We start from the raw sequence: 56,916 nt of genomic DNA on the forward strand, positions 1-56,916 counted from the left end.
TGTTCCGCCGCCGCGCGCCGCACGTCGAGCTGACCCTGATCCCTACCGCCGTGCAGGGCCGCGAGGCCATCAACCAGATCGTGCGGGGCATTCGCCTGGCCGATGCCGGCGGTTTCGACGCTATCATCCTGGCCCGTGGTGGTGGCTCGCTGGAAGACCTGTGGTGCTTCAACGAAGAGGCCGTGGCCCGGGCCATCGCCGCCTGCGTGACGCCGATCGTCAGCGCCGTGGGCCATGAAACCGACGTGTCCATCAGTGACTTCGTCGCCGATGTGCGCGCCCCTACCCCCTCGGCCGCCGCCGAGCTGCTGGCGCCTGACAGCAGCGACCTGCAACGGCGCCTGGAAAGCCTGCAACGCCGCCTGCTGATGCGCATGCAAAACCGCCTGGCCCACGACCGCCTGCGCCTGGACGGCCTGACCAAACGCCTGCGCCACCCCGGCGAACGGCTGCGCCAGCAGGCCCAGCGCCTGGACGACCTGGACATGCGCCTGCGGCGCGCCTTCGAACAGCGCCTGAGCCTGCGCAAACATCGCCTCGCCCAGCTGGAAACCCGCCTGGCTGGCCAGCACCCGGGGCGCACGCTGGCCCTGCTGCGCCAGCGCATCGACAGCCTGGCCGAGCGCCTGCCCCGCGCCATTCGCGAAGGCCTCAAGGCCCGTCGTGTGCAGTTGCAGAACCAGATGCAGACCCTGCACATCGTCAGCCCACTGGCCACCTTGAGCCGTGGCTACAGCATCCTGCTGGACGAACGCGGCAACGCCATCCGCAGTGCCGGGCAGACCCGCACCGGCCAGCGCCTGACCGCCAGGCTGGGCGAAGGCGAACTGCAGGTACGTGTCGAAGACAACCACCTGACCCCGGTCACCCTGTCGCTACTGGATTGAGCCATGCCCCGCTTGCTGCCCGCGTTGCTTTTGCTGTGCCTGGCGTTCAATGCCCAGGCTGACAGCTACATCACCCGCCTGCTGAACAAGCCCGTGCCGGGCGGCGTGGCCGTGATCGACCTGGGCACCGCGGCGCAGGCGCCCAAGGCGTTCTTCGACGGCAAGCCGGTGCTGGTGGTGCGCGAGCAACAGAACTGGCGCGCCATCGTCGGCCTGCCACTGACGCAGAAACCGGGCGCCGCCCGCATCACCACGGGCGACCAGCGCAGCCTGGGTTTCGTGGTAGGCAGCAAGCACTACCCCGAGCAGCACATCACCTTGAAGAACAACCGGCAGGTCAACCCCAACCCGGCGGACCTGAAGCGCTTCGAAGTCGAGTTGGCCGAACAGTTGAAGGCCTACCGCAGCTTCAGCCCTGGCACGCCCAGCAACCTGTTGCTGGACAAGCCAGTGAATGGACCGCTGTCGAGCCGCTTTGGCGTGCGCCGCTTCTTCAACGGTGAAGAACGCAACCCTCATGCCGGACTGGACTTCGCCGTGCCGGCGGGCACGCCGATCAAGACCCCGGCGGCGGGCAAGGTCATTCTCATCGGCAACTACTTCTTCAACGGCAACACGGTCTTCGTCGACCATGGCCAGGGCTTCATCAGCATGTTCTGCCATATGTCGAAGGTTGACGTGAAGGTCGGCCAGGACCTGGCGCGTGGCGCCGTGGTCGGGCGCGTGGGCATGACCGGCCGGGCGACGGGGCCGCACATGCACTGGAACGTCAGCCTCAACGACGCCCGGGTGGACCCGGCCATCTTCATCGGCGCGTTCCAGCCCTGACTTGCCGGTTACGCGCTACAGCCCGGACGGTCACCTCCACGAGATTGCGCGAGCACAATCGCGCGAACAATCTTTACTCAAAATACGCAAATCAAGAAGCAGAAATAACCACATAATCGCCATAGCAGATAACTTATCTCAATTTTTTTCAGATGCTTGCCATCCCCTGCCGCAATGGTTAAGTTTGAAGCATGAAAACTCTCCACACCCTCATGCTCCTTCGTCAACACCGCTGCCTAAGCCTGGTCAGTGCACGACTGCCAAGCTGAATCGCGTCGCCTCGCCCTTTTCTCTCGTTTTCATTCGGCAGGCCCTTTTCAAGGCCGCATAACAAGGATTGCTTACCATGACCATGCTCAAAGACCCGTCGTCCAAATACCGCGCCTTCGCTCAGGTGAACCTGCCTGACCGCACCTGGCCGAACCAGACGATCACAGCCGCGCCTATCTGGTGCAGCTCGGACCTGCGTGACGGCAACCAGTCGCTGATCGAGCCGATGGACTCGGCCAAGAAGCTGCGCTTCTGGAAGACCCTGGTCAGCGTGGGCGTGAAAGAGATCGAGGCCTCGTTCCCCTCGGCGTCGCAGACCGACTTCGACTTCGTTCGCACCCTCATCGAAGACAACCACATCCCGGAAGACACCACCATTCAGGTGCTGACCCAGGCCCGTGAAGACCTGATCGCGCGTACCTTCGAATCGCTCAAGGGCGCCAAGAAGGCCATCGTGCACCTGTACAACGCCACTTCGCCGTCCTTCCGCAAGATCGTCTTCAACCAGGACAAGCAGGGCGTGAAGGACATCGCGGTCAACGCCGCCAAGCTGTTCGTCAAATACGCTGCCCAGCAGCCGGAAACCCAGTGGACTTTCCAGTACTCGCCGGAAACCTTCAGCGCCACTGAACTGGAGTTCGCCAAGGAAGTGTGCGACGCGGTGATCGAGGTGTGGAACCCGACGCCCGAGCACAAGATCATCCTCAACCTGCCGGCCACCGTGGAAGTCAGCACGCCGAACATCTACGCCGACCAGATCGAGTGGTTTGGCCGCCATGTGTCGCGCCGTGACAGCGTGATCATCAGCCTGCACACCCACAACGACCGTGGCACCGGCGTGGCCGCCACCGAGCTGGGCCTGATGGCCGGCGCCGACCGCGTCGAAGGCTGCCTGTTCGGCAACGGCGAGCGTACCGGCAACGTCGACCTGGTGACCCTGGCCCTGAACCTCTACACCCAGGGCGTGAACCCCGAGCTGGACTTCTCGGACATCGACGGCGTGCGCAAAGTGGTCGAAGAGTGCAACCAGATCCCGGTTCACCCACGCCACCCGTACGTGGGCGACCTGGTTCACACCGCGTTCTCCGGCTCGCACCAGGACGCCATCCGCAAGGGCTTCACCCAGCAGAAAGAAGACACCCTGTGGGAAGTGCCGTACCTGCCGATCGACCCGGCCGATATCGGCCGCAGCTACGAGGCGGTGATCCGCGTCAACAGCCAGTCGGGCAAGGGTGGCATTACCTACCTGCTGGAACAGGAATACGGCATCAGCCTGCCGCGCCGCATGCAGATCGAGTTCAGCCAGGTGGTGCAGGGTGAGACCGACCGCCTGGGCCTGGAAATGACCGCCCAGCAGATCTACAGCCTGCTGCACAAGGAATACCTGCAAGCCAACACACCGTACGCGCTGGTCAGCCACCGCCTGCAGGAAGAGAACGGCAGCAGCAAGGTCGACGTGGAAGTGCACAGCGACGGCGAGACCGTGCACTGGCGCGGCAAGGGCAACGGCGCCCTGGAAGCCCTGGCTTCGGCAATGCCGGTGGCCGTGGAGATCATGGACTACAACGAGCACGCCATTGGCGCGGGTACCCACGCCAAAGCTGCGGCCTACATCGAGTTGCGCGTGGCCGGTGGCCGGGCGGTGCACGGTGTGGGTGTGGACGAGAACATCACCACTGCCAGCTTCAAGGCGCTGTTCAGCGCGCTGAACCGCTCGTTGAGCCAGCAGGAAGCCAAGGCTGCCTGAGCCTTCGCCCTGCCCTGAGAAAACCGGCCCACGTGGCCGGTTTTTTTGTCGCTGCTCATTGGCCGCCTGCGCCCGTGCGGCGCATCAGGGATGATGCGGCGCCGGGACGCGGCCCGGTCCGCTGCTATGTGAGCGCGTCAGTGCAGGTCGAAGGTATCGGCATCCAGGTGTGCAGGGAAGCGGGTGCGGTAGGCGGCCAGTTCGCTGGCGCTGAGGGCCACGTGGAACACGCCGTCGGCCTCCCCCGCGCTCAGCAGGCTCTCGCCCTGGAAGTCCAGCACCTGGCTGTCACCGGTGTAGGCGAAGCCCTTGCCGTCGGTGCCGACACGGTTCACCGCCGCCACGTAGCACAGGTTCTCGATAGCTCGCGCCGGTAGCAAGCGGTTCCAGTGCAGCCGGCGCGCCCCTGGCCAGTTGGCGGTGTACAGCAGCAGGTCGGTGTCCTGGGCATCACGGCTCCACACCGGGAAACGCAGGTCGTAGCAAATCAGCGGCCGTATGCGCCAGCCCTTGACCTCGAACTGCACCTGGCGCCCGCCTGGGGTGTAATGCTTGTGCTCGCCAGCCATGCGGAACAGGTGGCGCTTGTCATAGTGCAGCAAGGTACCGTCGGGCCGTGCCCACAGCAGGCGGTTGCGATGGCTGCCGTCGGCAGCCTGGATGATCACCGAGCCGGTGACCACCGCGTTCAGGCGCGCCGCCTGGCCCAGCAGCCATTTGCTGGCAGGGCCGTTTTCCGGTTCACACAGGCTGGCCGATTCCATGGAAAAGCCGGTGGTGAACATCTCGGGCAGTATCACCAGGTCGGCACCCCGAGCCTGTTCCAGCAGGGTATCGAAGTGCTCGAAATTGGCCGTGCGGTCATGCCAGGCCAGGGTGGTCTGCACCAGGGCGATGTTCAGGTTGTCCAGTTCACTCAGATCGCGCATAACTTTATCGCCGCTTCCCGCAGCGTCTCCTCGCGTTTGGCGAAGCACAGGCGTACCAACCGTTGTTCGGGAATCGGTGCCTGGTAGAACACCGAAACCGGAATGGTCGCCACGCCGTGTTCGCGGGTCATCCATAGCGCCATGTCGACGTCGTTCAGGTCAGGGCGAATCTGCGAGTAGTCCACCAACTGAAAGTAGGTGCCTGCCGCCCGGCTGAAGCTGAAACGCGAAGGCTCCAGCAGGTCGCAGAACAGATCGCGCTTGGCCTGGTAGAACGCCGGCAGTTCTTCCACATGCTCGGGGCAGGCGGCCATGAAGTCGGCCAGTGCCCATTGCAGCGGGGTGACACCACAGAAATTCACATACTGATGGACCTTGCGCAGCTCGGCACTCAGGGCCGGCGGCGCGATCACATAACCGGTCTTCCAACCGGTGACATGGTAGGTCTTGCCAAACGAGCTGACCACGAAAGCCTTGGAATAGAGCGCTTCGTGCGCCAGCACGCTGGCGTGTATGACCCCATCGTAGACCAGGTGTTCATAGACTTCATCACTGATCAGGTAGATATCGCGACCTTCGATCAGCTGTGCCAGCTGGTCCAGGTCGGCGCGGCTGATGAGTGCGCCGCTGGGGTTGTGCGGGCTGTTGAGGATAATCATCCGCGTACGCGGGCTGAGGGCGTCCGCCAGCTTCTGCCAGTCGATGGTAAACGTCCGGGGATCGAGCTGCACATGCACGCAGCGGCCGCCAGCCAACTCCACGGAGGGCTCGTAGCTGTCGTAGCACGGGTCGAAGACGATCACTTCGTCACCGGCGCGGATCACGGCGTGCACGGCGCAGAAGATGGCCTCAGTGGCACCTGGGGTAATGGTGACCTCGGTATCGGCGTCGACGATGGCGCCGTACTGGCGGGCGACCTTGGCGGCCACCTGTTCGCGCAGGGCCGGCAGGCCGGTCATGGGCGCGTACTGGTTGTGCCCCGCCTGAATGTGGCGCACCACGGCATCACGCAGGCCTTGGGGGCCGTCGTAGTCGGGGAAGCCTTGGGACAGGTTGAGCGCGCCGGTCTGGGTGGCGAGCTGGGACATGGTGGTGAAGATGGTCGTGCCGACATTCGGCAGTTTGCTGGTGATCATCGGGCCTGACCCTGACAGCTGGGGGAGCTCAGCAGGATAGCCCAGGGTGTTGCGCAGATACCAGTGTGGAACCGAGCTTCGCCCGGTCCCACACTGGTATTGCGAAACCGGAGTCAGCGCTTGTCGCGGCGCTTTTTCTCGGCTTTCTTGTGGTGCGACATCAAGCGGCGCTTCTTGTTGACCTGGCGGTCGGTGAGCGTGTTCTTGTTGCCTTCGTACGGGTTGTCGCTACCTTTGAACTCGATGCGGATCGGTGTACCGACCAGCTTGAGTACACGGCGGTAGGTGTTTTCCAGGTAGCGAACGTAGGAGTTCGGCACCTTTTCCACCTGGTTGCCGTGGATCACGATCAGCGGCGGGTTGGCACCCCCCAGGTGGGCATAGCGCAGCTTGATGCGGCGGCTGTTGACCATCGGCGGCTGGTGCTCTTGCACCGCGTCTTCGAGGATCTGGGTCAGGCGGCTGGTCGGCCAGCGAGTGATCGCCGACTTGAACGAGGCCTGCACCGAACCGTACAGGTTGCCCACGCCGGTGCCGTGCAGCGCCGAAATGAAGTGGATGTCGGCGAAGTCGACGAAGAACAACCGGCGTTCCAGCTCGGTCTTCACGTAGTCGCGCTCGCTCGGCTGCATGCCGTCCCACTTGTTCAGGGCGATGACGATGGCACGGCCCGACTCAAGGGCGAAGCCCAGCAGGTTCAGGTCATGGTCCACCACGCCTTCGCGGGCGTCCATGACGAAGATCACGACGTTGGCATCCTTGATGGCCTGCAGCGTCTTGACCACCGAGAACTTCTCGACTTCTTCATGGATCTTGCCGCGCTTGCGCACACCGGCAGTGTCGATGAAGGTGTACTTCTCGCCGTTGCGCTCGAACGGGATGTAGATACTGTCGCGGGTGGTGCCAGGCTGGTCGTAGACGATGACCCGCTCTTCACCGAGCATGCGGTTGACCAGGGTCGACTTGCCCACGTTCGGGCGGCCGATGATGGCGATCTTGATGCCATCCTTCTCGCTCGGGCCAGGGATGCGCACCTGCTCTTCGCCTTCGGCGACACCTTCAGCCAGGTCTTCCTCTTCAATATCACGCGGGAATTCGCCCAGGGCGGCTTCCAGCAAGGTATTGACGCCACGACCCTGTGCACCGGCGACGCCAATGGCGTGGCCCATGCCCAGCGGGGCGAACTCGGCGCGGGCCATTTCCGGATCGATGTTGTCGATCTTGTTGGCCACCAGGATCGAGCGCTTGTTGCGCTTGCGCAAGTGCTCGGCAATCATCTGGTCGGCGGCGGTGAAACCGGCGCGGGCATCGACCAGGAACAGCACGACATCGGCTTCTTCGATGGCCAGCAGCGACTGCTCGGCCATTTTTTCGTCCATGCCGTGTTCGTCACCGGAAATACCACCGGTGTCGATCAGGATGTAGGAACGCCCTTGCCAGCGCGCCTCTCCGTATTGGCGATCACGGGTAAGACCAGACAGGTCGCCAACGATGGCGTCGCGGCTTTTGGTCAGGCGGTTGAACATGGTGGACTTGCCGACGTTCGGTCGGCCCACCAGGGCGATTACGGGAACCATTAGGCTCTCCACTGCGTTATTTCAGAAAATACAAAGGCCGCTGCAGGCAGCGGCCGGAGTTCGTGACGGCATGCACGCATGCCGTTGGCCCCACTCGGGCGGGGCCGCTGGAGGCCACATGACCTCCAGCATAGTCAAAGCCTTACTTGATGGTCAGCGCTTCGAGCTTGCCGCTGTTGCCGAACACGTAAATCATGTTGCCGGCGACTAGCGGACGGGCACGCAGGCCGTCACCGTCGATTTTCTCGCGGCCAACGAAGCGGCCATCGACCTGGCTGAGCAGGTGCAGGTAACCTTCGAAGTCACCCACGGCCACGTAGCTGGAGAACACTTCCGGTGCCGACAGCTGGCGGCGGGCCAGTTTGTCATTGCTCCACAGCGCGGTGGTGGTGCGCTCATCCACGCCTTCGACGGTGCCGTTGGCCTGGGCCACGTACACGCTGCCGAAGCCCTGGGCCACGCCGGCGTAGCTGGAGGCATCACGCTGCCACAGCACACGGCCGCTTTCCAGGTCCAGGCCCGCCATGCGGCCCTGGTAGCTGGAGACGTACAGGGTACCACCGGACAGCAGCAGGCCGCCGTCGATGTCGACCACACGCTCAAGCTCGGAACGGCCTTGCGGCACGGCCACGCGCTGCTCCCATACCGGCACACCGTTGCTGATGTCCACGGCCACGACCTTGCCGGTCGACAGGCCAGCGATGGCCAGGTGGTTGGTGACCAGCGGGGCACCGGTGCCACGCAGGGTCAGTACCGCCGGGGTGCTGTCGTAGATCCAGCGCTGGGTGCCGGTGGCGGCGTCCAGGCCAACCAGGCGGTCATCCTGGGTTTGCACGACCACGACGTCACCGTTGTTGGCCGGCGGTGCCAGCACTTCGCTGTTGACCTTGGCGCGCCACTTCACTTCACCGTTGGTGGCGTCCAGGGCGATCACGTCACCGCTGATGGTACCCAGCATCACCAAGCCATAGCCGACACCCACCGCGCCGGAAACCGACGTGTTGAGGTCTTTCTTCCAGATCACGTCGCCGTTCAGACGGTTGAGGTCCATGACCACACCGGTGACATCGGCGGCGAAGATGCTGTCGTTCTCGATCGCTGGAACCAGCATGTTGTAAGTCTCGCCCTGGCCGTCACCGACCGAGCGGCTCCATTCCTTGTGCAACACAACTTCTTCCTTGAAGCTGGTCAACTCGGCAGGAGGCAATTCCTTTTTGCTGTTACTGCTGCAACCCGCGGCCAGAATGGCCAGCGTCAGCAATGCTGCATGTTTCCAACGGATCACGTCACGCATCTTTTTTCGCCAGGTCGTCGAGTTTGATTTGCAAGCCACCTACCGCTGCCTCGTCGGACAGGGCTGCCTTGGCTTTCTGATAGGCCGCGTAAGCGTCATCGGTACGGCCCAGCTGCACCAGCAGGTCACCCTTGAGCTCTTCGCGGCTGGCCAGGAATGCCTTGTCGGCATCGCCTTCCAGCAGTTTCAGCGCGTCATCGGCCTTGTTCTGCGCGGCCAGTACCTGCGCCAGGCGCTGACGGGCGATTTCACCCAGCATGGCGTCCTTGGGCTTGTCGACCACGGCCTTGAGCTCGGTGGCGGCGTCGTCCAGCTTGCCGTTGTCCACGGCCACCTTGGCCACGAACAGGCTGCCATACTGGGCGTATTCGCTGTTGCCGTACTCGGTCTTGAGCTTGTTGGCCAGGTCAGCGACCTGCGCGGTGTCCGGCTTGCCGGTCGGGTTCAGCGCGGTTTCCAGCAATTGCTGGTACAGGCTGGACGCGCCTTGCGACTGGTTGGCCTGGTATTTGTGCCAGGCCTGCCAGCCGAACACCACGACCAGGGCCAGCAGGACGCCGGTGACCAGAGGCTTGCCGTTACGCTGCCAAAAGTCCTTCAACTCGGCGAGTTGTTCATCTTCGGTACTCGACACCCCAATACTCCTATTTCGCAAATTCGGCCTGAAGCCTGCCTCAACCCTGCACGACGCAAGTCGCCAGATGCTCACCCAGAGCATCCCAGGCAATGTTTTGTTGTTCGCCCTGGCCACGCAGGGGTTTGAAACCTACCACTTGTTGCGCCAGTTCGTCGTCCCCCAGGATCAAGGCGTAGAGCGCGCCGCTCTTGTCCGCCTTCTTGAACTGGCTCTTGAAGCTGCCGGCGCCGGCGTTGACCTGAATGCGCAGCTGCGGCAATGCATCGCGCAGGCGCTCGGTCAGGGCCAGGCCCGCCAGTTCCGCCTGCTCGCCAAAGGCGCACAGGTAGACATCGACGGTACGGGCGATGGACTCGGGTACCTGCTCCAGGGTTTCGAGCAGCAGGATCAGACGTTCGATGCCCATGGCGAAACCCACGCCCGGGGTTGGCTTGCCACCCATCTGCTCGACCAGGCCGTCGTAGCGGCCACCGGCGCACACGGTGCCCTGGGCGCCGAGCTTGTCGGTGACCCACTCGAACACGGTCTTGCTGTAGTAGTCCAGGCCACGCACCAGCTTGGGGTTGATCACGTAGGGAATGCCGGCGGCGTCCAGGCGGGCCTTGAGGCCCTCGAAGTGCACGCGCGACTCTTCATCCAGGTAATCGGCCAGCTTCGGCGCGTTCACCAGCACTGCCTGGGTCTCAGGGTGCTTGGTGTCCAGCACGCGCAGCGGGTTGGTCTTCAGGCGGCGCTGGCTGTCTTCGTCGATCTGGTCCAGGTGCTCGGTCAGGAACGCCACCAGCGCTTCGCGGTAGCGGCCGCGGGCTTCGCTGGTGCCCAGGCTGTTGAGCTCCAGTTTCACCGCGTCACGAATACCCAGGGCACCCCACAGGCGCCAGGTCAGCACGATCAGTTCGGCGTCGATGTCCGGGCCGTCGAGGTTGAACACCTCGCAGCCGATCTGGTGGAACTGGCGATAGCGGCCTTTCTGCGGGCGCTCGTGACGGAACATCGGGCCCACGTACCACAGCTTCTGTACCTGGCCACCGCCGGTGATGCCATGCTCCAGCACGGCACGCACGCAGGCAGCGGTGCCTTCGGGGCGCAGGGTCAGCGAGTCGCCGTTGCGGTCCTCGAAGGTGTACATCTCTTTCTCGACGATGTCGGTGACTTCGCCGATGGAGCGCTTGAACAGGTCGGTGAACTCGACGATCGGCATGCGGATCTGCCGGTAGCCGTAGGTGTCCAGCAGCCCTGCCACGGTGCCTTCGAAATAGCGCCACAGGGGCGTCTGCTCGGGCAGGATGTCGTTCATGCCACGGATGGCTTGCAGCGTCTTACTCACGAGTAATCCTTAGTATTCTTCTGTCAGCCGCGGGCGATCAGCGCCGCGTCGGCTTCGACCTTCTCGGCCGCCTTCTGGCGAATCAGCTTCTCGAGCTCTTGCACCAGGTTGTCGTTGGTCAGCTTCTGCGCCGGCTTGCCGTCGATGTAGATCAGGTTCGGCGTGCCACCGGTAAGGCCCACATGGGCTTCCTTGGCTTCGCCAGGGCCGTTGACCACGCAACCGATCACCGCCACGTCCAGCGGCACCAGCAGGTCTTCCAGGCGCCCTTCCAGTTCGTTCATGGTCTTGACCACATCGAAGTTCTGCCGCGAGCAGCTCGGGCAGGCGATGAAGTTGATGCCACGCGAACGCAGGCGCAGGGACTTGAGGATGTCGTAACCGACCTTCACCTCTTCCACCGGGTCGGCCGCCAGCGAGATACGGATGGTGTCGCCGATGCCATCGGCCAGCAGCATACCTAGGCCCACCGCGGATTTCACCGTGCCGGAGCGCAAACCACCGGCTTCGGTGATGCCCAGGTGCAGCGGCTGCACGATCTGGGTGGCCAGCAGGCGGTAGGCGGCGACGGCCATGAACACGTCGGAGGCCTTCACGCTGACCTTGAAGTCGGGGAAGTTCAGGCGGTCCAGGTGCTCCACGTGGCGCAGCGCCGATTCCACCAGGGCTTCGGGGGTTGGCTCGCCGTATTTCTTCTGCAGGTCCTTTTCCAGGGAGCCGGCGTTGACGCCGATACGGATCGGGATGCCACGGTCGCGGGCAGCATCCACCACGGCGCGCACACGGTCTTCACGGCCGATGTTGCCCGGGTTGATGCGCAGGCAGTCAACGCCCAGCTCGGCCACGCGCAAGGCGATGCGGTAGTCGAAATGGATGTCGGCCACCAGCGGCACGTTGGTCTGCAACTTGATCTTGCCGAAGGCTTCGGCAGCGTCCATGTCCGGCACCGAGACGCGCACGATGTCAGCGCCGGCTTCTTCCAGGCGCTTGATCTGCGCAACGGTGGCGGCCACGTCGTTGGTGTCGGTGTTGGTCATGCTCTGCACCGCGATGGGCGCATCACCACCCACGGGCACATTGCCAACCCAGATTTTACGGGATTCGCGACGCTTGATCGGGGATTCGCCGTGCATGATCTATTGTCCCACTTTCATGCGAGCAGTCTCGCCAGAGGTGAAAGGTGCAACATCAACAGGCTGGCCGTTGTAGGTGACCTGGGCGCCGCGAGCGTAGCCCAGGCGCACCGCGAACGGCGGCTTGCCATTGAGTTCGAGGGTGTCGCCCTTGCGCTTGAGGGCGCTGAGCAGCACTTTGCCGTTGCCATCGGTGACCTGGGTCCAGCAATCCGCGCTGAATTGCACGTGCAACTGGCCTTCGCCAGCGGCCGGTGGCGCCACCGGGGTGGCAGCCGGCGCGGCCACAGGGGCAGCGGGCTGGTGCACGGCAGCGACCGGCGCGGTTGGCGCCGCCTGGGCCGGGGCCGGGGCGGTGACCACGGGTGCCGGTGCCACGGTAGGCGCGGCCGGCTGAACCGCGGCTGTCGCCGGGGCGGCCGGCGACGCGGTAGTGGCCTCGGTGGCCGGTTCGGTGGCCGCCGGCGCTTTCTGCGCGTCGGTCACGGCCTGGTCTTCAGGCTCGTCGATGGGGTGGATCTGGGTGGTGCCGTCGGCGCTTTCGACTTCGACGTGCTCCATGGCCAGGCCCGCCTGGTCCTTGCCATGCTGGCCGTTCTGGTCCTGCCACCAGAAGAAACCACCGCCGACCACCGCCACCAGCAACAGCAGGCTCACGCCACGCAGAATGTTGTGGGACAGGCGGACGGGCTCTTCGATGCGGCCAAGGGCATGCACTTCATGGCCTTGGGCATGGCTGCCGGTTGCCTGGTCGAAAGCTTGCACCAGGGGCGCCTGGTCCATGCCCAGCAGTTTGGCGTAGGCGCGGATATAACCACGGGCGAAGGTATGCCCGGGCAGCTTGTCGAAGGCGCCCGCTTCCAGGTTGCCCAACGACGTGGCCGTCAGGTTCAGTTTCACCGCCACGTCAGCCAGCGACCAGCCTTTGCTTTCGCGGGCCTGGCGCAGGGTCTCACCAGGGTTGACGCGAGTCGCTGCTACAACTTCGGGATGCGCCGCTTTCATCATTGCTCCGACAGGTATTGCTGATATTCCGGCGTACCGGGATAGAGTCTTCTGAGTTGCAGGCCGAAACTGGCGGCCTTGTTCTTGTCCTGGAAGATGCGCGCCAGGCGCGTGCCGAGCAGCAGGCTGCGGGCACTCTGTTCACTCATCTTGCTGAAGCGCTCGTAGTAATCGCGCGCCGGCACATATTGCCTGTTTTCGTAAGACAGTTGCGCCATTTCGAACGTGGCCTTGGGCTGGTCCGGGTTCAGGCGCAGCGACTTGTCGAACAGTTGCATGGCCTGGGGCTTGTTGCCCATGGCCAGCGCCGTGAGGCCCATGTTCTCGAAGACACGCGAGCGCTCAGGATACAGGGAATCGTCGGCCGCTTTCTCAAAGGTTTCGTAAGCGTCCTGATAACGTTTCTGCTCGTACAGGAAACCGCCGTAGTTATTGAGGATACGCGCATCGCCGGGGCGGCTGGACAGGGCCTTCCTGAAATACTGCTCGGCCAGCCTGGGCTCCATCTCGGCCTGGAACACCAGGCCCAGGGCAGCGTTGGCGTCGGCATCGGAACTGTCCAGGTCCAGCGCCTGCTTGAGAGGCACCTTGGCCCGTTCGGCCTGCCCCGTCTGCAGGTAGCCTATGCCCAGCTGCACATAGGCCTTGCGCGCCTCTTCGCGTCCCTTGCTGGTGTCCATGGGGTTGACTTTACCCGTGGTGACGCAGCCAACCAGCAGGTTGAAGAACAATAGCAACAGCGCGGCGCGCACGGTCATGGAGATCCTCTCTCAGGGCCGGTTTTCGGCGTTGAGCGGCATATCGGCATCGGCGGCCAACTGGCGCACGGCGATATAGCGTTCGCTACGGCGGGTACGGTCCATTACCTGCCCTACCAATTGGCCACAGGCGGCGTCGATGTCTTCGCCACGGGTGGTGCGCACGGTCACGTTGAAGCCCGCCTGGTGCAGGTGGTCCTGGAAACGGCGGATGGCGTTGTTGCTCGGCCGCTCGTAACCGGAATGCGGGAACGGGTTGAACGGGATCAGGTTGACCTTGCAGGGTACGTTCTTGAGCAGCTCGACCATTTCCACCGCGTGCTCGAGCTTGTCGTTGACGTCCTTGAGCAGGGTGTACTCGATGGTCAGCACGCGCTTCTCGCCCAGTTGGGACATGTAGCGCTGGCACGACTCGAGCAGCATCTTGAGCGGGTACTTCTTGTTGATCGGCACCAGCTGGTTGCGCAGCGCGTCGTTGGGCGCGTGCAGCGACAGCGCCAGGGACACGTCGATGTGATCGGCGAGCACGTCGATCATCGGGACCACGCCCGAAGTGGACAGGGTGACCCGGCGTTTGGAGATGCCATAGCCCAGGTCATCCATCATCAGCCGCATGGCGGCGATGACGTTGTCGAAGTTCAGCAATGGCTCGCCCATGCCCATCATCACCACGTTGGTGATGGCGCGGTCGATGGTAGCCGGGACACTGCCGAAGGATTTGTTGGCAATCCACACCTGGCCGATGACTTCGGCGGCGGTGAGGTTGCTGTTGAAGCCTTGCTTGCCGGTGGAGCAGAAACTGCAGTCCAGGGCACAGCCTGCCTGGGACGAAACGCACAAGGTGCCGCGCTTGCCCTGGGGAATGTAGACGGTCTCGACGCAGCTGCCGGATTCCACGCGCACCACCCACTTGCGGGTGCCGTCGCTGGAGATGTCCTCGCTGACCACTTCCGGACCACGAATTTCGGCACAGGCCTTGAGCTTCTCGCGCAAGGCCTTGCCGACGTTCGTCATGGCGTCGAAATCATCGACGCCAAAATGGTGAATCCACTTCATGACCTGACCGGCACGAAAGCGCTTCTCCCCGATCGAGTCGAAGAACTGTTCCATCTCTGGTTGGGTCAAGCCCAAGAGGTTTGTCTTGCCAGTCATTGCAGTCATGGTTTCACCTTCACTCATCAGCCGTGGCTTAGCGAGTGGTTACTTCGGTAGTTGCGAAGAAGTATGCGATTTCGCGGGCAGCGGCGGCTTCGGAGTCCGAACCGTGGACAGCGTTGGCGTCGATGGATTCAGCGAAGTCAGCACGGATGGTGCCGGCAGCCGCTTCTTTAGGGTTGGTGGCACCCATCAGCTCGCGGTTCAGAGCGATGGCGTTTTCGCCTTCCAGAACCTGAACGACAACCGGGCCGGAAGTCATGAAGGCAACCAGTTCACCGAAGAAGCCACGAGCGCTGTGCTCAGCGTAGAAGCCTTCAGCTTCGGCCTTGGACAGTTGCTTCAGTTTCGAGGCAACGACGCGCAGACCGGCTTTCTCGAAACGAGTGGTGATCTCGCCGATTACGTTCTTGGCAACGGCGTCAGGCTTGATGATGGAGAAAGTACGTTGAACAGCCATGGTGAAACTCCAGAAAACAGTGATTGTTGCGAAAAATTAAACCCGCGAATTATACGCGGGTTCTGGGGTAATGCCTAACCTGCAAAGATGATCAGTCTATTTCGTCGGCCCAGAGGGTCTGGACCGCTTCCAGCACCTTCTCGCCCACGCGGCCGGAGGTACTGTCAAAACCAGGCAATTCCTTGATCCATTGCTGCAGTTCGACGAAGTTAACCGAGTATGGGTTCACACCCGGCTTGGCTTCGGCCAGCTCTTCTGCAATACGCTGTACATCATTCCAACCGTAAGTCATGACAGCTTTCCGATCAGTGCGGCGCTTCGGCGGCATGGTTGAGCGAGTATTTCGGGATCTCGACCGTCAGGTCTTCCTCACCGATGATGGTCTGGCACGACAGGCGCGACTGGCGCTCCAGGCCCCAGGCCTTGCCCAGGTAATCTTCTTCCAGCTCATCGGCTTCTTCCAGCGAATCGAACCCTTCGCGGATGATGCAGTGACAAGTGGTACAGGCACACACGCCGCCACAGGCGCTTTCGATCTCGATGTGGTTGTCGTGGGCGACTTCCAGCAAGGTCTTGCCGGGCTCAGCCTCGACGACCATGCCGTCCGGGCAGTGTTCTGCGTGGGGCAGAAAGATGATCTGCGGCATCGTTATTCCTCAATCTCGTTCAGGTTGCGCCCGGCCAACGCGGCTTTCACCGTCGAGTCGAGGCGGCGGGCCGCGAAGGCGTCGGTGACCTGCGACAGACGCTTGGTCTGCTGCTCGATGGCCGCGCCGTCGGTACCGCTCATCAGTTCACGCAATTCGGTCAATTGCAGCTCGATCACCATGCGCTCTTCGGCATCCAGCAGGCGGTCGCCGTCGGCTTCGATGGCCGCCTGCACGGCTTCGATCAGGCGCTCGGCGTCGACCTGGTGCTCGCGCAACTGGCGCGCCACCTTGTCGTCGCCGGCGTACTGGAACGAGTCCTTGAGCATGCGCGCGATTTCACCGTCGGTCAGGCCGTAGGACGGCTTGACCTGAATGCTGGCTTCCACGCCCGAACCCAGCTCGCGCGCCGAAACGCTGAGCAGGCCGTCGGCGTCCACCTGGAAGGTGACGCGAATTTTCGCCGCACCGGCGACCATGGCCGGAATGCCACGCAATTCGAAGCGCGCCAGCGAGCGGCAGTCACTGATCAATTCACGCTCGCCTTGCAGCACATGAATCATCATGGCCGACTGGCCGTCTTTATAAGTGGTGAAGTCCTGGGCACGGGCGACGGGGATGGTGGTATTGCGCGGAATCACCTTCTCCATCAGCCCACCCATGGTTTCCAGGCCCAGGGACAACGGAATCACGTCCAGCAGCAACAGCTCGCCACCGTCACGCTTGTTGCCCGCCAGGGTATCGGCCTGGATGGCAGCGCCGATGGCCACTACCTGGTCCGGGTCGATGGACGTCAACGGCTCGCGACCGAACAGTTCGCCCACGGCCTCGCGCACGCGCGGCACGCGGGTAGAACCGCCGACCATGACCACGGCACCCACTTCTTCCAGCTCCACGCCGGAATCACGCACGGCGCGGCGGCAGGCTTTCAGGCTGCGAGCCACCATGGGCTCGATCAGCGCATTGAAGGCATCGCGGCTCAGGCTGCCTTTCCAGTCGCCGTACACCAGCTCGACAGTGTCGGCATCGGTCAGGGCTTCCTTGGCATCGCAGGCCACTTGCAGCAGTTGACGCTGAGCACCGGGAGCCAGGTCAGAGGAAATACCGGCCTGCTCCACCACCCAATTAGCGATGGCGTGGTCGAAGTCGTCGCCACCCAGGGCGCTGTCGCCACCGGTAGCCAGCACTTCAAAGACGCCGCCAGTCAGGCGCAGGATGGAAATGTCGAAGGTACCGCCACCCAGGTCATAGATGGCCACCAGCCCTTCGGCATGCTGGTCCAGCCCGTAGGCAACCGCGGCCGCGGTAGGTTCGTTGAGCAGGCGCAGCACATTCAGGCCCGCCAGCTTGGCGGCGTCCTTGGTGGCTTGGCGCTGGGCGTCATCGAAATAGGCCGGCACGGTGATCACCGCGCCCACCAGCTCACCGCCCAGGGCAGCCTCGGCGCGCACGCGCAGCACCTTGAGGATGTCGGCCGACACTTCAACCGGGCTCTTGGCGCCCTGCACGGTCTCGATGAACGGCATGTGCGACTCGCCGCCGACGAAGCGGTAAGGCAGTTGCTCGCCCAGTTGCTTGACGTCGGCAAGGCCGCGGCCCATCAGGCGCTTGACCGAAACGATGGTGTTGAACGGGTCGGTAGCGGCGGCAGCCTTGGCGGCGGCACCCACTTCGACGCGGTCGGCGTGGTAGCGAACGGCGGACGGCAGGATAACCTGACCCTGTTCGTCGGCCAGTGGCTCGGACAGACCACTGCGCAAGGCAGCGACCAGCGAATTGGTGGTGCCAAGGTCAATACCCACGGCCAGACGACGCTGGTGTGGCTGAGGACTCTGGCCGGGTTCGGCGATCTGCAGTAGGGCCATGCTTATCTGAATATCAGGCGTGCAGCCGTAGCGACACTGGGTTAATCGTCGAGGCGCTCTTCCAGCTGGCGCACTTCGTAGGAGAGCTTGTCGAGAAACTGCATGCGCCGCATCAGGCGTTCGGCCTGTTCGCGTTGCGCTGCATCATCCCAACAGCTGGCGAAGCTTTCGTTCAGTTGTTCCTGGGCAACCTTCACCCGCCGCTTGAACTGCGCCACACCGTCAAGGTCGGCGCTGTCCTGCAGGTCTTCGAGCTCTTCGCGCAATTGCATCTGCTGCATCAGGAACTCAGGGTCGTGGACCGTGGCTTCCTGAGGCACTTCGTGGCCACTGATGGCCAGCAGGTAGCGCGCACGCTTGGGCGCGTTCTTGAGGGTCTGGTAGGCCTCGTTGAGGCCCGCGGACTGCTCAAGCGCCAGGCGCTGTTCGCGCTCGGAGCCGTCGGCAAAGCGATCGGGATGCACGGCGCGCGCCAATTCACGGTAGCGCGCGGCCAACTGCTCGAGGTCCAGGCGGAAGCTCGGCTGCAGGTCAAACAAGGCAAAATGACAAGGAGTACCCACGGATAGCCTCAAACGTTGAAGCTTTCGCCGCAGCCACATTCACCGCGCACGTTGGGGTTGTTGAACTTGAAGCCTTCGTTCAACCCTTCCTTGACAAAGTCCAGCTCGGTGCCGTCCAGGTACGCCAGGCTCTTGGGGTCGATGATCACTTTCTCGCCGTGGCTTTCGAACACCTGATCGTCTTCGCCCAGCGAATCAACGAACTCCAGCACATAGGCCAGGCCCGAGCAGCCGGTGGTGCGGACACCCAGGCGGATACCTTCGCCTTTGCCACGACCGTTCAGGGAACGGCGAATATGGCTGGCGGCGGCTTCTGTCATGCTGATAGCCATCGTGACTCCTTACATCGTGCGATGCGTGCTGTTAGAGCAAACCTTTCTTCTGCTTGTAGTCGCGAACAGCAGCCTTGATGGCGTCTTCGGCGAGTACGGAGCAGTGAATTTTCACCGGCGGCAGAGCCAGCTCTTCAGCCAGCTGGGTGTTGCTGATGGTGACAGCCTCATCCAGCGACTTGCCCTTCATCCACTCGGTGGCCAGGGAGCTGGAAGCAATGGCGGAGCCACAGCCGTAGGTCTTGAACTTGGCATCTTCGATGATGCCTTGCTCGTTGACCTTGATCTGCAGGCGCATCACGTCGCCGCAGGCTGGAGCGCCAACCATGCCGGTGCCCACGTCCGGGTCTTCGGCATTCATCTTGCCGACGTTACGTGGGTTTTCGTAGTGGTCGATGACCTTTTCGCTGTAAGCCATGATTCTCAATCCTCACTCATCAGGGCCGCTCTGAAGACCCTGCAGATACGCCTGCGTTTATCGCCACGTCGCTACAGGATCCGGATGGTGGCGGCTTCTTTGTTTAGTGTGCCGCCCACTCGATCTTCGAGATGTCGACGCCGTCTTTGTACATGTCCCACAGCGGCGACAGTGCGCGCAGCTTGGTCACGGCCTCGCAGACTTTCTGCGCGGCGTAGTCGATTTCTTCTTCGGTGCTGAAACGGCCGAAGGTGAAGCGGATCGAGCTGTGTGCCAGCTCGTCGTTGCGGCCCAGGGCGCGCAGCACGTAGGACGGCTCCAGGGAGGCCGAGGTGCAGGCCGAACCGGACGAAACGGCCAGGTCCTTGAGCGCCATGATCAGCGACTCGCCTTCCACGTAGTTGAAGCTCAGGTTCAGGTTGTGCGGCACGCGGGCGATCAGGCTGCCGTTCACGTACAGCTCTTCCAGGTGCTCGACCTGCTTGAAGAAACGGTCGCTCAGGGCCTTGATGCGCACGTTCTCGCTGGCCATTTCCTGCTTGGCGATGGCAAACGCTTCACCCATGCCCACGATCTGGTGGGTAGCCAGGGTGCCCGAACGCATGCCGCGCTCGTGACCACCGCCGTGCATTGTGGCTTCCAGGCGAACGCGAGGCTTGCGGCTGACGTACAGCGCGCCGATACCTTTGGGGCCATAAGTCTTGTGGGCCGAGAACGACATCAGGTCGACCTTCAGCTTGCTCAGGTCGATCTCGACCTTGCCGGTGGACTGGGCGCCGTCGACGTGGAACATCACACCGCGCGAGCGGGTCAGCTCACCAATGGCGGCGATGTCGTTGACGGTGCCGATTTCGTTGTTCACGTGCATGATCGAGACCAGGATGGTGTCGTCACGCAGGGCGGCTTCGACCATGGCCGGGGTGATCAGGCCGTCGTCGCCTGGCTCGATGTAGGTGACCTCGAAGCCTTCACGCTCCAGCTGGCGCATGGTGTCCAGGACAGCCTTGTGCTCGATCTTGGAGGTGATCAGGTGCTTGCCCTTGGTGTGGTAGAAGTGCGCGACACCCTTGATGGCCAGGTTGTCGGACTCGGTGGCACCGCTGGTCCAGACGATTTCACGCGGGTCGGCGTTGACCAGGTCGGCCACTTGGCGACGGGCATTCTCGACCGCTTCCTCGGCTTTCCAGCCGAACACGTGGGAGCGGGAGGCCGGGTTGCCGAAGTTTCCGTCGTTGGTCAGGCATTCAATCATCTTTTGCGCCACACGCGGGTCGACCGGCGTGGTGGCGGAGTAATCGAGGTAAATCGGCAACTTCATTGAAATTCTCCTATCAGGCGGGCTAGCCATGGTCACTGCGTCACTCGACGAAGGACGTTTCGATCTTGTCCAGGCGCTGGCTCTTGGTGGTGTTGCAACGGCGCAGGTCCTGGCGCTGGGCGACCTCTTGCACTTCACGGCGAGTGACAAGGTCAGCCAGACTGATACCGCTCAAAAACTCATGGATCTGCTGGCTGAGGTCGCACCACAAATGGTGGGTGAGACAGGTGTCGCCAGCATGGCAATCGCCCAGTCCCTGGCAACGTGTTGCGTCGACCGATTCATTGACTGCATCGATAACCTGAGCCACCTGGATGCCGTCCATTTCACGGGACAGCTGATAGCCACCACCCGGCCCGCGAACACTGGACACCAGGTTGCTGCGGCGCAGCTTGGCGAACAGTTGCTCCAGGTACGACAGGGAGATGCCTTGGCGCTCGGAGATATCGGCCAATGAGACCGGCCCATGCTGCGCGTGCAACGCCAGGTCAAGCATGGCGGTCACGGCGTATCGGCCTTTAGTTGTCAGTCGCATGGCGAGTACCACGAAAAAAGGGAGTAGCGGATTGCTATGAAGTATGCAATTCCCGAGTGTTTAAGTCAACTATAAGACCTACCACTTTAGTCGGGATTAGCAGCAAAATGGGCGGCGTACTGTAGCACAGGTTTAAGCCATTGGGGATTTGTGGCGCCTGGTTCCCGCGCTTCGCCCGCCCCTGCAGGGAACCAAAAAACCCCGCAGAACCGGGCGAAGCTCGGGAATGGCACAACCCAACGCCTAGCGAGCGTCGACGACAGGCGCCTCGACTTCACCCTTCACGCATTCGAAGTCTTCGTCGCGCAATTCGGGCAGTTCCTTGGCGCAGTAGTCACTGCCCATGCGGGTCATGGCCCCGCACATGTCCTCCAGCCGCCCGTCAACGGCGTGCAGGTGGTCCAGCAACTGGCCGATGGCGCGGGCCACCGGGTCGGGCATGTCCTCGGTCACGCCATAGGCATCGAAACCGATCTTCTCGGCCATGGCCTTGCGTTTGGCGTCCACGGCGTCATCGCTCTTGACGATGATGCGCCCGGGAATACCCACCGCCGTGGCACCCGCCGGCACTGCCTTGGTGACCACGGCGTTGGAGCCGATCTTGGCCCCGGCACCGACGGTGAACGGCCCCAGCACCTTGGCGCCGGCCCCTACTACCACGCCATCTTCCAGCGTGGGATGGCGCTTGCCCTTGTTCCAACTGGTGCCACCCAGGGTAACGCCCTGGTAGAGGGTGACATCATTGCCGATCTCGGCGGTCTCGCCGATGACGATGCCCATGCCATGGTCAATGAAAAACCGCCGGCCAATCCTGGCCCCTGGGTGAATCTCGATGCCGGTCATCCAGCGCCCGAAGTTGGACACCATCCGGGCCAGCCACTTGAAGTCGGCCTTCCACAGCTTGTGGGCACCGCGGTGCAGCCAGATAGCGTGCATGCCGGGGTAGCTGGTCATTACCTCGAAGGCATTGCGCGCCGCAGGGTCCCGGTGGAACACGCTTTGGATGTCTTCGCGAAGACGTTCGAACATGGCTCAATCCTTCCGCTTATGCAGCTCGCCACGGGCCGCTTTCTGGGTTTCCGTGAGGATGCCGCGCAATATGTTCATTTCCGCCCGGTTGACCGAGCTGCGACCGTACAGGCGGCGTAACCGCGCCATCAAGTGCCGAGGGCTTTGCGGGTCGAGGAAGCCGATGTCCACCAGGCTCTGCTCCAGGTGGTCATAGAAACGCTCCATCTCATCGCTGGTCGCAAGCTCTGCGCTCTTGACCGACGCCACTTCGACCTTCTCGGTCTTCGACGCCTGCCCTTCGGCCGCCAGCCAGGCCATACGCACCTCGTAGGCCAGCACCTGCACCGCCGCACCCAGGTTCAGCGAACTGAAATCAGGGTTCGACGGGATATGCACATGGAAATGACATCGCTGCAGCTCTTCATTGGTGAGGCCCGCGTGTTCACGGCCGAATACCAATGCGATCTCGCCGCCCTGGGCGGCTTCCTCGATGCTCTTGGCACCGCATTCACGGGGGTCCAGCAGGGGCCAGGGGATGCGCCGGTCGCGGGCACTGGTGCCCAGCACCACGGTGGTGCCCACCAGGGCTTCTTCCAGGGTGGCCACCACCTGGGCATTGGCCAGCACATCATCGGCGCCAGAGGCACGGGCATTGGCCTCGTGGGAAGGGAAATCCAGCGGATCGACCAGCACCAGCCGCGACAGGCCCATGTTCTTCATGGCGCGCGCGGCCCCACCGATATTGCCGGGGTGGCTGGTATTGACCAGGACGACACGAATATTTTCCAGCAAGGCGAGCGCTCACAGACACGGGGAAAGAAAGGAAATCTTACCGAACAGATACCGCTAACGCTACGAAAGGTGATGAGCCTCTTCTTCGCGGGAAGTTTTCTGCTAGAATGTTCGGCTTTCTTTAACGACCTAGGTGAAACGTCCATGCAGCCCATGCTGAATATCGCGCTGCGCGCCGCCCGCAGCGCCAGTGAATTGATTTTCCGCTCCATCGAGCGCCTGGATACCATCAAGGTTGATGAGAAGGACGCCAAGGATTACGTCTCCGAAGTAGACCGCGCGGCCGAACAGAAAATCATCGACGCCCTGCGCAAGGCCTACCCTACCCACACCATCCGTGGTGAGGAAACCGGCCTGCACGCCGGCAGCGGCGAAGGCGCCGAATACGAGTGGATCATCGACCCACTGGACGGCACCACCAACTTCCTGCGCGGCATCCCGCACTTTGCCGTCAGCATTGCCTGCAAATACCGCGGCCGCCTGGAGCACGCCGTGGTCCTGGACCCGGTTCGCCAGGAAGAATTCACCGCCAGCCGTGGCCGTGGTGCCCAACTGAACGGCCGTCGCCTGCGCGTCAGCGGCCGCACCAGCCTGGACGGCGCCCTGCTGGGTACCGGCTTCCCGTTCCGCGACAACCAGATGGCCGACCTGGACAACTACCTGGGCATGTTCCGCAGCCTGGTAGGCCAGACCGCCGGCATCCGCCGCGCCGGTGCCGCCAGCCTGGACCTGGCCTACGTCGCCGCCGGCCGTTTCGACGCTTTCTGGGAGTCGGGCCTGAGCGAGTGGGACATGGCCGCGGGCGCGCTGCTGATTCAAGAAGCCGGCGGCCTGGTGAGCGACTTCACCGGCGGTCACGACTTCCTGGAAAAGGGCCACGTGGTAGCGGGCAACATCAAGTGCTTCAAGGCAGTACTGACGGCCATCCAGCCGCACCTGCCGGCTTCCGTAAAGCGCTAAGCTTTCGCCAGCCACAAAAAAAGCACCTTCGGGTGCTTTTTTTTTGCTTCCTCACGGATTGCCGGGGAAATGGGTGGCCCCTACAAACATCTGTAGTGAACAAACAAGGCGGACCAGGTGATCTGACAGACATGACTGGCCCGAAACAAATGTGGGACCGGCGGGGGCGCCGAGCCTTGGCCGGGAAGCGCCGCGCGGGCGGCGCTTGGTTTCAAGGGCGCAAGAAAACCCAAGACATGCGTCTGGCTGCCCTGACGCGACTGCGACTTTACTGCGCCTGCTGGTCGTTCAGCACCAACTGGCCCTGCTTGTCCACCGGGATCTTGGAGCCCGGATCACGGTCCATGCGCACCTGCGCGACCTTGCCGTTGAGCTCATACTTCACGTTGTAGCCAACGGTCTTGTCGCTGACATCATTGACCGTGGTGCAACGGTTTTCCGTGGTGGTGTAGGTATCGCCGTTCTGCATGTGCTCCTGCACCTTGTTACCGGCGTAACCACCACCCACCGCGCCCGCCACGGTGGCCAGGGTCTTGCCCTTGCCGCCACCGACCAAATGGCCCAGCAAGCCACCACCCACCGCACCCAGCACGGTACCGGCCACCTGGTGCTGGTCCTGCACCGCCCGGCGATGGGTTACCGCCACGTCATGGCACTCTTTGCGCGGCGTCTTGATCTGTTGATTAATGGGTTCTACCGCCAGTACATCGGCATATTCCGGGCCACTTTTCACGAGGCTGTAGGTCGCGACAGCACCACCAGCGGTCACCGCCACGGCACCCAACACTGCACCAACCAGCAACGATTTGTTCACTTGAACCTCCTGACCTTCTTATGCGGATCAACGTCCGCGCTTCTCCCAGCCTTGGAGCATAAAAAAAGGCGCGAGTTCAACACTCGCGCCTTTTCAGGGCAGTACCGGTACGCCGATCACATTATGGGCGATCGTCGACCTTGTCCTTGGTGACCGGAGCGATCAGGTCTTCGCTGTTCAGGTTCAGCCAGATCAGCACCACGTTGGCGATGTAGATCGAGGAGTAGGTACCCGCCAGCACACCGATGAACAGCGCGATGGAGAAACCGAACAGGTTGTCGCCGCCGAAGAACAGCAGCGCGGCGATGGCCAGCAACGTCGAGATGGACGTCGCCAGGGTACGCAGCAGGGTCTGGGTGGTCGAGACGTTGATGTTCTCGATCAGCGACGCCTTGCGCAGTACCCGGAAGTTCTCCCGCACCCGGTCGAACACCACGATGGTGTCGTTGAGCGAGTAGCCGATGATGGCCAGTACCGCCGCCAGCACCGTCAGGTCGAAGGTGATCTGGAAGAACGACAGGATACCCATGGTCACGACCACGTCGTGCACCAGGGAAGCGATGGCGCCTACCGCGAACTTCCACTGGAAGCGGAATGCCAGGTAGATCAACACGCCGCCCAGGGCCATGAGCATGCCCAGGCCACCCTGGTCACGCAGTTCTTCACCTACCTGCGGGCCGACGAACTCGGTGCGGGTGACTTTGGCCGGGTTGTCGCCGCCCACCTTGCGCAGTGCGTCAGACACCTGAGCGCCCAGTTTCGGGTCGTCGCCCGGCATGCGCACCAGCAGGTCGGTGGTGTCACCGAAACTCTGCACGATGGCTTCGTGGTAACCGGCGGCGGCCAGTTCGCTACGCACCTGGGTCAGGTCGGCAGGCTTCTCGTAGTTCAGCTCGATCAGCGTACCGCCGGTGAAGTCCAGGCCGAAGTTCAGGCCCTTGTGGAACCAGCTGAACAACGCCAGTACCGTCAGGAACAGTGTGAAGGCGAACGCAATATTGCGAACGCCCATGAAGTTGATGGTACGTTTCATGGCAGCCCCTTAAATCCACAACTTCTTGAAGTCACGACCGCCGTAGATCAGGTTGACCATTGCGCGGGTCACCATGATGGCTGTGAACATCGAGGTAAAGATACCCAGGGACATGGTCACGGCGAAGCCTTTCACCGGGCCGGTGCCCATGGCGAAAAGAATGCCGCCTACCAGCAAGGTGGTCAGGTTGGCGTCGACGATCGCGGTGAACGCGCGGCCGAAACCTTCGTTGATCGCCCGCTGCACGCTCATCCCCGCGGCTATTTCCTCGCGAATACGCGAGAAGATCAGCACGTTGGCGTCCACCGCCATACCCATGGTCAGCACGATACCGGCAATACCCGGCAAGGTCAGGGTAGCGCCCAGCACCGACATCAGGGCCAGCAGCACCACCATGTTCAACGCCAGCGCCACGGTGGCGATGATGCCGAAGAAGCGGTAGATGGCGATGATGAACAGCGAGACGAACAGCATGCCCCACAGGGATGCATGGATACCCTTGGTGATGTTGTCGGCACCCAGGCTTGGACCAATGGTGCGCTCTTCAGCGAAGTACATCGGCGCGGCCAGACCACCGGCACGCAGCAGCAGGGCCAGCTCCGAGGATTCGCCCTGGCCGTTCAGGCCGGTGATGCGGAATTGGCTGCCCAGCGGCGACTGGATGGTCGCCAGGCTGATGATCTTCTTCTCTTCGGAGAAGTCCTGCACGGCCACGTCTTTCTCGACACCATCGACCGTCTGTTTTTCGTAGCGGGTGAACGGTTTCTGCTCGATGAACAGCACCGCCATGCTGCGGCCGACGTTGGTGCGGGTAGCACGGCTCATCAGGTCGCCACCGTGGCCATCAAGCTTGATGTTCACCTGTGGCTGGCCGTGTTCGTCGAAGCTGGCCGAGGCGTCGGTGACCTGGTCACCGGTGATGATCAGGCTACGCTCCACGGCGGCTGGCGGACGGCTGCCATCACGGAACTCGAAGGTTTCGGTGGTAGCACGCGAATCATCCGGGCCTGCACCCAGGCGGAATTCCAGGCTGGCGGTCTTGCCCAGGATACGCTTGGCTTCAGCGGTGTCCTGCACGCCTGGCAGCTCCACCACGATACGGTTGGCACCCTGGCGCTGTACCAGCGGCTCGGCCACACCCAGCTCGTTGACCCGGTTACGCACGGTGGTCAGGTTCTGCTTGATCGAGTATTCGCGGATCTCGGCCAGCTTGGCCGGGGTCAGCGACAGCGACAGCACCTGCAACTCCCCACGGGTAGAGGTCGTCAGGTCGAAATCGGTGTAGGTCTTGCGAATGATGGCCTGCGCCTGGCTCAGGCTGTCGGCATCGGCGAAGCCCAGCTGAATGGCAGACGCCTGCTGAGGCAGGCTGCGGTAGCGGATCTTTTCCTTGCGCAGCTCGGTCTTGACGTCGGCTTCGTAGATCTTCAGGCGAGCATCGATGGCCTTGTCCATGTCCACGGCCAGCAGAAAGTGCACGCCACCGGACAAGTCCAGGCCCAGCTTCATCGGGTGTGCGCCAATGTTGCGCAACCACTGGGGCGTGGTGGCAGCCAGGTTCAGGGCCACTACATAGTCGTCGCCCAGTGCCTTGCGGACCACGTCCTTGGCAGGCAACTGGTCATCACGCTTGGCCAGACGCAACAAACCGCCCTTGCCATTCTCGGCCAGCGTTGCCGCCTTGACCTCGATACCGGCATCGGTCAGCGCCTTGGCGCTGCGGTCCAGTTCAGCCTGGGTGACTTGCAGCGCGGAACTCGCGCCCGAGACCTGGATGGCCGCGTCATCAGGATAGAGATTGGGTGCGGAATAAATAAAACCGACCGCCAGCACCGCCAGGATCAGTAGGTATTTCCACAGAGGGTATTTGTTCAGCATCACGCCGCCCGTTCAAGACGCGGGGCGCCTTGCGCGCCCCGTCGATTGGTAAAAGTCTGAAGCTTAGATCGCTTTGAGCGTGCCTTTCGGCAGGGTCGCGGCAATGGCGCCCTTCTGGATTTTCAGCTCTACGGTGTCCGACACTTCGATAACCACGAAGTCTTCGGTCACTTTGTTGATCTTGCCGGCGATACCACCGGTGGTCACAACTTCATCACCTTTCTGCAGGTTGCCCAGCAGGTTCTTCTGCTCTTTGGCACGCTTGGCCTGCGGGCGCCAGATCATCAGGTAGAAGATGACCAGGAAGCCGACCAGGAAAATCCACTCGAAGCCGCCGCCCATCGGGCCTGCCGCTGCCGGCGCACCAGCGTCGGCCAAAGCATCAGAGATAAAAAAGCTCATTTAGCACTCCAGTTGCAAAATTGTTGACTCAAAAGGGTCACGAACTCAGTCCAAAGGCGGCGTTACAAGCCCGCGTTTGGCGTAGAAGGCATCGACAAAGGCGGCCAATGTACCTTGTTGAATAGCCTCGCGCAAACCAGCCATCAGCACCTGGTAATGACGCAAATTGTGGATCGTATTCAACATGCTCCCCAGCATTTCGCCGCACTTGTCCAAATGATGCAGATAAGCACGGGAGAAGTTCTGGCAGGTGTAGCAGTCGCAGGTCGGGTCCAGCGGCGAATTATCGTGGCGATGAAACGCATTGCGGATTTTCAGCACGCCGGTGTCGATGAACAGGTGCCCATTGCGGGCATTGCGGGTTGGCATCACGCAATCGAACATGTCCACCCCGCGGCGCACACCCTCAACCAGATCTTCCGGCTTGCCAACACCCATAAGGTAACGAGGTTTGTCAGCAGGCATCTGGCCTGGCAGGTAGTCCAGCACCTTGATCATTTCGTGCTTGGGCTCGCCCACCGACAGGCCACCGATGGCCAGGCCGTCGAAGCCGATCTTGTCCAAGCCTTCCAGCGAACGCATGCGCAGGTTCTGGTGCATGCCGCCCTGAACGATGCCGAACAGCGCGGCGGTGTTGTCGCCGTGGGCGTTCTTGGAGCGCTGGGCCCAGCGCAGGGACAGCTCCATGGACACGCGCGCCACGTCTTCGTCAGCCGGGTACGGGGTGCATTCGTCGAAAATCATGACCACGTCGGAGCCCAGGTCGCGCTGCACCTGCATGGACTCCTCGGGGCCCATGAACACCTTCGAGCCGTCCACCGGCGAGGCGAAGGTCACGCCCTCCTCCTTGATCTTGCGCATGGCGCCCAGGCTGAACACCTGGAAGCCACCCGAGTCGGTCAGGATAGGGCCCTGCCACTTCATGAAATCGTGCAGGTCGCCGTGGGCCTTGATCACTTCCATGCCCGGGCGCAGCCACAGGTGGAAGGTGTTGCCCAGGATCATGTGCGCGCCGATGGCCTCGATATCCCGAGGCAGCATGCCCTTCACCGTGCCGTAGGTGCCCACCGGCATGAACGCCGGGGTTTCCACCACGCCACGTGGGAAGGTCAGGCGGCCGCGACGGGCCTTGCCGTCGGTGGCCAGCAGTTCGAACGACATACGACAGGTGCGACTCATGCGTGATCCCCTGGCGCCGCTTCGCTAGGACCGCGGGGCGCCGGATTGCGGGTGATGAACATGGCATCACCGTAACTGAAGAAGCGGTAACCGTTGCTCACCGCGGCCTGGTAGGCCGCCATGGTCTCGGGATAACCGGCGAAGGCCGACACCAGCATCAACAGCGTGGATTCCGGCAAATGGAAATTGGTGACCAGGCAATCGACCACGTGGAACGGCCGGCCCGGGAAAATGAAGATATCGGTGTCGCCGCTGAACGGCTTCAGCACGCCATCGCGCGCCGCGCTTTCCAGCGAGCGCACACTGGTGGTGCCCACGGCCACCACACGGCCGCCACGGGCCTTGCAGGCATTGACCGCGTCCACCACGTCCTGGCTGACCTCCAGCCACTCTTTATGCATGTGGTGGTCTTCGATGTTCTCCACCCGCACGGGCTGGAAGGTACCCGCGCCCACGTGCAGGGTCACGAAGGCCGACTCCACGCCCTTGGCCTTGATCTGCGCCAACAGGCCTTCATCGAAGTGCAGGCCAGCGGTCGGCGCCGCCACCGCGCCCGCGCGCTCGGCGTACACGGTCTGATAGCGCTCGCGGTCGGCGCCCTCGTCGGGGCGGTCGATATAAGGCGGCAGCGGCATGTGCCCGACGCGGTCCAGCAGCGGCAGCACCTCTTCATTGAAGCGCAACTCGAACAGCGCATCATGGCGCGCCACCATCTCGGCCTCGCCGCCGCCGTCGATGAGAATCATCGACCCCGGCTTGGGCGCCTTGCTAGCGCGCACGTGGGCCAGCACCGAGTGGGTGTCCAGCACGCGCTCCACCAGAATTTCCAGCTTGCCGCCGGAAGCCTTCTGGCCGAACACACGCGCAGGAATGACCCGGGTGTTATTGAACACCATCAGGTCACCGGGGCGCAGGTGCTCCAGCAAATCGGTGAATTGACGATGGGCCAGCGCACCGCTGGGCCCGTCCAGGGTCAACAAACGACTGCCATGACGCTCGGCCAGCGGGTGGCGTGCAATCAGGGAATCGGGAAGCTCGAAGGAGAAATCGGCGACGCGCATGATGGTGTTCGGTCTGACAGGGCCGCGAAGTTTAGCTCAAAACACACAAATTGACCACGCGAGAGAGTTGACCAACGGTCGAGGGCTCTCTATACTCCGCGGCCATTGAGCCCTGATGGCGGAATTGGTAGACGCGGCGGATTCAAAATCCGTTTTCGAAAGGAGTGGGAGTTCGAGTCTCCCTCGGGGCACCAAGATTCAAATCCCTTCTACCGGGGATTGCAGCAAAAAAACCGACCTTGAGTCGGTTTTTTTGTGCCTGGGATTCGGGCGTAGCTTGCGCAGGCGCCATGGTCAGTGTGGGAGCAAGGCTTGCCTGCGAAAGGCCGACGCTGCCAACTGGGCAACACCCTGTGACGGCCTGCCAGCCGCTTTCATTTGGTTCTTCCCGGAGTCCCGGGCATCTACTCCAGCCCCAGATTGCCCAACCCCCTATTTCACGCTAACCTCCCTCCGTCGCCAACCAGCGACACGGACTTGGCGGTCCGTTCAGAACGCGCAATACCCCAAATCCTCACCCGGGCGGTTAACCCCTGCCTCGGATGCAGATCTATGGCGGGTTGTGCAGGGACTTGTTCGCAAGTGCCGGTTCGTTCTGTCCGGTCCGCCAACCTTGTACAATCCGTCACCCAAACCTGCTTGGCGGCAGGCGGTGCCGGTCTAACCTACAGAGCGGATACCACCCGATGAACGATCCAATCCCGCACCACACCCAAGGCCAAACCACCTTTGCCCCTTGCGGTTCCACAGCAGCCCCCCTGTTCACCGTCAACCCCGACATCCCGCTCGTGGATGCCCTGGCCCACAGCTCCAACCTGCAACTCGTCGCCAACCAATTGATGACAGACGCCGCCATGGGCGACGACGGTCCTCATCTGGCGTGGGCTGCGGCGTACCTGGGGGAAATGGCTCAAGCGATCTTGAGTGATTTGACGATACCGGTGGCTTGCAACAGCGCAGTCTGATCGTGCTGGGGACGCCGGGCTGGATTAGCGGCTGGTTCGGCGTTTTGGGCTGGAACAGGCCATTGGCGACTGGACGGGATCGTGGATGGCACATCACCTATCCGCGCATGAGCGTGAGCCGACTGGCCTAGGCGCAGCAGGAATCCGCCAGCAAGCCGCGCAGGACCACGCGGGACCAAATCGCGGTGGCGTTTGGGGTAACCGCAGATAATCCTCTGTAGGACCAGGCGCCAGCTCCTGAAACAGGCGACGCGGGTTTGTCTGAGAGTTTTCGGTGGCTGCTTCCCGAGCTTCGCCCGGTCCCACAGGGTTCAGCCTGGGTGACCGGGGTTGTCTGCGCAAGGCGGGGCTCTCCCTCACCGGGCGTTGCAGCGGGGACTCAATACAATCCCGTGGCACTGCCCGGGTCGCGCACCGGGACTTCATTGGCGGCCACCAGGTTGTAGTTGAGCATGAACCCTACGCTACCTTCCGACTCCAGCGTTTCGGCCACCCAGCCAATGGGGTTCATGAACAACGAATCATCATGGTTCAGCACGCCCACTGCGCCGTTTTCTTCATCGAAACCCCATACCACGCCACCCCAGTGCCAGTCATGCCCCAGTACGTACTGGTTACCGAGCAAGGCACCCAGGGCGAAGGTCTGCTCCTCGGGCAATACCGTACCCGCCGCCTTGCAGTCCCGCACCTTTTGGGTGATGGCGGCAACCACGTCCTTTGGCGGGGTGGCGGCCGTCAGCCCCAGCAGTGCCAGGCCCTGGTTGGCCAGGTCGTTGATCTGCGCCGCCAGTTCGGCGGTTACTGGATTGATTTCTGCCACGCTCGATCTCCAAATCGTAAAAGTTCGGCCACAGTGCCCGTGGCCGGTTGCCCTTGGGCGTCGCCCGTCTGCATCAGGGTCGCCAGGGTGGCGAGCAGCAGGTCGTGGCTCATGATGCCGCTGGCATTGGCAGCGAACACGGTCTTGCCCACTGCGCCTTTGATCACCACTTTTTCGGTCCAGGCATTCAGGTCCACACCCCGCAGGCTGGCCATGGATACCTTGTGCCCGTCCACCTCCAACTGCTCGCGGGTGAGCACGATAGGCTGGGTGGTCACGTTCAGGAAGTTGCCACTGATGCGCCTGCCCCACACCTGGCCGGTGCTGATGCAGTTGAAGGTCACGGCGCCACCGGCTTCCAGCGTTTGCATGACCGCGGGCAGGCGGTCGCGCAGGTAGAGTTCGCGCACCCATTGCACGAACGCCAGAAAGTCCTTGAGGTGCAGGCTGACGCGCGTGAACGGTTCGCTGGCGTCGCGGCGATAGGCCAGGTTGGTGATCAGCCCGCTGATGGCGGTTTGGCCGGAGCTGAACAGGTACAGGTCCTGGATCTCGCTGAAAGGCGTGTAGTCGCGCTGGCGGCCGATGATCTGGGTGATGCCGTGCTCATGGACTTCATAGCTGGCCCGGCGCAGGTTGCGTTGCCATACGGCCAGGCCCAGCATGCCAGCAGCCAGTGCAGCGAGCAGGCCGGCGGTGGCGTAAAGCATCATGGCCTGGCTGGAAAAGGTGATGTTGAGCCCGCGGTTGGTTTGCAGCTCAACGGGTCCGGTACTGGCAATCAGGTGGGCGGTTTGCAGGTACAGCACGAAGATGGCCAGGGCCAGCAGCACCACGCCGAAGAGCGCGGTGAACACGGGTAGCGTCTTGCCATGCCTGAAGGTCTTGATGAGCTTGCCGGTGGGTGCAGGGGTGGTGTGCATGAGCCTACTTCCTTGGCTGTTTTGGCAACTTGAATGATACAGCAAGTAACCGGCACGACATGTCAGAATAGGGAAACACCCATCCAGCGCTGCTGGCCGAGGCGTCGAGAAAAGGTGCCCTGATACATGCGGAGATCGATGAATCCTACCCCGTCATGGCAAGGCGAGCTGTGGCTAGCCAGCGACTATGGCCTGCTCGCAGGAACCGCTGGCACCACCCGGCCCCATGCCCATTACGCCCATCAGCTCCTCATCGCGCAAAGGGGCGAGGTGCAGGCGTTGATTGGCGGGCAGCTGCAATGCGCCCCGGTGCTGGTGATCGAATCTGGCGTGGAGCACGCGATCCTTGCGCCGGAGCAACCTACCCTCACCCTGTTCGCCGAACCCCTGGCCTTCGACCTGGGGGCGGTGCACCAGTGCTGCATCGAAGCGGGTGCCAGCATGGAGCGGTTGGCTACGCGGATCAACGACCTGCCGCGCCGCGCCCTGGATGCACGGCTGGCCAGAGCACTGCACCGGGTCCGTACCCTTGAAGATGAGACACTGCCCGCCAAGGTGCTCGCCCGGGAAGCAGCCCTGTCGATCAGCCAGCTTGAACGCCTGTTCACGGGCAGCCTTGGGGTATCGGTCAGGCGTCTGGTGTTGTGGCACCGGCTTCGGCGCGCGTTGGCACTGGCGCTGGCCGGCAGCACGTTGACGGCCGCGGCCATGGCGGCTGGGTTCTCGGACTCCGCGCACCTGTCACGCAGTGTGCGCAAGCAGTTTGGGATTCGGGCGGATCTGACGTTGCGCCATCTGCGCCTACGTGTGCTCGATTGAACGATCAGCCCCGTTGATCCTGCCCCCCATCAACCCATTCGCCTCCCGAAACCCAACCGCCTCATCCGCGAACTCGAACGTCCCGCCCTCCTTCACCTCCCGCGCCGCACGAATGAACGCCCCCAGCGCCGCCCTGGCAAACGAACTCCCCACGCTGACCCGCCGCACACCCGCGCCTTCCAGCTCGGCCGCCGTGAGCTTCGAGCCTGCCAACCCCATCACTACGTTCACCGGTTTGCCCAGCGCAGCGCATACCTGGCGTATCGCCTCCAGGTTCGGCAGTGACGGCGCAAACAGAACATCCGCCCCAGCCCGCTCGAAAGCGACCAGGCGGCGAATGGTGTCGTCCAGGTCCAGAACCCCATGGCTGAAGTTCTCGGCACGCGCCACGAAGGTAAACGGGAACGGCAGGCTGCGCGCCGCCTCGACGCCCGCGATGACCCGCTCCAGGGCGTGGTTGAAGTCATGGATGGGCGCTGAAGCATCGCCTGTGGCGTCTTCGATGGAGCCGCCCACCAGGCCGACATCGCCGGCCATGCGAAGGGTGGTGGCGACGTCTTCGGGCCGAGGGCCAAAACCGTTTTCCAGGTCGGCGCTCACCGGCAGGTCCGTAGCCTGGACGATGCTCAGGGCATTGGCCAATGTCTCGTCACGTGATACGGCACCCTCCCCGTCACGCCGGCCGAGGGCGAAGGCCAGTCCAGCGCTGGTGGTGGCCAGGGCTTTGTACCCCAAGGCCTCGAGGACTTTCGCGCTGCCGGCATCCCAGGCGTTGGGGAGAATGAACAACTCGCGGCGGTTGTGCAGGGCCTGGAAGGCCAGGGCTTTGTCGAGGGTTTGCATGGCGCGGGCCTTGACGAATGGGGAGAGCTATCAGTTGTAGCAGATGCGCCGGAAACGCTGCCGGAATGCTGCCGAGGCGATCCCCCGGAAAAAACTGTATGGTTTTCGGCTCCGTCGCCATTCTTGCTTCGCCCCCGTCGGGCTGGGGGCTCGCGTACATCACGCCCTCCACAGCCACTTCCAGAGCACCTCGTGGCGTTGCCCCCAACCTTGCTTGGACCGTACTGCGGGCTATGGTTAAAAACCGCAGGAAGCACGACCAATGGAATGTTCAACCACAGGAGATTGCCATCATGGAGAAACCATTCAACGAGCTACTGGCCAGCATTCGGGCCTGCCAGACCTACGACGCCGTCAAGGCACGCCTCGCTGTCATCACCGAACAACGGGCTGCGACCGATGACCCCGACGTCAAGCGGGCGCTGCGGGATGCCGAGGTCTACGCACGGGTCTGGGGTGTGGCGGTGACCAGCCACGACGATGCCGTGGCCAGCATCGCCATCGAATCCTATGCCGAGGGCAATGATGCGGACTTTGCCAACCTCATCAACGCCCAGGAATCACGGGGCTCGGCGCTGGAAACCGCTTCGTCCGCCGTATGGAGCGACGCCAAGGCTGCTGCGTCGGGAAGCAGCGCCGATGCCGTGGCAGACGCCAACGCTGCGGCTGAGGCCTGCCAGGACGCGGAGCCCTACATGGCTGCCGTGGCGGGAGGGCAGATCACGCCGGCCAACCTGCACCTGGTGCTGCAACTGGAGCAATTCCTGAACCCGGTCAGGTACGCCGCCAGCGCCTACCTCAACGAGCAGGTGGAGCGAGCCCGCTTGGTGGACACCCTCAAAGGCCTGCTCAACACCTACCTGCTGGTGTGGCGCAAGACCACGAGCGGTGGCGGCAACCCGTTGGCCGAACAAGGGATACTGGAAAGCATCGACGAGAAGAACGGCTCATTCGTGCTCAGAAGCACGGTGTATTCCGGCCAGCACAGCACGGTGGCGATTTCGGATATCGGTAGCCTCGATACCTCACGTACCGGGCCGGGGGCGCGGCAGAGCGCGGTGGCGCCGGGCTGGCGGAATGTCGACCTCGGCAAGTGGGTACGCTCGGATCAATATCCGGGCTGACCAGGCGTCAGGCTGAAAGACCGTAGCGGGTGGAGGGTATACGAGCTATCGCGAAAATCACAAATGATTCTCGTTTGTGCTATTTTCCCGCCCCTCGCTCCCCCTACCCGCTCGGTGGCCACATGTCCGGTTCAGACCTCAAGGCGCTCTACCTCGCCCACCGTGGCGAAATCCTGGATTACCTGGACCGCCGCCTGCGCTGCAAGGAAACCGCCGCAGACCTGACCCAGGACACCTTCATCCGCCTGTCCGAGCAGATGGGCCGCACGCCCATCGAAAACTTTCGCGCCTACCTGTTCTCCGCCGCCCGCAACCTGTTCATCGACCACACCCGCCGCCAGGAACACCGCAAGGGCGAGTCGCTGGACGAGCAGGACAATGTCGGCACCGAGCACCAGACGCCGACCCTGGAACAGGCCGCCATCGCCAACCAGCAACTGGCCACACTCAACGGGGTCATCCAGAACATGCCAGCACCGTGCCGCGAGGTGTTCCTGCTGGTGCGGGTGGAGGGCCTGACGTATGTGCAAATCGGCGAGCGGCTGGGCATTTCGCCGAAGACGGCGTATAGCCGCATGGTCCGCGCACTGGATTTACTGAGTGCAGGCATGGCCCAATGATCGCCCCCCGCCCGCCCGATGCGCCCATGAATACACAACCTTCCTTGCCCGAGGAGATCACTCGCCAGGCCAGTCACTGGTTTGCCCTGCTGCAGGCGGGCTCACCCACGGCTGACGAGCGTGAGGCGCTGGCCCAGTGGCTTTCCGCGGACCCGCGCCATGCCCAGGCGTTTGCGCGGTTGGAGCAGCTGTGGGCAGCCTCGTCTCTGGCGCTGCAACAGCCAGCGCCTGGGGCCGCGCCGACACTGTCGCGGCGGCGGTTCGTGGGCCTGAGCGTGGCGGCGTGCGCGGCCACGGTGGTGGTGGGTGCGAGCACCTTGTGGCTCAAGGGTGTGGGCGCACCGTTCGCCGACGTGCGTACAGCGGTAGGCGAACGTCGGGTGGTGCCCTTGCCGGATGGCTCCACGGTGGAGCTGGCAGGCAACACGGCGCTGAACCTGGATTTCTCGGCCACCCGCCGTGCGGTGAAGCTGTTGCAGGGCGAGGCGTTTTTCACAGTGGTGGCGGACCCGGCTCGAGACTTTCAGGTCACCACGGATGCCGGGCGCATCGTCGCCCGTGACGGCGAGTTCTGCCTGTCGTGCGAAGGCGCCTCGGCGTTGTTGGCGGTAAGCCGCAAGACCGCGCGGGTGGTGACCGTCGCCCAGCAGACAGACCTGGAGGAAGGCTTGGCCATGCGCTTCAGCGCCAGCGAGACGGGGGCTATCCAGCATGTCGATCTGGGGCAGGTGATGGCCTGGCGCGACGGGCGCCTGGTGTTCTTCGACACACCGCTGGCGGCCGTGGTCAACGAGCTGGAGCGCTGGCGCGAGGGCAAGATCTTTATCGCCGACCGGCAACTGGCCGAGCGCCGGGTGAGCCTGATCCTCAACCTGAACCGGCCCGAGCAAATGCTCGATGCGCTGGCGAAGGCGCTGGCAGTTCGCACCAGCCGCTATACCGACCTGATCACAGTCATTCATTCGGTATAAAAGTCGGGCGACGCCACTGGCACAAAAAAATTTCACGCCCCCATCAGGTAATACGCGTGGTCATGCGTCTTAACGTGACTGATAGGTATTCGCAAATACACGCGCTTTACATGGGGGAAACACCTGAATGGCCACGCACTACCGCCCTGCCCGCACCACCGACACCACCTGGCACCGCAGCGCCCTGAGCGTGGCCGTTGCCTGCACGCTGCTGATGGGGGGGCTGCCCGCCCAAGCGGCACAGGCCCCCGCAACGGGCACGGCGGTGGCCGGGGTGTCGTTGAATATCCCGGCGCAGCAGTTGCGCCAGGCGCTGCTGGCCTTCAGCCAACAGACCGGGCAGAACGTGATGCTCGACGGCAACCTGGATGCCGGGCTGCGCAGCACGGCGGTGGTGGGCGTCTATGCGCCGGAGCAAGCCTTGCGGGCGTTGCTGCAGGGTAGCGGCTACGGCTTCGCGCGCACCGATGCCACCACGGTGTACCTCAAGCCCCTGCCGGCCAGCGGCCCCGGCTCACTGCAACTGGATGAGACCACCATCAATGCCAACCAGGGCAACGATGACGCAGCGCAAGCCATTAGCCAGGGCTACCAGGGCAAGCCAGCCTCCAGCACTACCCGCATGGGGCTGAATGCAAAGGAAGTCCCACAGGCCATCACCACCGTCACCCGCGACCAGCTCGATGATTTCAAGCTCAACAGCGTCAAAGACGCACTGCGCAGTGCGCCTTCGGTGACCGTGGAGCAGTTTGAAACCGACCGCACGGCGTTCACCTCCCGCGGTTTCACCATCGACAATTTCGAATACGACGGCATGGGCATGCCCTTCTCTTCCGGGGTGCTGCTGGGCGACCAGGACATGGCCGAGTTCGAACAGGTGGACATCCTGCACGGCGCCAACGGGCTGATGAGCGGCGCAGGCAACCCGTCGGCCACCGTCAACTTCGTGCGCAAGCGCCCTACCCAGACTTTCCAGGCCCAGATCGACAGCAGCGTTGGCTCGTGGGACAACCGCCGCCTGGGCTTCGACGTGTCCGGCCCGCTGACCGACAGCGGCAACGTGCGCGGCCGCTTCATCTACGCCCACGACAAGGGCAACTCCTACCTGGACCGCTACAGCCACGAGACCAACGTGATAGCAGGGTTGCTGGCCTTCGACCTGTCCGAGGCCGACACCCTGACGGTGGGCTTCAGCCAGCAGAACAGCGATTCCAACGGCAGCAGCTGGGGCGCCTTGCCGATGACCGACTACGCGGGCAACCCGGTGCATTACAGCAGCCGCAGCTCCAGCACCGCGCAACCCTGGACCTACTGGAACATCCACACCCAGCGGGCCTTTGTCGAGCACACCCATGCCTTCGACAACGGCTGGCACAGCACGCTCACCGTCAGCGGGATGAACCAGCACCAGGACACCAGGATGTTCTACGCCATCCCCGCCAGCGCGGACACGGCGTACGCCTACATCAACCGCACCACCAGCACCGAGCACCAGGTGCTGGGCGAGCTGCAGGTGGGTGGCCCGTTCAGCCTGTTCGGCCGTGAACACGAGCTGACCCTGGGCGCCAACTACGGCCGCAGCCACCACGATGAAACCGGCCACTACAAGGACGCCAGCGGCTACGAGATCGTCAGCCTGGCCGACGCCCTGGCCGGGCGCGTGGTGCAGCCGGCCATGAACTACACCGACAGCCTCAACACCCAACTGTTCACCGACCGGCAGAAGAGCCTGTACGCCGGCGCCCGCTTCAGCCTGGCCGATGACCTGCACTGGATCGCGGGTGCGCGGATGCTCAGCGCCGACAGCGATGGCATGGGTTACGGCGTGCCTCACGATGGCCACGTGCACGGCAAGGTCACGCCCTATACCGGCCTGGTCTACGACCTGACCCCGCAGTGGAGCCTGTACGCCAGCTGGACGCAGATTTTCAAGCCGCAATACTCACGCGGCACCGACGGCGCGCTGCTGGCACCGCTGGAAGGCAAGAGCATGGAAGCCGGGGTGAAGGGCAGCCTGCTGGGCGACAAGCTCAACGTTACCGCGGCGGTGTTCAAGACCGACCAGCAGAACGTCGCCGTCGCCAGCGGCCAGATCTCGGGTGGCCAATACCTGTACGACACTTTGGACTACAAGAGCCACGGTGTGGAGTTGGAAGCGTCCGGCGAGGCCCTGCCAGGGCTGGAAGTAGCGGGTGGCTACACTTACGTGCGCATCGATAACGACGATGGCGAGCGCGCGCGCAAGTACGTGCCCCAGCACAGCCTGCGCGGCAGCCTGACGTACCGCCTGCCGGGCATGCCCCAGGCCAGGGTCGGCACCCGCGTGCAATGGCAGAGCGGCGTGGAACTGGACACCAGCAGCACCGTGCGGCAGAACGCTTATGCACTGGTGGACCTGATGGCCAGCTATGACATCGACGAGCACTGGAGCACGTCGCTGAACCTGAACAACGTCACCGACCGCAAGTACCTGCTGTCGTTGTACCAGGCAGCGGGTTATACCAACTACGGCGCGCCGCGCAACGTCACCGCCTCGGTCACCTGGAAGTACTGACGCGCACGGTCCTGCCGGGGCTTGCGCCGGGCTCGCGGATTAACACGGCCGTCGGTACAGCTGGCATACTCCGGCGCCGACGGACTTCGGAGCCCCAGCATGGACTTACGCGACCTCTACTATTTCGAAACGGTGGCCGATCTGGGCAACCTGGGCCGTGCCGGGGAGAAGTTGCACCGTACCCAGCCCGCCCTGTCCAAATGCATCCAGCGCCTGGAAGACACCCTGGGCACCCTGCTGTTCTTTCGGGAAGGCCGGCGCATGCGCCTGACACCGGCAGGGGAACTGCTGCTGGTGCGCGCTCGGCGCTTGCGCCAAGGCATGGAAGAAACCGAACGCGAGTTGCAGACCTTCGCCAAGGGCACGGTAGGCAATGTGCGCGTCGGGTGCGGGCCCACGGCAGCGGAGTTCCTGCTGCCACGGGTCGTCGCCCTGTTGCTGGAGGCAGCGCCGCAGCTGACCCTGGAGCTGGTGACCGGGCAGAACGACATGCTCATGAATGACCTGCGCGCGGGCCATCTCGACGTGCTGATCAGCCCGCTGTCGGGGCTGGACGAAGAGCAGTTCGAAACCTTCGAGATTCTCAAGGACAACGTGGTGGTGGTCGCCAGTGCCGACCACCCTTTGTTCGAAAAACAGGTAGCCCTGGCCGACCTGTGCGCCTGGCGCTGGGTTCTGCCGGGGCCTACCGTGGCCACCCGCCGCTGGCTGGACAACACGTTTTTCAACCATGGGCTGGACCGGCCCAACCTGCACATCCAGACCAACTCGATCAGCATGATGCCGCAGTTGCTCCGTCACACGCCGTTGTTGAGCTTCATTTCACGGCACAACCTGGGCCCCGGAAAGATCGGGGCGGCGCTGCGTGAAATTCAGCTGGTGGAAACCACCATGCCGCGCAGCTTTGGCCTGGTGGTGCGCCGCGATGCCTACGTGTCGCCCGCCAGTGGGTTCTTCATCGAGCTGATTCGACAGGAAGGTCAACAGCTGTTTCTGGACCGCTGACCAGGCTCAGGCCGGCACCGTGCCAAACAGGATCAACGACAACACCATCACCACCGACATCAGCATGATGGGCGCGAATGAAAACCGCACATGGTCCGACAGGGTCGTGCCAGTCAGGCCCAGCGCCAGGTAGGTAGTGGCGAACACCGGGCTGACCATCATCGCCACGTTCTTGCCCACCACCATGGCGAGGCCCATCTCCTGCCAACTGATGCCGTAGTGCTCGCCGGTCTTGGCCATCAATGGGTAGATGCCATAGAAAAACGCATCGGGGCCCATCACGAAGCCGATCAGCCCGCTCATCAAACCGGTGATGATGTGCAGATGCGGGCCTACCGAGTCGGGCACCACGTTGAGGACCACGTTGGCCATGTGGGTGAGTATCGACTGGTCCCCGCCACCACTGACAATACCGACGAAGGCACCGGCGGCCATCACGGTGCCGGCGATCATGTACGCGCTGTAGGCATACTTCTTCATCACCTGCTCCTGGGCTTTCAGGCTGGGGTGGTTGACCAGCATGGCCAACCCGAAGGCCACCATGAACAACACATACGCCTGAATGTGCGTCACCAGCAACAGGACCGTCACGCCCACCAGCAGGCTCAGGTTGATCAGGAAGGACAGGCGGTCTTCTTTCCATACATCCAGCGTGGCGTGACCGTGGTGGCCGTCGGCCGACGCGCTGCTTTCATCCTGACCTTCAGGGATGGGCAGGCCCTGTTTCAACCGCGCTTGTTCACGCAGGCCCAGGAATATCCCGAGGGCCACCATCAGCACCACGCTCAAGCCCTGCACGGGCAGCAGCTCATGGTAGAGCGCGTTCACGTCCAGGTTCGAGACCGCCGCCACTCGTGCCAGCGGACCGGCCCAGGGCGTGATGTTGGTAACGCCCATGCCGGCGGCGAGCATGCACAGCAGCACGGCGGGGCGAAGTTTCAACTGGCGGTAGATGGGCAGCATCGCGCCGATGGTGATCAGCACTGTGGGCACCGACGATCCGTCCATGTGCGCCACCAGCGCGATCACGCCCGTGACCACGACAATGCCGACCACGCTGTTGCCCGCTATTTTCAGCAAGCCGTTGACCAGGGGTTGGAACACGCCCTTCTCACTGATGATGTTGAAGAACATGATCGAGAAGGTGAACAGCACCGCATTGGGCACGGTCTGGGTGACGCCCTGGGTGATGAACTCGGACATCTGCCCAGGTGAATAACCCAGGATAAAGCCGGCGATAACCGGCAACACGGCGAACAGGGAAATAGGCGCGCTGCGTGCCTTGAACAACAGGGTCATCAGGGTGACAACCAGCGCATAGCCGATCAGGGCGAAATACATGCGGGCGACCTCTGGTCATTTTTTTATTGGGCACACTCACGCCATCACCTGCATGCAGCAGTGAATGGCCAGAGAGGGTGTGGAAGCCTTGGGCAGGCAAGCCTGGCAGGCATGGTCGATTTTCCGGCGGGCCTGCCGCCCCCGTCCATTGACTAATTTCTATACCAGTATGAGCGTGGGGAATGGCACCGATTCTTCGCTGGCGCGGCGCTGCAACCTTAAATCTTATTTCATCCGCCCCGCGTTTCGCGCCTGCCAGGTTAGCCCACGATCACAGCATGGGAACTGATCAACGCCGCGCCGCATCAGGTACACCGCATGTGCCGCCGACCGCACGTTTTAAGCCTCACGCTGTGGCCGACAAGCGGTCAAAAGCCAGGCAACAAAAAACCCGCCGAAGCGGGTTTTTCGTTTGGCCCATTCAACTCCCTGTCGAAGCGAATCCATTCAGGCCTGTCATCCGTGACGCCGGGCAAATCCTTTGCCTCAGCTGATGGAGTCAGATTAAGCCTGCGGACGGGTTTCCCATAGAGGAAATCGGAACCAGTGCATGTAAGACATTGGCTATACCCCCCGTGGCATTCGCCAAACCTGAGTAATATCCGCATACCTTTCCCCCGGGCGCAGTTGCTACCGTCACGGTATCTTGGCGCCCCATTTTCATGGAGGCTCGTCATGCCCCTTCGCTTTGTGCTGCTGACCACCCTGTTCATTACTTCCGGCGTGCTGGCCGCGGCGCCCAAGCCTGACTGCGCCAACGCCAGCACCACGCCGGAAATGACCCAGTGCGCGGCCCTGGATGCGGACGCGGCCGAGGCCAAACTCAACACCACCTACAAGCGACTGATCAAGGACTTGAGCCAGCCGGACACCGAGACCGAGAAATACAGCGAAACCCGGCAGAAGCTGCAGATCGCCCAACGGGCCTGGATAAAGTTTCGCGATGCCGACTGCGAGGCCATTTACCAGGCCAACATCGGCGGCACCCTGCGCGGCCTCGCGGCACTGGGTTGCAAGCGCAATCGGGCCGAGCAGCGTACCCGGGAACTGCAGAACTACCTGCAACCCTGAGGCCGCGGGAAACCCGCTAATATAGGCAATCCTCACTGTTGCCGCAGGCCGCCTCGTGCCCTCGTCCAAGACCCTGCCTGCCGGCAAAAGCCACGCCATCGTTGCCTTGGGCGCTTCTGCCGGGGGGCTGGAGGCGCTGGAGCGCCTGCTGCGGCTGATGCCTGCGGATTCCGGCCTGAGCTTTCTGGTCATCCAGCACCTGGACCCGGCACGTACCAGCCTGTTGAGCGAAATACTCGGCAGGGCCACGGCCATGCCAGTCATGCAGGCGGTACATGGCACCACGGTGCAGCCTGACGCCGTGTACGTGATCCCGCCCAACCATGACCTGACCCTGGCGGGGCGCCGGCTGGTGGTGCGGCCCTGGAAAATGCCGCGTGATCATCACCTGCCAATCGATACCTGTTTCACTTCACTGGGGGAGCAACTGAAACGTCGCGCGGTGGGCGTAGTGCTGTCAGGCACGGGCGCCGATGGCACCCTCGGCTGCCGGGCGATCCTGGACCATGGCGGCCGCACCCTGGTGCAATTGCCCAACGAAGCCGCCTATGACGGCATGCCCACCCACGTGATCCAGGCGGGCAACGCCAGCCAGGTACTGACCCTGGAACAAATGCCAGCCGCACTCATGGGCGAGCTGCCAGGGCAGGACACGGGCGATGCACTGCAGCAAATCCTGCTGCACCTGCGCCAGGCCACAGGCCACGACTTCACCCAGTACAAGAAAAGCACCATTGCCCGCCGTATCGAACGGCGCATGCAGGTGCAGCAGATCACCGATCAGGCAGACTACCTGAAGGTACTGCTGGGCAGTCCGGACGAGAGCCGGTTGCTGTTCAATGAGCTGTTGATCAACGTCACCCAGTTCTTCCGTGACCCCGAAGCCTTCGAGGTGATGAAGGTGCAGATCCTGGAGCCCATGCTGGCCAGCAAGGCCCGCGACGACGTGTTTCGGCTATGGGTGGCGGGCTGCGCCAGCGGTGAGGAAGCCTACTCGGTGGCTATCCTCCTTCACGAGTTGCTGCACGTTCATTCCCTGGCGCTGAAGGTACAGTTCTTCGCCACCGACCTGGACGCCGACGCCATCACCCTGGCCCGTGCCGGCCTATACCCGGCATCCATCGCCGCGGACGTCGGCAGCGAACGACTCAAGCGCTATTTCAGCCCGGAGGAAGGCGGTTACCGGGTGAAGAAAGAGATTCGCGAGATGATCGTCTTCGCCGTGCAGAACGTGATCAAGGACCCACCCTTCACGCGGCTGGACCTGTTGTGCTGCCGCAACCTCATGATTTACCTGGGCCAGGCGCTGCAAAACCGCCTGATTCCTACCTTCCACTACGCCCTCAAGGCCAGCGGCGTGCTGTTCCTTTCGCCGTCCGAGAGCATCGGCGGCCACGCCACCCTGTTCAGCCCGCTGCACCGCAAGTGGAAGTTCTACCGCGCCATCAAGGGCGCGGCGCCAAAAACCATGCCGTTGGACAGCAGCCTGTCGTGGGTGCCCGAACGGATCAGCAAACTACCGGAACACCCTGCGAAAATGACCAAGGACACCAACCTCGCCGAATTGACCCGGCGCGCCCTGCTGCAGGAGTTCGGCCCAGCCTCAGTGGTGACTGACCTGGCCGGGACCATTCAGTACATCCACGGCGACACTGGCCGCTACCTGCGGCCCGCCCCGGGCCAGGCCAGCCTCAACGTCGTGGACATGGCCCGCGAGGGCCTGCAGCTGGAGTTGCGCAACGCCGTGCACCGCGCCGCCGGCAGCACCGAGACTATCGTGACGCCGCCCCTGAGCGTGGTCAGCGACGATGCCGTGCGCCAGGTGCGCCTGAGTGTGCGGCGCATGGCCGATACCCCCGCCGGGGAGCGCCTGCTGCTGGTGACCTTCCAGGAACAGGCCCACCCGAACGCCGCCCCCCTCGCCAACCCCGGCAAACGCAGCGCCACCCCGACCAGCGAGCGCATCAGCCAATTGGAGCGCGACCTGGCATATACCCGCGAAAACCTGCAGGCCAGCATCGACGAGCTGCAGGACGCCAACGAGGAACTGAGTTCTGCCAACGAGGAAATGCAGTCCACCAACGAAGAACTGCAATCGTCCAACGAGGAACTGGAAACGTCGCGCGAAGAACTGCAGTCGGTCAACGAGGAACTGGTGACCGTCAACGCCGAACTGCAGGCCAAGATCGAGCAGTTGGGCGACATGCAGAACGACATGAAAAACCTGCTCGACAGCATCAATATCGGCACTATATTTCTGGATACTCACCTCACCATCCGGCGCTTCACCCGCGATGCCGTGAAGATTTACCGGTTGATACCCAAGGACGTCGGGCGACCGCTGGCTGACATCACCTCGTACCTGGACTCACTCGATCTGCTGGTACCGGCGCAGGAAGTGCTGGACACCCTGATCCCGCGGGAAATAGAACTGCGCACCACATCCGGCAACTGGTTCCTTGCGCGGCTGTTGCCGTACCGAACCCTGGACAATGTGATAGACGGGGTAGTGATGACCTTCCATGACATCAATACCCGCATGGCCAACGACCAGGCCGTGCAGGCCGCCCGGGAGTTGGCCGAAGCCATCGTCGATACGGTGCTGGAGCCATTGCTGGTGCTGGACCAGGACCTGTGCGTGGTTTCGGCCAGCCGCTCCTACCACCGTGCCTTCCATACTTCGGCGGCCCGGACCAACGGCCACAAATTGTACGAACTGGGCGACGGCCAATGGGATATTGTGGCGTTGCGCGAGCAACTGCGCACCATTCTGACGCGCGACACCAGTTTCGACGGCTTCAAGGTGCAGCAAGACCTTCCCGGCCTTGGCCCCACGACCATTACCTTGAATGCACGACGCGTTGCCGGCCAGGGCGCGCGCCCTCACCTGATTTTGCTGGCCATGCAGTACCAACCGTCGAGAACCTAGAGGCCGGATCACGATGAAAAAGCCGACACCCGCGCACAGTACCTCCATGGCAATGCAGCGGGCCGGCGTTCAGGGCGAAAACGCCCACCTCGTGCACGAATTGCAGCTGCACCAGCTCGAACTGCAGATGCAGAACGAAGAGCTTCGTCACGCCCACAATGCGCTGGAAGCCTCGCGCGACCTGTACCTTGACCTGTACGAACACGCTCCCGTGGGCTACCTGACCCTGAACGCGGACGGCGTGATCGAAGCGGTCAACCAGACCGGCGAGCAGCTGTTGGGCTGCAAGCGCGAACACCTGCTGCAACGCCGGTTTGCCGGGCGTGTGGCATTGCCCGAGCGCGACCGCTGGCACCAGGTGTTCGTGCGAGTAAGCCGCGGCGGCCAGGCTGAAGAATGTGAATTGGCACTGACCCGCGCCGATGGCAGCCACTGGCCCGCGCGGCTCAATTGCCTGCGCTACGCCAGCAAACCGCCCAGCGTGCGCGTCAGCCTCACCGACCTTACCGCCCGTCGGCAGATAGAAAGCCGCCTCAGCCTGGCCGCCAGCGTGTTCACCCATGCCCGCGAAGGCATCATGATCACTGACGCCGGCGGTACCATCATCGAGATCAACGATGCTTTCACCACCATCACCGGCTACCCGCGAGAGGAAGCCCTGGGCCAGAACCCGCGCTTTCTGGCCTCAGGGCTGACCGAGCACTCCCTCTACCTCGACCTGTGGCGCGGCCTGCGCGATGAGCACTACTGGCAGGGTGACCTGTGGAACCGGCGACGCAACGGCGAAACCTTCGCTACCCGGCAGACCATTACCGCCATCCTCGACGTGCGCGGGCATATCCAGAATTACATATCGCTGTTCACCGACGTCACCGACCTGCATGAACACCAGCGCCAACTGGAATACATCGCCCACTACGACCCGCTTACCCATTTGCCCAACCGCGTGCTGCTGGCCTCACGGTTGCAGCAGGCCATGAGCCAGGCACTGAGCCAGGGCTGCAAGGTGGCGCTGGCCTACCTGGACCTGGACGGTTTCAAAGCCATCAACGACCTGCACGGCCACGAGACCGGTGACAAGGTGCTGACCACCGTGGCCCGGCGCATGAAACACACCCTGCGTGACGCCTGTACCCTGGCGCGCCTGGGTGGCGACGAGTTCGTGGCCCTGATCGTCGACCTGGACCAGGTGTGTGACAGTGCTCCGATGCTGGACCGGTTGCTGTCGGCGGCCAGCGAAGCCTTGCACATCGGCAGCCTGGACTTGCAACTGTCAGCCAGCATCGGCGTCAGCTACTACCCCCAGGAAGGTGACGTCAGCGCCGACCAGCTATTGCGCCAGGCCGACCAGGCCATGTACCAGGCCAAGCTGGCCGGCAAGAACCGCTACCACGTGTTCGATGCCCAGCACGACCTGGACCTGCGCGGCCACAACGCGCGGCTGGACCGAATCGACCGCGCCATTCGCGAGCACGAACTGCGTTTGTACTACCAGCCAAAGGTGAACCTGCGCACAGGCGAGGTGGTGGGCGCCGAGGCACTGGTGCGGTGGCTGCACCCGGAAAAAGGCTTGCTGATGCCGGAAAGCTTCCTGCCGCTGATCGAAGGCAACCCCTTGTCGGAGGTCATCGGCGACTGGGTGCTGGACAGCGCCCTTGGCCAGGTGCGTGCCTGGCAGCACGCGGGCGTGCGGGTACCGGTCAGCATCAACGTCGGCGCCCGGCAACTGCAGCACCCCGACTTCGTCGCCAACCTGGTGGAGCGCCTGGGCGCCCACGCGGACCTCGACCCGCAGATGCTGATGATCGAGATCCTGGAAACCAGCGCCCTGGAAGACATTGATGGGGTGTCCCACACCATCCGCACCTGCGCGGCCATGGGTGTGCGCTTTGCCCTGGACGATTTCGGCACCGGCTATTCGTCGCTCAGCTACCTCAAGCGCTTGCCCGTGGCCCAGTTGAAGATCGACCAGACCTTCATCCAGGGCATGCTGCACGCCCCGGAAGACATTTCCATCCTGCAAGCTATCCTGGGCCTGGCCATCGCATTCCGTCGCGAGATCATCGCCGAGGGCGTGGACAGCGCCGCCCAGGCTTCGCGCCTGCTGCAACTGGGCTGTGAACTGGCCCAGGGCTTTGGCATCGCCGAACCCATGCCCGGCGACGCTCTGCCAGCCTGGATAGCCCGCTGGAATGCGGCCCCCCTTTGGCCAATGCCCTGAGCGGCGGCCGCCAGGTCAGTAAAGCTGAGGCACGAACAGCTCCGCCGGCACCGGCGTGCGACTGTAGTCTTCCTGGCGCTCGCGCTGGGGCAGTTCGATCACCGGGTGCGCCACCTCCTCGTAGGGCATCTGGGTGAGCAGGTGGTTGATGCAGTTCAACCGGGCCTTTTTCTTGTCATCGGCCTGTACCACCCACCACGGCGCCTCGGCGATATGGGTGCGTTGCAGCATGATTTCCTTGGCCTTGGTGTAGGCCTCCCAACGCCGGCGCGATTCAAGGTCCATGGGGCTGAGCTTCCATTGCTTGAGTGGATCATGAATACGGCTGAGGAAACGCAGGTGCTGTTCCTGGTCGGAAATGGAAAACCAGTACTTGATCAACTGAATGCCCGAGCGCGCCAGCATGCGCTCGAACTCGGGCACGCTGCGGAAGAACTCTTCGTACTGCTCGTCGTTGCAGAAGCCCATGACCTTCTCGACCCCGGCGCGGTTGTACCAGCTGCGATCAAACAGCACGATCTCCCCCGCTGCCGGCAGGTGCGAAATGTAGCGCTGAAAGTACCACTGGGTGCGTTCCCGGTCATTGGGCGCAGGCAAGGCCGCCACCCGGCATACCCGTGGGTTGAGCCGCTGGGTAATACGCTTGATGACACCCCCCTTGCCGGCCGCGTCACGGCCTTCGAACAGAATGACTACCTTGTGGCCAGTCTTCACCACCCAGCTCTGCAACTTCACCAACTCGCCCTGAAGCCGGAACAGCTCGGCGAAGTAGTGCCGGCGCGCCCGCTTTTCCGGGCTTTCGGGGACGTTGTGGTCAAACAGTTCGTCGAAATCGAGGCCATCGTCCATGAGCTCGAGTTCCAGCTCTTCGTCACCGTGGTCGACCAGCTCGCGGTGAATGCGGCGCATCAGGGTATCGGTACTGGCATGCATGATGGGGCTCACTAGGATGTCGGACGTTTCCGAATCTTAGGGAAGCTATGTGACGGACTAGCGACTGCTGCCGGTGTGCACCCGCGCGCCGGGTGCAGGACCTTAGCCATGGACCGCTTGTTCGAACGACCTTTGCAGGGGCCTCGGACAGATCAGGATGCTCAAAACGCCACCATGAATTTTGTGACCACCTCGTCACTTTTAGCACGAAGCCATCAAAAGTAGCTTTGTCGCTACATTTTTGACACTGAAAAACGTCAATATAATGTTACTAATAGTGTGGTCATTGCGAAGCCAATCCCATTCTCATCTCACAAGACACGGAGGTCTTATGCGCCTTTCCCTCCTCACGGCCAGCGCCCTGCTGCTGACTACCGCCCTCACCCCACTGGCCCAGGCCGCCGACGCCAACGAAGACCACCTGTGTGGCTGGTACGAAAACCCGGCCCCGCGGGTAGTCAACCTGGTGGACCACGCTGGTAACTGGAAAGTAGCCACCGCCGACGGCTACACCGCCCCAGGGCAGAAACCGGTGTTCCGTTCCAGCCAGTGGGTTCGAACCAATGGTGACTATGGCTACGGCTGCGCGTGCCTGTCGGGGGACGTGGACGAGCAGACCCATACCGTCAACGCCATCACCACGGCCACGGCCCGCACCCTCGCCGCCTGCCGGGCCGACACCAGCCTGCGCGAACCCTCGATGATCAAGAGCAAGAACGTGGTGGGCTCCCTCATGATGTAGGGCACCGAGACAACGTGCGCAAAGCGTGGCTGGATGGCAGGATTTGTGGGGTGATTGTCACACCCGCCACCCGCCAACCCGCCATGATGGGCTTACTCACCCAAGGAGCCCATCATGGCCGCCGCCCTGACTGACCTGATCCACCAGCGCACCCTGAACATCAACCTGCTGCTGTACCCCGACGTCGAGATTCTCGACTTCGCCGGCCCCTACGAAGTCTTCAGCGTGGCCAGCCGCATCGCCTTGCGCGATGCACTGTTGCCCCATGCGCCCTTCAAGGTGCACACGGTGGCGGCGGAACCGGGGCTGGTGCCCGCGCGCCACGGGCTGCGGGTTCAGGCCGATGCCAGCCTGCTGACCGCCCAGGCCTGTGACGTGCTGATAGTGCCTGGCGGCATCGTTGACCAACCGCTGGCTCACCGCCCCACCCTGGACTGGGTAGCCGCGACCGCCGAGCGCACGGCCCTGGTGACCTCGGTGTGCACCGGCGCCTTTATCCTGGCCAGGGCCGGGGTACTGAGCGACCAGACGGTGACCACCCACTGGGACGATATCGAGCCACTGCGCCGCGACTACCCGGCCCTGACGGTGGTCGGCGACGTGCCCTACGTAGACCTGGGGGAACTGATCACCTCGGCCGGCATTTCCGCCGGCATCGACATGAGCCTGCACGTGGTTGCCCGGCTGCTGGGTGGCGAGGCCGCCCGGCGCACGGCGCGGCAGATGCAGTACGAGTGGCAGGATCGGGACTGATTCGGAGAAGTCCTAGGCCGTTACCGGAAGCATCCGGTTACCCTGGCCCAGACGTTTCCGGATAATGCCGCGCCTCACTTTCGGTAACGGTAAGAAACAATGCGTCTTCATGCACGCCGCTTCGCCCTTCTGCTGCTCGCCCTGGCAAGTCCCGCCCTGACGGCCAACGAGGGGCTGATCAGTTTCAGCGGAGCGATCACGGTGCCCACCTGCCCGGTGCTGGTGGCAACGGGCGACCCGCACGCCAGCCTTCAGGCCCAGGGGGTGGGCTGTGAAGGCACCGGCAAGGTCGCGCAGCTGAAGGTCGAGACCATTGGCGACCCCGAGGAAGGGCTCGCCGAGGTCGTTGTGCAGGTGTATTAGGCCTTCGGCGCCTTGGTGAAGCCATCGGCGCGGAACATCTGGCGAATGCCGCGAAGCGCCTGACGAATCCGGTCCTGGTTTTCGATGAGGGCGAAGCGCACATGGTCATCGCCATACTCACCGAAACCGATGCCCGGCGACACGCACACCTTGGCGTCAGCCAGCAGCTTCTTGGCAAACTCCAGCGAGCCGAGGTGGGCATATTGCTCGGGGATCTTGGCCCAGACATACATGGACGCCTTGGGGTTCTCGACCATCCAGCCCAGCTCATGCAGGCCCTTGACCAGCACATTGCGGCGCTGACGGTACTGCTCGGCGATGTCCAGCACGCACTGCTGGTCACCTTCCAGGGCAGCGATGGCGGCCACCTGCAGGGGCGTGAAGGTACCGTAGTCGTGGTAGCTCTTGATGCGCGCCAGGGCGTTGACCAGCTCGGGGTTGCCGACCATGAAGCCGATACGCCAGCCGGCCATATTGTAGCTCTTGGACAGGGTGAAGAACTCCACCGCGATGTCCTTGGCGCCAGGCACCTGCATGATCGAGGGAGCTTTCCAGCCGTCGTAGACGATGTCGGCATAAGCCAGGTCGTGCACCACCAGCACATCGTACTGCTTGGCCAGGGCCACCACGCGCTCGAAGAAGTCCAGCTCCACGCACTGGGCGGTGGGGTTGGACGGGAAGCCCAGGATCATCATCTTCGGCTTGGGAATGGAGCCGCGAATGGCGCGCTCCAGCTCGTCGAAGAAGTCCACGCCCGGTACCAGCGGCACAGAGCGCACCTGGGCGCCGGCAATCACGGCACCGTAGATGTGGATCGGGTAGCTGGGGTTGGGGACCAGCACCGTATCGCCCTGGTCCAGGGTGGCCAGCATCAGGTGCGCCAGGCCTTCCTTGGAGCCGATGGTGACGATGGCTTCGTTCTCGGGGTCGATCTCGACCTGATAGCGGTCGGCGTACCAGCGCGAAATAGCCCGGCGCAGCCGCGGGATGCCACGCGAAGTCGAGTAGCCGTGAGTGTCCTCACGTTGGGCGACGCTGACCAGTTTTTCGACAATGTGCGGCGGGGTGGCGCCGTCGGGGTTGCCCATGCTCAGGTCGATGATGTCCTCGCCACGGCGGCGGGCAGCCATCTTGAGCTCAGCGGTGATATTGAAGACGTAAGGGGGGAGCCGATCGATACGCGAAAAGCGGCGCGGCGAAGAACCGTGTTCAGCCATGATGAAACCTCGAAACGTAAGCGCCCGGAACCGTCCGAGCGACGCGGCCAGTGTGCTGGCCTGGGTTTCACGATAATGCGGAGGCCATTGTGCTGTAAAGGCCAATTCAGGGATAAGTGAATTTATTTGGTTTTTATCAGGCTAATCAACTGATAAAAATCAATAAAACAGGATTTTTCACTGAAAAACAGAAATCAGCGGTATTTGCCTCAAGGCCATGCACAAACAAAAACGCCCCGGACCTTTCGGTACGGGGCGTTTCATCAGTGCAGCAGGACAGCGATCGAGTCAGCTGGCCGACACTCAGTGAGCGTAGGTCAGCAACAGCTCCGTCGGCGCCTTGAAGTCCAGGGACATCATCACACTCAGGGCCGTGATGGTGAAGATGGAGAACACGAACAGCTTGCGTGCCCACACCTTGTCATCAACTGCCTTGTAACCGGTCCAGGCCATGTACAGCCAGTACATGCCCATCGCTGCCGCCACTGCCAGGTAGCTCATGCCTGCGTAACCACCAAGGGTCAGCATGAGGGTCGCCAGCAGGAACGCCAGGATGTAGAGCAGGATGTGTTTCTTGGCTACAACGATGCCACGCTTGACTGGCAGCACCGGAATCGATGCGGCCAGGTAGTCGTTGAAGCGGAAGATCGCGATGGCATAGGAATGCGGCATTTGCCAGAGGCTGAACATCACCAGCAGGGTCAATGCTGCCATATCGAAGTGGCCGCTGACGGCAACGTACCCGATGACGGGCGGCATGGCTCCGGAGAGGCTGCCGACCAGGGTACCGTGTACCGATTTGCGCTTCAGATACAGGCTGTAGAAACCCACGTAGATGATGAAGCCGATCAGGCCGCCCAAGGCCGCCAGCGGGTTGGCCATCTTGTACAGCATGGCCAGGCCCGCCACACCCAGCAGGGTGGCGTAGGCCAGGGCGACCTTCAACGAGATCAGGCCCTGGACCAGTGCGCGGTTCTTGGTGCGTTCCATCTTCACGTCGATGTCGCGGTCAATGCAGTTGTTGAATGCACAACCGGACGCCACCACCAGTGAAGTACCAATCACCGTGGCCAGGAAAAGGGCGAAATCGACATGCCCTTGCGAGGCCAGGAAAAAGCCGCCTGCCACAGAAAGCACGTTACCGAAAATGATCCCCGGTTTGGTGATTTGGATAAAGTGCTTAACGGACATGCAGTTTTCCTCAGTGCGCCATCATGATGGTATGGATGCTGAACATGATCCACAGCGCCAGACCCACCAGAAGCGCGATGACGATGCCGGCGAACACGAACGCAATCACGTTGTTGCGCTGCGCTTCGCTGCGATCCAGGTGCAGGAAGTACACCAGGTGCACCAGCACCTGGATGACGGCGAACGCCAGAATCAGGACCAGGGTCGCGGACTTGGAGAACGTCGGGTACATCACCAGACCAAACGGAATGGCGGTCAGGATGATCGAAAGCACGAAGCCGATCATGTACGACTTGAAGCTGCCGTGGCTGCCAGTGTCGTGGGAATGAGCGTTAGCCATTACAGAACCCCCATCAGGTAGACAACGGTGAACACGCAGATCCAGACCACGTCCAGGAAGTGCCAGAACAAGCTCAGGCAGCTGAGGCGCGTGTTGTTGGTCGGAGTCAGGCCGTGCTTGGACACCTGGTACATCATCACAGCCATCCAGATCAGGCCACTGGTCACGTGGGCACCGTGGGTGCCGACCAGCGTGAAGAAGCCGGACAGGAAGCCGCTGCGTTGCGGGCCGAAGCCTTCGGAGATCAGCTTGTGGAACTCGTTGATCTCCATGCCGATGAAGCCCAGGCCGAACAGGAAGGTGATGAACAACCAACCCAGTACGCCGCCCTTGTTACCTTTGTGCAGCGCCAGCATGGCGAAGCCGTAGGTGATGGAGCTGAGCAGCAGGCAGGCCGTTTCGCCCAGCACGTACGGCAGTTCGAAGATGTCATGACCCGACGGACCACCTGCCACGTTGCCCGACAGTACCGCGTAGGCAGCGAACAGCGATGCGAACAGAATGCAGTCCGTCATCAGGTAGATCCAGAAACCAAATACGGTCATGGGACCCGCATCATGGTGTTCGTGGTCGTCGTGCCCATGGTCGTGACCATGGGCAGTTCCAGCGTTCAATACTATGTTCGACATTGTTTAAGCCTGTTCAAGCGCGTTGACGGGGGTCTTGGAGACACCGGCCACGTTTGCTTTCGCCAAGATTTGTTGACGTTCGCCTTCGATGCGAGCCACTTCTGCTGCAGGGACCATGTAGCCTTGATCATCACGCGCGGCGTGGATGATGAAGTAGATCACCGCACCGGCCAGGCCAACGGCGGCCAGCCAGAAGATGTGCCAGATCATGGCGAAACCGAACACGGTCAGGAAGGCACTGATGACCAGGCCGCTGGCGGTGTTGTTAGGCATGTGGATATCCGTGTACTTGGTCGGAACCGAGTAGGCGGTACCTTTGCGCTTGGCATCGGTGAAGGCGTCGATGTCGTGTACTTGCGGCAGCACGGCGAAGTTGTAGAACGGAGGTGGCGACGAAGTCTGCCATTCCAGGGTATGACCGTTGTACGGGTCACCGGTCACGTCGCGGTTCTGCTCACGGTCACGGATGGAAACGTACAGCTGGATGAACTGGCAAGCGATACCGGCCAGGATCAGCAGCGCACCGCCCATGGCCACGTACAGGTACGGGGTCCAGTCCGGGTTGTCGGTGTGGTTCAGACGACGGGTCATGCCCATGAAGCCCAGCGCGTACAGTGGCATGAAGGCGACGTAGAAGCCCGAGATCCAGAACCAGAAGGCAGCCTTGCCCCACTTCTCGTTCAGGGTGAAGCCGAACGCTTTAGGGAACCAGTAGGCGAAACCAGCGATGTAACCGAATACAGCACCACCGATGATCACGTTGTGGAAGTGAGCCACGACGAACAGGCTGTTGTGCAGAACGAAGTCAGCACCAGGAATGGCCAGCAGTACGCCGGTCATGCCGCCGATCGAGAAGGTGATCATGAAGCCCAGGGTCCACATGACCGGCGCGGTGAAGCGCAGGCGGCCCTGGTAGATGGTGAACAGCCAGTTGAACAGCTTCACACCCGTCGGGATCGCAATGAGCATCGTTGCCAACCCGAAGAAGGAGTTGACGCTGGCGCCCGAACCCATGGTGAAGAAGTGGTGCAGCCATACCATGAAGCCCAGTACCGCGATGCAGCCGGAAGCCAGAATCATCGACACGTGGCCGAACAGACGCTTGCCGGAGAAGGTCGATACCACTTCGGAGAACACGCCGAACGCTGGCAGGATCAGGATGTACACCTCAGGGTGACCCCATGCCCAGAACAGGTTGACGTACATCATCGGGTTGCCGCCCAGCTCGTTCGTGAAGATATGGAAGTCCATATAACGATCGAGGGTCAGCAGGGCCAGGGTAGCGGTCAGGATCGGGAACGAAGCCGCGATCAGGACGTTTGCCCAGGTGCAGGTCCAGGTGAAGATAGGCATGTCCATCAGTTTCATGCCTGGGGTACGCATTTTCAGCACGGTGACCAGGAAGTTCACACCGGTCAGCGTTGTACCGATACCCGACAGCTGCAGTGCCCAGATGTAGTAGTCCACACCCACGCCCGGGCTATAGCCCAGTTCCGACAGCGGCGGATAGGCAACCCAACCGGTACGTGCGAATTCACCGACGCCCAGCGACAGGTTGATCAGTACCACACCGGATACCAGCAGCCAGAAGCTCAGGGAGTTCAGGAACGGGAACGCAACGTCACGGGCGCCGATCTGCAGTGGAACTGCAAGGTTCATCAGGCCGGTGAAGAAAGGCATCGCCATGAAGATGATCATGATCACACCGTGGGCGGTGAAGATCTGGTCATAGTGTTCAGGCGGCAGGTAGCCCTCGCCGCCGTTGGCGGACAAGGCAAGCTGCGAACGCATCATCAGGGCGTCGGCAAAACCACGCACCAACATCACCATGGCGACGACGATGTACATCACGCCAATTTTCTTGTGGTCGACCGAAGTCAGCCATTCGGTCCACAGGTAGGACCATTTCTTGAAGTAAGTGATCGCCCCGACCAGCGCCAGTCCACCCAGGATGATCGCACTGATTGTGACCATCACTATCGGGACATGGAAGGGGATCGCTTCCAAAGTTAATTTACCAAACATCGTTTACTCCTCTGCCCCAGCAGCTGAATGCGAACCCATGTCCATACCTTCCATACCTTCCATGCCGGCGACTTCCTTGCCTTCGTGCGCGACGTGGCCTGGGTTCATACCTTCATACTTGTTGATGATGGTCTGGAACAGGTTTGGTGCGTACGAGGAATAAAGCGCGACAGGATTCTTCTCGCTTGGTTTGGCCAGGGCAGCGTACTCAGCCGAATCAAGCTGTTTAGGTGAATTCTTTGCTTCGTTGACCCATGCATCGAAATCCGCCTGGGTGGTGGCGATTGCCTTGAACTTCATGCCGGTGAAACCTTCGCCACTGTAGTTGGCGGAGATACCATCGAATTCATGCGGCTGGCTGGCCAGCAGGTGCAACTGGGTAGTCATGCCGGCCATCGAGTAGATCTGGCCGCCCAGGCCCGGGATGAAGAACGAGTTCATCACCGAATCCGACGTGATGCGGAAGTTCACCGGGGTGTTGGCCGGGAAGACGATCTTGTTGACGGTGGCGATGCCCTGGTCCGGGTAGATGAACAGCCACTTCCAGTCCAGCGAGACAACCTGGA

At 62.6% G+C, this 56,916-nt stretch carries 55 protein-coding genes and 1 tRNA gene (1 of these 56 only partly in view); 18 read left to right on the plus strand and 38 right to left on the minus strand.

What is annotated here, in order from left to right:
* The 3 genes from xseA to leuA all read left to right on the plus strand — a co-directional run.
* Window positions 1-887, plus strand: an 887-nt coding sequence (xseA, locus tag QBK88_RS19120) for an exodeoxyribonuclease VII large subunit (protein ID WP_277963267.1), incomplete at its 5' end; no start/stop codon positions are given.
* A 3-nt stretch (window positions 888-890) separates the two neighbouring features.
* On the plus strand, window positions 891-1,715 hold the full coding sequence (locus QBK88_RS19125; protein ID WP_277963268.1) for a peptidoglycan DD-metalloendopeptidase family protein: 825 nt from the start codon (window positions 891-893) through the stop codon (window positions 1,713-1,715).
* A 346-nt stretch (window positions 1,716-2,061) separates the two neighbouring features.
* Complete coding sequence (gene leuA, locus QBK88_RS19130) at window positions 2,062-3,732, plus strand: 2-isopropylmalate synthase (RefSeq protein WP_277963269.1); 1,671 nt, start codon at window positions 2,062-2,064, stop codon at window positions 3,730-3,732.
* A 137-nt stretch (window positions 3,733-3,869) separates the two neighbouring features.
* On the opposite strand, the gene QBK88_RS19135 is transcribed toward leuA, so the two are convergent.
* The 21 genes from QBK88_RS19135 to trmJ all read right to left on the minus strand — a co-directional run bounded on the left by QBK88_RS19135 (window position 3,870) and on the right by trmJ (window position 22,624).
* Window positions 3,870-4,661, minus strand: coding sequence for an amidohydrolase (locus tag QBK88_RS19135; RefSeq protein ID WP_277963270.1), 792 nt, complete (start codon window positions 4,659-4,661; stop codon window positions 3,870-3,872).
* Window positions 4,649-5,797, minus strand: coding sequence for a pyridoxal phosphate-dependent aminotransferase (locus QBK88_RS19140; RefSeq protein WP_277963271.1), 1,149 nt, complete (start codon window positions 5,795-5,797; stop codon window positions 4,649-4,651). The genes QBK88_RS19135 and QBK88_RS19140 overlap by 13 nt, the downstream gene beginning before the upstream one ends.
* A gap of 113 nt (window positions 5,798-5,910) precedes the next feature.
* Window positions 5,911-7,374: a ribosome biogenesis GTPase Der gene (gene der, locus QBK88_RS19145; RefSeq protein WP_176569994.1), complete on the minus strand. Its 1,464-nt coding sequence runs from the start codon at window positions 7,372-7,374 to the stop codon at window positions 5,911-5,913.
* Window positions 7,375-7,516: 142 nt separating this feature from the next.
* Window positions 7,517-8,668 (minus strand): outer membrane protein assembly factor BamB, encoded by a 1,152-nt coding sequence (gene bamB / locus QBK88_RS19150; protein ID WP_277963272.1) that lies wholly within the window; start codon window positions 8,666-8,668, stop codon window positions 7,517-7,519.
* Entirely contained in the window at window positions 8,661-9,302 is a 642-nt protein-coding gene (locus tag QBK88_RS19155; RefSeq protein WP_158157845.1) for a YfgM family protein, read from the minus strand. The genes bamB and QBK88_RS19155 overlap by 8 nt, the downstream gene beginning before the upstream one ends.
* 40 nt (window positions 9,303-9,342) lie before the next feature.
* On the minus strand, window positions 9,343-10,632 hold the full coding sequence (gene hisS / locus QBK88_RS19160) for a histidine--tRNA ligase (RefSeq protein ID WP_158157844.1): 1,290 nt from the start codon (window positions 10,630-10,632) through the stop codon (window positions 9,343-9,345).
* A gap of 23 nt (window positions 10,633-10,655) precedes the next feature.
* Window positions 10,656-11,765 (minus strand): flavodoxin-dependent (E)-4-hydroxy-3-methylbut-2-enyl-diphosphate synthase, encoded by a 1,110-nt coding sequence (gene ispG, locus QBK88_RS19165; protein WP_158157843.1) that lies wholly within the window; start codon window positions 11,763-11,765, stop codon window positions 10,656-10,658.
* 3 nt (window positions 11,766-11,768) lie between these two features.
* Window positions 11,769-12,770, minus strand: coding sequence for a helix-turn-helix domain-containing protein (locus tag QBK88_RS19170; RefSeq protein WP_277963273.1), 1,002 nt, complete (start codon window positions 12,768-12,770; stop codon window positions 11,769-11,771).
* On the minus strand, window positions 12,770-13,528 hold the full coding sequence (gene pilW / locus QBK88_RS19175; RefSeq protein ID WP_277963274.1) for a type IV pilus biogenesis/stability protein PilW: 759 nt from the start codon (window positions 13,526-13,528) through the stop codon (window positions 12,770-12,772). Before pilW ends, QBK88_RS19170 begins: the two co-directional genes overlap by 1 nt.
* A gap of 12 nt (window positions 13,529-13,540) precedes the next feature.
* On the minus strand, window positions 13,541-14,689 hold the full coding sequence (gene rlmN, locus QBK88_RS19180) for a 23S rRNA (adenine(2503)-C(2))-methyltransferase RlmN (RefSeq protein WP_158157840.1): 1,149 nt from the start codon (window positions 14,687-14,689) through the stop codon (window positions 13,541-13,543).
* A 28-nt stretch (window positions 14,690-14,717) separates the two neighbouring features.
* Window positions 14,718-15,143, minus strand: a complete 426-nt coding sequence (gene ndk / locus QBK88_RS19185; protein ID WP_043186559.1) for a nucleoside-diphosphate kinase — start codon at window positions 15,141-15,143, stop codon at window positions 14,718-14,720.
* Window positions 15,144-15,234: 91 nt separating this feature from the next.
* Window positions 15,235-15,435: a Fe-S cluster assembly protein IscX gene (gene iscX / locus QBK88_RS19190; protein ID WP_158157839.1), complete on the minus strand. Its 201-nt coding sequence runs from the start codon at window positions 15,433-15,435 to the stop codon at window positions 15,235-15,237.
* 13 nt (window positions 15,436-15,448) lie between these two features.
* On the minus strand, window positions 15,449-15,790 hold the full coding sequence (gene fdx, locus QBK88_RS19195; RefSeq protein ID WP_277963275.1) for an ISC system 2Fe-2S type ferredoxin: 342 nt from the start codon (window positions 15,788-15,790) through the stop codon (window positions 15,449-15,451).
* Window positions 15,791-15,792: 2 nt separating this feature from the next.
* Window positions 15,793-17,655, minus strand: a complete 1,863-nt coding sequence (hscA, locus tag QBK88_RS19200) for a Fe-S protein assembly chaperone HscA (protein ID WP_268145162.1) — start codon at window positions 17,653-17,655, stop codon at window positions 15,793-15,795.
* Between the two features lie 41 nt (window positions 17,656-17,696).
* Entirely contained in the window at window positions 17,697-18,218 is a 522-nt protein-coding gene (gene hscB / locus QBK88_RS19205; protein WP_268145165.1) for a co-chaperone HscB, read from the minus strand.
* Between the two features lie 8 nt (window positions 18,219-18,226).
* Entirely contained in the window at window positions 18,227-18,550 is a 324-nt protein-coding gene (iscA, locus tag QBK88_RS19210) for an iron-sulfur cluster assembly protein IscA (protein WP_268145168.1), read from the minus strand.
* Between the two features lie 31 nt (window positions 18,551-18,581).
* The gene (gene iscU / locus QBK88_RS19215; protein WP_158157834.1) at window positions 18,582-18,968 is read right to left on the minus strand and encodes a Fe-S cluster assembly scaffold IscU; all 387 of its coding nucleotides are present in this window, start codon (window positions 18,966-18,968) and stop codon (window positions 18,582-18,584) included.
* Between the two features lie 103 nt (window positions 18,969-19,071).
* Complete coding sequence (locus QBK88_RS19220; RefSeq protein ID WP_277963276.1) at window positions 19,072-20,286, minus strand: IscS subfamily cysteine desulfurase; 1,215 nt, start codon at window positions 20,284-20,286, stop codon at window positions 19,072-19,074.
* A 40-nt stretch (window positions 20,287-20,326) separates the two neighbouring features.
* Window positions 20,327-20,821: a Fe-S cluster assembly transcriptional regulator IscR gene (gene iscR, locus QBK88_RS19225; protein ID WP_158157832.1), complete on the minus strand. Its 495-nt coding sequence runs from the start codon at window positions 20,819-20,821 to the stop codon at window positions 20,327-20,329.
* A gap of 243 nt (window positions 20,822-21,064) precedes the next feature.
* Window positions 21,065-21,850: a serine O-acetyltransferase gene (cysE, locus tag QBK88_RS19230; protein ID WP_277963277.1), complete on the minus strand. Its 786-nt coding sequence runs from the start codon at window positions 21,848-21,850 to the stop codon at window positions 21,065-21,067.
* A gap of 3 nt (window positions 21,851-21,853) precedes the next feature.
* On the minus strand, window positions 21,854-22,624 hold the full coding sequence (trmJ, locus tag QBK88_RS19235) for a tRNA (cytosine(32)/uridine(32)-2'-O)-methyltransferase TrmJ (RefSeq protein ID WP_268145174.1): 771 nt from the start codon (window positions 22,622-22,624) through the stop codon (window positions 21,854-21,856).
* A 144-nt stretch (window positions 22,625-22,768) separates the two neighbouring features.
* Between trmJ and suhB the strand changes: the two genes are divergently transcribed.
* Complete coding sequence (gene suhB / locus QBK88_RS19240) at window positions 22,769-23,584, plus strand: type III secretion system regulator SuhB (protein WP_158154444.1); 816 nt, start codon at window positions 22,769-22,771, stop codon at window positions 23,582-23,584.
* 268 nt (window positions 23,585-23,852) lie between these two features.
* Here suhB and QBK88_RS19245 read toward each other — a convergent pair whose 3' ends face one another.
* The 6 genes from QBK88_RS19245 to queA all read right to left on the minus strand — a co-directional run bounded on the left by QBK88_RS19245 (window position 23,853) and on the right by queA (window position 29,951).
* Window positions 23,853-24,398, minus strand: a complete 546-nt coding sequence (locus tag QBK88_RS19245; protein ID WP_277963278.1) for a glycine zipper 2TM domain-containing protein — start codon at window positions 24,396-24,398, stop codon at window positions 23,853-23,855.
* Between the two features lie 121 nt (window positions 24,399-24,519).
* Window positions 24,520-25,431: a protein translocase subunit SecF gene (secF, locus tag QBK88_RS19250; protein ID WP_268145176.1), complete on the minus strand. Its 912-nt coding sequence runs from the start codon at window positions 25,429-25,431 to the stop codon at window positions 24,520-24,522.
* Window positions 25,432-25,440: 9 nt separating this feature from the next.
* Window positions 25,441-27,309, minus strand: coding sequence for a protein translocase subunit SecD (gene secD, locus QBK88_RS19255; RefSeq protein ID WP_277963279.1), 1,869 nt, complete (start codon window positions 27,307-27,309; stop codon window positions 25,441-25,443).
* Window positions 27,310-27,372: 63 nt separating this feature from the next.
* Window positions 27,373-27,711, minus strand: a complete 339-nt coding sequence (gene yajC / locus QBK88_RS19260) for a preprotein translocase subunit YajC (RefSeq protein WP_158154440.1) — start codon at window positions 27,709-27,711, stop codon at window positions 27,373-27,375.
* Between the two features lie 45 nt (window positions 27,712-27,756).
* Window positions 27,757-28,872, minus strand: coding sequence for a tRNA guanosine(34) transglycosylase Tgt (gene tgt / locus QBK88_RS19265; protein ID WP_199267081.1), 1,116 nt, complete (start codon window positions 28,870-28,872; stop codon window positions 27,757-27,759).
* A gap of 14 nt (window positions 28,873-28,886) precedes the next feature.
* Entirely contained in the window at window positions 28,887-29,951 is a 1,065-nt protein-coding gene (gene queA / locus QBK88_RS19270; RefSeq protein ID WP_176569989.1) for a tRNA preQ1(34) S-adenosylmethionine ribosyltransferase-isomerase QueA, read from the minus strand.
* 109 nt (window positions 29,952-30,060) lie between these two features.
* Between queA and QBK88_RS19275 the strand changes: the two genes are divergently transcribed.
* Both QBK88_RS19275 and QBK88_RS19280 read left to right on the plus strand, forming a co-directional pair.
* Window positions 30,061-30,145: transfer RNA gene (locus QBK88_RS19275), tRNA-Leu, on the plus strand.
* Between the two features lie 492 nt (window positions 30,146-30,637).
* Window positions 30,638-30,916 carry a DUF3077 domain-containing protein gene (locus QBK88_RS19280; RefSeq protein ID WP_176569988.1) on the plus strand — a complete coding sequence of 93 codons (279 nt, stop codon included), beginning with the start codon at window positions 30,638-30,640 and terminating at the stop codon, window positions 30,914-30,916.
* A gap of 379 nt (window positions 30,917-31,295) precedes the next feature.
* On the opposite strand, the gene QBK88_RS19285 is transcribed toward QBK88_RS19280, so the two are convergent.
* Entirely contained in the window at window positions 31,296-31,736 is a 441-nt protein-coding gene (locus QBK88_RS19285) for a hypothetical protein (RefSeq protein WP_277963280.1), read from the minus strand.
* Window positions 31,715-32,659: a hypothetical protein gene (locus QBK88_RS19290; RefSeq protein ID WP_277963281.1), complete on the minus strand. Its 945-nt coding sequence runs from the start codon at window positions 32,657-32,659 to the stop codon at window positions 31,715-31,717. The genes QBK88_RS19285 and QBK88_RS19290 overlap by 22 nt, the downstream gene beginning before the upstream one ends.
* Window positions 32,660-32,797: 138 nt before the next feature.
* On the opposite strand from QBK88_RS19290, the gene QBK88_RS19295 reads away from it, so the two are divergent.
* Complete coding sequence (locus tag QBK88_RS19295) at window positions 32,798-33,478, plus strand: helix-turn-helix domain-containing protein (protein WP_277963282.1); 681 nt, start codon at window positions 32,798-32,800, stop codon at window positions 33,476-33,478.
* Here QBK88_RS19295 and QBK88_RS19300 read toward each other — a convergent pair.
* A complete protein-coding gene (locus tag QBK88_RS19300; RefSeq protein ID WP_277963283.1) occupies window positions 33,461-34,321 on the minus strand; it encodes an isocitrate lyase/PEP mutase family protein in 861 nt (286 codons plus the stop codon). The genes QBK88_RS19295 and QBK88_RS19300 overlap by 18 nt on opposite strands.
* Before the next feature lie 293 nt (window positions 34,322-34,614).
* Here QBK88_RS19300 and QBK88_RS19305 point away from each other — a divergent pair, with 293 nt between their 5' ends.
* From QBK88_RS19305 to QBK88_RS19325, 5 genes are all read left to right on the plus strand, one after another.
* Window positions 34,615-35,445, plus strand: a complete 831-nt coding sequence (locus QBK88_RS19305) for a hypothetical protein (protein ID WP_277963284.1) — start codon at window positions 34,615-34,617, stop codon at window positions 35,443-35,445.
* Between the two features lie 122 nt (window positions 35,446-35,567).
* Entirely contained in the window at window positions 35,568-36,065 is a 498-nt protein-coding gene (locus QBK88_RS19310; RefSeq protein ID WP_277963285.1) for an RNA polymerase sigma factor, read from the plus strand.
* Window positions 36,066-36,091: 26 nt separating this feature from the next.
* Complete coding sequence (locus QBK88_RS19315; RefSeq protein ID WP_277963286.1) at window positions 36,092-37,036, plus strand: FecR domain-containing protein; 945 nt, start codon at window positions 36,092-36,094, stop codon at window positions 37,034-37,036.
* Window positions 37,037-37,163: 127 nt separating this feature from the next.
* Window positions 37,164-39,590, plus strand: coding sequence for a TonB-dependent receptor (locus QBK88_RS19320; protein ID WP_277963287.1), 2,427 nt, complete (start codon window positions 37,164-37,166; stop codon window positions 39,588-39,590).
* A 99-nt stretch (window positions 39,591-39,689) separates the two neighbouring features.
* Entirely contained in the window at window positions 39,690-40,595 is a 906-nt protein-coding gene (locus tag QBK88_RS19325) for a LysR family transcriptional regulator (protein ID WP_277963288.1), read from the plus strand.
* Between the two features lie 6 nt (window positions 40,596-40,601).
* Here the strand turns inward: QBK88_RS19325 and QBK88_RS19330 are convergent, their stop codons facing one another.
* Entirely contained in the window at window positions 40,602-41,936 is a 1,335-nt protein-coding gene (locus QBK88_RS19330) for a citrate:proton symporter (RefSeq protein WP_277963289.1), read from the minus strand.
* Between the two features lie 675 nt (window positions 41,937-42,611).
* Here QBK88_RS19330 and QBK88_RS19335 point away from each other — a divergent pair.
* From QBK88_RS19335 to QBK88_RS19345, 3 genes are read left to right on the plus strand one after another with little or no spacing between them, the layout of a single operon-like run.
* The gene (locus QBK88_RS19335; RefSeq protein ID WP_277963290.1) at window positions 42,612-43,007 is read left to right on the plus strand and encodes a lysozyme inhibitor LprI family protein; all 396 of its coding nucleotides are present in this window, start codon (window positions 42,612-42,614) and stop codon (window positions 43,005-43,007) included.
* A gap of 55 nt (window positions 43,008-43,062) precedes the next feature.
* Window positions 43,063-45,936, plus strand: coding sequence for a chemotaxis protein CheB (locus QBK88_RS19340; RefSeq protein ID WP_277963291.1), 2,874 nt, complete (start codon window positions 43,063-43,065; stop codon window positions 45,934-45,936).
* 13 nt (window positions 45,937-45,949) lie between these two features.
* Entirely contained in the window at window positions 45,950-48,157 is a 2,208-nt protein-coding gene (locus QBK88_RS19345) for a GGDEF and EAL domain-containing protein (RefSeq protein WP_277963292.1), read from the plus strand.
* Between the two features lie 15 nt (window positions 48,158-48,172).
* On the opposite strand, the gene ppk2 is transcribed toward QBK88_RS19345, so the two are convergent.
* On the minus strand, window positions 48,173-49,090 hold the full coding sequence (gene ppk2, locus QBK88_RS19350; protein WP_277963293.1) for a polyphosphate kinase 2: 918 nt from the start codon (window positions 49,088-49,090) through the stop codon (window positions 48,173-48,175).
* Window positions 49,091-49,421: 331 nt separating this feature from the next.
* Here ppk2 and QBK88_RS19355 point away from each other — a divergent pair, with 331 nt between their 5' ends.
* From QBK88_RS19355 to QBK88_RS19365, 3 genes are all read left to right on the plus strand, one after another.
* Window positions 49,422-49,832, plus strand: coding sequence for a DUF4087 domain-containing protein (locus tag QBK88_RS19355; RefSeq protein ID WP_268145206.1), 411 nt, complete (start codon window positions 49,422-49,424; stop codon window positions 49,830-49,832).
* A 114-nt stretch (window positions 49,833-49,946) separates the two neighbouring features.
* Window positions 49,947-50,585, plus strand: coding sequence for a DJ-1/PfpI family protein (locus QBK88_RS19360; RefSeq protein ID WP_277963294.1), 639 nt, complete (start codon window positions 49,947-49,949; stop codon window positions 50,583-50,585).
* A gap of 99 nt (window positions 50,586-50,684) precedes the next feature.
* A complete protein-coding gene (locus QBK88_RS19365) occupies window positions 50,685-50,948 on the plus strand; it encodes a hypothetical protein (RefSeq protein WP_277963295.1) in 264 nt (87 codons plus the stop codon).
* On the opposite strand, the gene alaC is transcribed toward QBK88_RS19365, so the two are convergent.
* The 6 genes from alaC to cyoA form a co-directional block, all read right to left on the minus strand.
* Entirely contained in the window at window positions 50,945-52,165 is a 1,221-nt protein-coding gene (gene alaC, locus QBK88_RS19370) for an alanine transaminase (protein WP_277963296.1), read from the minus strand. The genes QBK88_RS19365 and alaC overlap by 4 nt on opposite strands.
* A 303-nt stretch (window positions 52,166-52,468) precedes the next feature.
* The gene (gene cyoE, locus QBK88_RS19375) at window positions 52,469-53,356 is read right to left on the minus strand and encodes a heme o synthase (protein WP_158154427.1); all 888 of its coding nucleotides are present in this window, start codon (window positions 53,354-53,356) and stop codon (window positions 52,469-52,471) included.
* A 10-nt stretch (window positions 53,357-53,366) separates the two neighbouring features.
* Entirely contained in the window at window positions 53,367-53,696 is a 330-nt protein-coding gene (cyoD, locus tag QBK88_RS19380; RefSeq protein ID WP_277963297.1) for a cytochrome o ubiquinol oxidase subunit IV, read from the minus strand.
* The gene (gene cyoC, locus QBK88_RS19385) at window positions 53,696-54,325 is read right to left on the minus strand and encodes a cytochrome o ubiquinol oxidase subunit III (RefSeq protein WP_277963298.1); all 630 of its coding nucleotides are present in this window, start codon (window positions 54,323-54,325) and stop codon (window positions 53,696-53,698) included. Before cyoC ends, cyoD begins: the two co-directional genes overlap by 1 nt.
* A gap of 3 nt (window positions 54,326-54,328) precedes the next feature.
* Window positions 54,329-56,350, minus strand: a complete 2,022-nt coding sequence (gene cyoB, locus QBK88_RS19390) for a cytochrome o ubiquinol oxidase subunit I (protein ID WP_277963299.1) — start codon at window positions 56,348-56,350, stop codon at window positions 54,329-54,331.
* Between the two features lie 3 nt (window positions 56,351-56,353).
* Window positions 56,354-56,916, minus strand: the 3' portion of a protein-coding gene (gene cyoA / locus QBK88_RS19395) for a ubiquinol oxidase subunit II (protein WP_277963300.1). 382 nt of this gene lie beyond the right edge of the window; 563 of the gene's 945 nt are visible here — the last part of the coding sequence; its start codon lies off the right edge, out of view; its stop codon occupies window positions 56,354-56,356.

This window comes from Pseudomonas sp. RIT-To-2, from assembly GCF_029623465.1.
GTDB classification, from domain to species: domain Bacteria; phylum Pseudomonadota; class Gammaproteobacteria; order Pseudomonadales; family Pseudomonadaceae; genus Aquipseudomonas; species Aquipseudomonas silvicola.

Bases quoted from the DNA above. Each gene is read 5' to 3' on its own strand.
- QBK88_RS19125 (WP_277963268.1), top strand. From the start codon at position 891: ATGCCCCGCTTGCTGCCCGCGTTGCTTTTGCTGTGCCTGGCGTTCAAT.
- leuA (WP_277963269.1), top strand. From the start codon at position 2,062: ATGACCATGCTCAAAGACCCGTCGTCCAAATACCGCGCCTTCGCTCAG.
- QBK88_RS19135 (WP_277963270.1), bottom strand. From the start codon at position 4,661: ATGCGCGATCTGAGTGAACTGGACAACCTGAACATCGCCCTGGTGCAG.
- QBK88_RS19140 (WP_277963271.1), bottom strand. From the start codon at position 5,797: ATGATCACCAGCAAACTGCCGAATGTCGGCACGACCATCTTCACCACC.
- der (WP_176569994.1), bottom strand. From the start codon at position 7,374: ATGGTTCCCGTAATCGCCCTGGTGGGCCGACCGAACGTCGGCAAGTCC.
- bamB (WP_277963272.1), bottom strand. From the start codon at position 8,668: ATGCGTGACGTGATCCGTTGGAAACATGCAGCATTGCTGACGCTGGCC.
- ispG (WP_158157843.1), bottom strand. From the start codon at position 11,765: ATGCACGGCGAATCCCCGATCAAGCGTCGCGAATCCCGTAAAATCTGG.
- QBK88_RS19170 (WP_277963273.1), bottom strand. From the start codon at position 12,770: ATGAAAGCGGCGCATCCCGAAGTTGTAGCAGCGACTCGCGTCAACCCT.
- pilW (WP_277963274.1), bottom strand. From the start codon at position 13,528: ATGACCGTGCGCGCCGCGCTGTTGCTATTGTTCTTCAACCTGCTGGTT.
- rlmN (WP_158157840.1), bottom strand. From the start codon at position 14,689: ATGACTGCAATGACTGGCAAGACAAACCTCTTGGGCTTGACCCAACCA.
- ndk (WP_043186559.1), bottom strand. From the start codon at position 15,143: ATGGCTGTTCAACGTACTTTCTCCATCATCAAGCCTGACGCCGTTGCC.
- iscX (WP_158157839.1), bottom strand. From the start codon at position 15,435: ATGACTTACGGTTGGAATGATGTACAGCGTATTGCAGAAGAGCTGGCC.
- fdx (WP_277963275.1), bottom strand. From the start codon at position 15,790: ATGCCGCAGATCATCTTTCTGCCCCACGCAGAACACTGCCCGGACGGC.
- hscA (WP_268145162.1), bottom strand. From the start codon at position 17,655: ATGGCCCTACTGCAGATCGCCGAACCCGGCCAGAGTCCTCAGCCACAC.
- iscA (WP_268145168.1), bottom strand. From the start codon at position 18,550: ATGGCTATCAGCATGACAGAAGCCGCCGCCAGCCATATTCGCCGTTCC.
- iscU (WP_158157834.1), bottom strand. From the start codon at position 18,968: ATGGCTTACAGCGAAAAGGTCATCGACCACTACGAAAACCCACGTAAC.
- QBK88_RS19220 (WP_277963276.1), bottom strand. From the start codon at position 20,286: ATGAAGTTGCCGATTTACCTCGATTACTCCGCCACCACGCCGGTCGAC.
- iscR (WP_158157832.1), bottom strand. From the start codon at position 20,821: ATGCGACTGACAACTAAAGGCCGATACGCCGTGACCGCCATGCTTGAC.
- cysE (WP_277963277.1), bottom strand. From the start codon at position 21,850: ATGTTCGAACGTCTTCGCGAAGACATCCAAAGCGTGTTCCACCGGGAC.
- suhB (WP_158154444.1), top strand. From the start codon at position 22,769: ATGCAGCCCATGCTGAATATCGCGCTGCGCGCCGCCCGCAGCGCCAGT.
- secF (WP_268145176.1), bottom strand. From the start codon at position 25,431: ATGAAACGTACCATCAACTTCATGGGCGTTCGCAATATTGCGTTCGCC.
- secD (WP_277963279.1), bottom strand. From the start codon at position 27,309: ATGCTGAACAAATACCCTCTGTGGAAATACCTACTGATCCTGGCGGTG.
- yajC (WP_158154440.1), bottom strand. From the start codon at position 27,711: ATGAGCTTTTTTATCTCTGATGCTTTGGCCGACGCTGGTGCGCCGGCA.
- tgt (WP_199267081.1), bottom strand. From the start codon at position 28,872: ATGTCGTTCGAACTGCTGGCCACCGACGGCAAGGCCCGTCGCGGCCGC.
- queA (WP_176569989.1), bottom strand. From the start codon at position 29,951: ATGCGCGTCGCCGATTTCTCCTTCGAGCTTCCCGATTCCCTGATTGCA.
- QBK88_RS19280 (WP_176569988.1), top strand. From the start codon at position 30,638: ATGAACGATCCAATCCCGCACCACACCCAAGGCCAAACCACCTTTGCC.
- QBK88_RS19290 (WP_277963281.1), bottom strand. From the start codon at position 32,659: ATGCACACCACCCCTGCACCCACCGGCAAGCTCATCAAGACCTTCAGG.
- QBK88_RS19295 (WP_277963282.1), top strand. From the start codon at position 32,798: ATGAATCCTACCCCGTCATGGCAAGGCGAGCTGTGGCTAGCCAGCGAC.
- QBK88_RS19300 (WP_277963283.1), bottom strand. From the start codon at position 34,321: ATGCAAACCCTCGACAAAGCCCTGGCCTTCCAGGCCCTGCACAACCGC.
- QBK88_RS19305 (WP_277963284.1), top strand. From the start codon at position 34,615: ATGGAGAAACCATTCAACGAGCTACTGGCCAGCATTCGGGCCTGCCAG.
- QBK88_RS19310 (WP_277963285.1), top strand. From the start codon at position 35,568: ATGTCCGGTTCAGACCTCAAGGCGCTCTACCTCGCCCACCGTGGCGAA.
- QBK88_RS19315 (WP_277963286.1), top strand. From the start codon at position 36,092: ATGAATACACAACCTTCCTTGCCCGAGGAGATCACTCGCCAGGCCAGT.
- QBK88_RS19320 (WP_277963287.1), top strand. From the start codon at position 37,164: ATGGCCACGCACTACCGCCCTGCCCGCACCACCGACACCACCTGGCAC.
- QBK88_RS19325 (WP_277963288.1), top strand. From the start codon at position 39,690: ATGGACTTACGCGACCTCTACTATTTCGAAACGGTGGCCGATCTGGGC.
- QBK88_RS19330 (WP_277963289.1), bottom strand. From the start codon at position 41,936: ATGTATTTCGCCCTGATCGGCTATGCGCTGGTTGTCACCCTGATGACC.
- QBK88_RS19335 (WP_277963290.1), top strand. From the start codon at position 42,612: ATGCCCCTTCGCTTTGTGCTGCTGACCACCCTGTTCATTACTTCCGGC.
- QBK88_RS19345 (WP_277963292.1), top strand. From the start codon at position 45,950: ATGAAAAAGCCGACACCCGCGCACAGTACCTCCATGGCAATGCAGCGG.
- ppk2 (WP_277963293.1), bottom strand. From the start codon at position 49,090: ATGCATGCCAGTACCGATACCCTGATGCGCCGCATTCACCGCGAGCTG.
- QBK88_RS19355 (WP_268145206.1), top strand. From the start codon at position 49,422: ATGCGCCTTTCCCTCCTCACGGCCAGCGCCCTGCTGCTGACTACCGCC.
- QBK88_RS19360 (WP_277963294.1), top strand. From the start codon at position 49,947: ATGGCCGCCGCCCTGACTGACCTGATCCACCAGCGCACCCTGAACATC.
- QBK88_RS19365 (WP_277963295.1), top strand. From the start codon at position 50,685: ATGCGTCTTCATGCACGCCGCTTCGCCCTTCTGCTGCTCGCCCTGGCA.
- alaC (WP_277963296.1), bottom strand. From the start codon at position 52,165: ATGGCTGAACACGGTTCTTCGCCGCGCCGCTTTTCGCGTATCGATCGG.
- cyoE (WP_158154427.1), bottom strand. From the start codon at position 53,356: ATGTCCGTTAAGCACTTTATCCAAATCACCAAACCGGGGATCATTTTC.
- cyoD (WP_277963297.1), bottom strand. From the start codon at position 53,696: ATGGCTAACGCTCATTCCCACGACACTGGCAGCCACGGCAGCTTCAAG.
- cyoC (WP_277963298.1), bottom strand. From the start codon at position 54,325: ATGTCGAACATAGTATTGAACGCTGGAACTGCCCATGGTCACGACCAT.
- cyoB (WP_277963299.1), bottom strand. From the start codon at position 56,350: ATGTTTGGTAAATTAACTTTGGAAGCGATCCCCTTCCATGTCCCGATA.